This is a genomic window from Meridianimarinicoccus zhengii, assembly GCF_003254465.1.
In the GTDB taxonomy this organism is placed as follows: Bacteria; Pseudomonadota; Alphaproteobacteria; order Rhodobacterales; family Rhodobacteraceae; genus Meridianimarinicoccus; species Meridianimarinicoccus zhengii.
In genome coordinates this window covers 1-56,891 of record NZ_QDFI01000016.1, presented here as the reverse complement: position 1 = coordinate 56,891, position 56,891 = coordinate 1, and the positions used below count along the sequence as shown (strand labels likewise).

Below are 56,891 nucleotides of genomic sequence, written 5' to 3'. Positions count from 1 at the left end.
TGCCATGACGGGGCGCGCGCAGAAAGCCACACCGTGGCTGCGGCCCGTAGACCGCGGTGCGTGCCCATTATTCAAGCGATCGGCAACGGTCGCTGACGCGTCGCGGGCGTTGCGTGAAGGATCAGCCGGGGACCGCGCCCTGCGCGGGCGACGGAAGGACGGGAATCACGTCTACCGCCTGGCTCATCAGGTTGGGGCCGGAGGTGCGCAGGATGCCTTGCACCGGCGCGATGTCGTCGTAATCCCGCCCCACGGCGACCACGATGTGATCCTGTCCGGGGAAGACCGCGTTCGTGGGATCGTATTCCACCCAGCCCGTATCGCTGCCGCACCACGCCCGCACCCAGGCATGCATGGCGTCCGCGCCTTCCAGACGGGGCTGGCCGGCGGGCGGTTCGGTGCGCAGGTAGCCGCTGACATAGCCCGCGGGGATGCCCAGGCTGCGCAGGCAGGCGATCATGATATGGGTGAAGTCCTGGCACACCCCGCGCCGCGCGGCGAAGGCGGTCGCGGCGGGCGTGTCCACAGTGGTCGCGCGCGGATCGAAGGTCATGTGGCCATGGAGCGCCCGGCCCACCGCTTCCACCGTGCCGCGGGCGGTCATGCGCGGACCGGCCAGTGCTGCGGCATAGGCAGCCATCCCGTCATCGGCGGGCACCCGGGGCGAGGGGCCGAGGAAGTGATGCGGAGCATCGGGTGCCAGCGTGTGCAGCGCGTCGATCTCGGCGGGCAGATCGGGCAGCGCCGCCGACACGTCGAGATCGCCCGAGCGCTCGATCACCTCGACCTGCGCGCGCATGGCGATGGTCATCTGTTCGTGGGGTGCGTCATGCACCACCAGCGTCGCGGCATTGCCGAAGAAATCCGCCAGCGTGCCGGTCTCGGACGGGGCGGGCGTCACCAGCAGATGCCGTTGCAGCAGGCGCTGTCGGCCCGGCAGGTCGGCGGGCATGACGCGGATACGGTGCCGCCCGGTGCCCGCCGCGCCGGGATAGTCGTGGGTGATGCGAAGCCGTATGTCGAAGCGCATGGCCAGCCCCTAACGCAGGTAGATGTCGGACATCAGGTCCGACAGCCGCCACAGACCGCTGCGCATCCCGTCCAGCTTGGCCGGGGTCAGCGTCTCGCCCGTTTCCACGCGCAGGCGCGTGTGCAACTGCAACGCAAGCCGGGCGACGGGGCCAAGCCGACCCTGCTCGGTCGCGCGCGGCAGGTGGTCGATCTGCACCTTTGCCCGGTCGAGATGGTACAGGATCGCGCGCGGGTTCGAACCGTCGAGCGCCATAAGGTCGGCAACGCTGACCGGCGTCGCCGCCCCGGCATAGCGCGTGCGGTGCGCCATGGCGCTGTCGCCCAGTTCCAGCATCAGGTCGAGCGCCCCGTCCGGCGCGTCGTCCCGCGCCAGGTCGGCCAGAAGTGCCGCAGTCTGCGCCGCCCGTTCGAGCGACAGCCCGAGGCTGAGGAACCGCCAGCCGGTGGAGCGGTACATGTTCTCGTGCACCAGTCCGGAAAACCCGGTGATCTTGCGCAGGAGCACGCTGACCTTGCGCGGGATATCTTCCATCGGGATCGTCTCTTCCCGCATCTTCCGGGCCGCCTTCACCAGGTCCTGAAGTGCCACCATCCCGTCCACGGAAAACCGGTCGCGTACCCGGCCCGCACAGGTCAGCGCCGCCTCCAGCGGCATGTCGAAGGCGCGGGCCATCCGTGCCGGATCGGGCACCGGCGCGGGACCGGGCGGGGCTGGCACGAGCAGCCGTTGAAGCTCGGCCATCAGCGGCATGTCAGGCGGCAGTCCGCTGCCGCGCCGGTCGTGATAGGCCCGGAAGAGCCGCATCGCGGTTTCCGCCCGCTCGACATAGCGCCCAAGCCAGAACAGGTTGTCCGCCGACCGGCTGGGGAGTGCGTCCGGCTCCTGCCGATGGGTGCGTGTGGCGGGCCGCGCGGCGACGGGCGTGGAGGGACGGTCGCTGTCGCCCACGATCCACACATCGGCCACCTTGCCGCCCTGCTGCATCGCGATGGCCGCGGTATCTGCGTCGCTGCCGATGCGCGCGTAACCGCCGGGCATGGCCTGCCAGCCATCGGGCGTGCGCGCCATGAAAACCCGCAGCGCAAGGGGGCGCGCGACAAGCTGGCCATCGGCCCAGACGGGCGTGGTGGACAGCGTCACGGCCTCCTGCCCGACAAGATCGCGACCCTGCATGGCAAGGCGGCGTTCCAGCCCCTCGCGGTCGGTGCCGCCCGCGAGGGCCGTGCCGTCGGCGGCGTCGAACGGCAGGCGGGTGGAAAACGCGGGCCCGATCATCATGCGCGCACGCTGCGCCAGCACATGCTCGCGCTCACGCTTCTGGCCGCACCACCACGTGGCGATGTTGGGCATGTCCAGCGGTCCGCCCGTCAGCGCCCGGCAGATGCGCGGCAGGAAAGACAGGAAGGCGCGGGTTTCGAGGATGCCCGTGCCCGGCGCGTTGACCATGCGCACACCGCCCTGCCGCAGCGCATCGATCAGCCCCGGCGTGCCCAGCTGGCTCCTGTGGTCAAGCTCGATCGGGTCGCAACTGGTGGCATCCAGCCGCCGCCACAGCACCGACACGGGCTGCAACCCGTCCACGGTGCGCACCAGCACGCGGCCGCCGCGCACCACCAGATCCTCACCCTCGGTCAGCAGCAAGCCCAGATGCCGCGCGATGAAGGTGTGTTCGAAATACCCGTCATTCATCGGCCCCGGTGTCAGGATCGCGATGCGCCCAGGCGTGTCGTGTCCGTCCGGCGCGGTCTCCAGCGCCTGTTGAAAGGCGCGGAAGAACCCGGCAAGCCGCTCGATCCGCGGACCCCCGAAGAATTCGGGGAAGATCCGTGCAGTAGCGGTGCGGTTTTCCAGTGCAAAACCCGCGCCCGAGGGCGCCTCCGTCCGGTCGCCCAGCACCCACCACTTGCCGTCCGGTCCGCGCCCGATCTCGAAGGCGATGACATGCAGGAAATGTCCGTCCGGCGGTGTGACACCGACAAGAGGCCGCAGCCAGCCTGCGTTCTGTGCGACCAGCGATGCGGGCAGGTGCCCATCGGCAACCAGCCGGTTGGGGCCATAAAGGTCGGCCACCACCCGTTCCAGCAGATCCGCGCGCTGGCGCAGGGCCGACGCGATCCCGGCCCATTCGTCGCGGTCGATCATCACCGGCACATGCGCCAGCGGCCAGTCCCGTTCTGCCGGGCCGGTCGTGTCGTACTTGCGATAGAACACGCCTGCATCGCGCAGGTAGCGGTCGCCGCGGGCGAAGCGCATCTCGACCTCGGGCGGGGTCAGCCTTGCCAGATGGTCGATCAGGCCGCGCCAGACCGGGCGCAGGCTGCCATCGGGAAAGACCAGTTCGTCGGCCTTCCCGGCCGTCGCGCGGTAGCCGCGCAACAGCCGGTCATGACCTTCGTCCCGCATCCGTTCCCGTTCGGGCATCGGTTCAGAGCCCGGACCGGCGGCGCAGGTCCAGCGTCAGCGGAAATTCCGGATGCGGCATTTCGGACGGCGGCACATAAGCGCCGGGCGAATGGCCATGGGACTGGAACCGCGACAGGCGCCGCGCCTCGGCCTCGTTGCCGTTGACCGGGAAGGTGTCATAGGCCCGCCCGCCGGGGTGCGCCACGTGATAGGTGCAGCCCGCCAGCGCCTTGCCCGACCACGTGTCGTAGATGTCGAACACCAGCGGCGCATCCACCGGCAGCACCGGGTGCAGCGCCATGGGCGGCTGCCATGCCTTGTAGCGCACGGCCCCCACCGACACGCCGTTCATGCGCGTGGGCTTCATGGGCAGGCGCCGGCGGTTGCAGGTCACGACATAGCGGTCCGGGTCCGCGGCGGTCAGCCGCGCCTGGATGCGTTCGACGGAACTGTCGGTATAACGCACGGTGCCGCCGATGGCCCCGGTTTCGCCCAGCACGTGCCACGGCTCCATCGCCTGCCGGATTTCCAGCTGCACGCCCTCGGCCTCGATCTCGCCGCAGAAGGGGAAGCGGAATTCGGCCTGCGCCTTGAACCAGTCGGGTTCTACGTTGAAGCCGTGTTCGCGCAGGTCGCGCAGCACGTCCTCGAAATCCTCCCAGACGTAGTGGGGCAGCATGAACCGGTCATGCAGCGCCGTGCCCCAGCGGGTCGGCGCACCGGACAACGGGTTCTCCCAAAGCCGCGCGATGATCGCCCGCAGCAGCACCTGCTGGGCAAGGCTCATGCGCGGGTCTGGCGGCATCTCGAAGCCGCGGAATTCCACCAGCCCCAGCCGCCCGGTCGGGCCGTCGGGGGAATAGAGCTTGTCGATGCAGATCTCGGCGCGGTGCGTGTTGCCGGTCACGTCGATCAGGATGTTGCGCAACAGCCGGTCCACCAGCCACGGCAGCGGCGGCGTGCCCTGCGTGGGAGCATGGATCTGGTCGAGCGCGATTTCCAGCTCGTAAAGACTGTCGAGCCGGGCTTCGTCGATCCGCGGCGCCTGGCTGGTCGGCCCGACGAAGATGCCGGAGAAGAGGTAGCTGAGCGACGGGTGCCGCTGCCAGAACAGGATCAGGCTCTTCAGCAGGTCGGGCCGGCGCAGAAACGGGCTGTCGAGCGGCGTGGCCCCGCCGACGACGACATGGTTGCCGCCGCCCGTGCCGGTGTGCCGTCCGTCGATCATGAACTTGTCCGCACCAAGGCGGCACTGGCGGGCTTCTTCATAGACCGCCTCGGTCGTGACGACGCACTCCTTCCAGTTCTTCGCGGGATGGATGTTGATTTCCAGCACGCCGGGATCGGGCGCCACGCGGATCACGCTCATGCGCGGATCGTGGGGCGGCGCGTAGCCTTCGATATGCACAGGCAGTTTCATGGCGGCGGCGGCGGTTTCCGCGGCCTCCACCAGCTCGAGATAATCCTCGATCCGTTCCACCGGCGGCATGAACACGCACAGCCGCCCCGCGCGCGGTTCCACCGAAAGCGCGGTCCGGACGGGGCCTTCCAGTTCGCTCGCCGGTGCGGGCTGGCGTTGCCCGCCCGCCTGCTGGGCCGTGTCGGGCGTGAAGCTGGCCCGCGGCTGCGCGTGTCCGTCGGGCCCGTCGCCGCTGCGGTCGATGGTCTTCGGGTCGGGCAGGGGGCCACGCGGCTCGGACGGGTCCGCGGGATAGGTGTAGGGATAGGCCACCGGCGCGATATACGGCAGGCTGTTCAGTGGCAGGCGATAGCCGACCGGGCTGTCGCCGGGCACGAGGAACAGGTATTTCCGGCGCAGTTTCCAGCGTTCCGACCGCCAGCCCGAGGTGGATTTCGCCTGCCATTTCTGCACCGGCAGGGCATACCCCGCGGGTTCGGTCAGGCCCCGTTCGAACACCCGCGCGATGCGGGCGCGTTCTTCCGGGTCCTTCAGCTTCGAATTCTCGGGCGTCACGTTCTCGGGCAGGTTGCCTTCGCGCAGCATCCATTCGGCGGGGTCCTCGAAGGCGGGCAGGATGTTGTCCTGCGGCACGCCCAGCGTGTCCGCCATGCGCGCCATCAACTCCGCCGCCTGCGCGGGGCCGACGTCGTGGTTGCTGTCTTCCTCGGCCACGAGGTCCGGGTTCTGCCAGATCGGCTGGCCGTCCTCGCGCCAGTAGAGCGAGAAGGTCCAGCGCGGCAGGGTCTCGCCCGGATACCACTTGCCCTGTCCGTAATGCAGGAACCCGCCGGGCGCGAAGCGGTCGCGCAGGCGGCGGATCAGCTTGTCGGCCAGAACGCGCTTGGTGGGGCCCACGGCGTCGCTGTTCCATTCGGGGGATTCGAAATCGTCGATGGACACGAAGGTCGGCTCGCCGCCCATGGTCAGGCGCACGTCGCCCGCCTCCAGCCGTTTATCGACATCATGACCCAGCTTGTTCAAAGCGGCCCATGCGTCGTCGGAAAACGGTTTGGTGATGCGTGGATGCTCGGCGGTGCGATGGACCCGCATGTCGAAATCGAAATCGACCTCGGGCTGGCCGTCGGCGGTGAAGCCGCCGCTGATCGGGGCCGCGTTGCGGTAATGGGGCGTGGCGGCCAGCGGAATGTGGCTCTCGCCCGTCAGCAGCCCCGATGTGGGGTCGAGCCCGATCCACCCCGCACCGGGCAGGTAAACCTCGCACCACGCGTGCAGGTCGGTGAAATCGACCTCCGTCCCCGACGGGCCGTCCAGCGCCTTCAGGTCCGGTTTCAGCTGGATGAGATACCCCGACACGAACCGCGCTGCGAGGCCGAGGTGCCGCAGCGTCTGCACCAGAAGCCAGCTCGAATCCCGGCACGATCCCTTGCCGGTCTCGAACGTCTCTTCGGGCGTCTGCACGCCGGGCTCCATGCGGATGACATATCCCACCTCGCGTGACACCCGCGCGTTGAGATTCACGAGAAAATCGATGGTCCGTTCCGGTGTGCGGGGGATGGACGCAAGAAAGGCGCGCAGATGCGGCCCCGCCGGCTCCGGTTTGCGATAGATCGACAGGTCCGGGTCGAGGTCCTCGGGGTATTCGAAGGGAAATTCCTCGGCCATCTCCTCGACGAAGAAATCGAACGGGTTGTAGACCGACATGTCGGCCACGAGGTCCACCTCGATCTTGAACTCGCGCACGGGTTCGGGAAACACGTAGCGCGCCAGCCAGTTGCCATAGGGGTCCTGCTGGTGGTTCTCGAAATAGGGGCCGGGCGACACCTTGAGCGAATGGGAAATCACCCGCGTGCGCGAATGGGCGGCGGGGCGCAGCCGGATGATCTGGGGCCCCAGCATGACCGGGCGGTCATAGCGGTAATGCGTCAGGTGATAGATACTGGCCGTGATCGACATCGGGTCTCTTTCTGGCTGCCTCGGTCGCAGCCTGCGTCGTGGCGCCGTCAAAGGCAACGCGGCAATCACGAACCCGACGCGCGCGCCGCCGGGATGCGGGCAGGATGCCCATGATCCGGGCAACGGATTGGCGGGCCGCAGCCGCCCGTGCGGATCGGCGCGGTGTTTCAGGTCGTATTGACGACGGGGCAGCGGGCGAGCGGGAGGCGGCGGGTCAGCTTGGCGGCGCGGAGCGCCGTGACGAGACGATCGGACAGAAAGAGCGAACCGCTCAGCGTGTCGTCGTGCCAGAGATCAGGGCCAGTCAATGCGCCCGGAGCAACCGAGATGTCGCCGTCGCGCAGATCTGGGCTCACGCCCGCAATGTAGGAGGACCGCGACTTTGGCATGGGCATAAAGCGCGTCGAGTACTCCGGTGCGAAATGCTTGTGCACCTCGCCGATATTGAGAAAGAAGTATGTCCCCGAGAAAGGAGTCTTGCGATCGCTCTTGAGAAGCGCGACCGGCCGGAGCTGCGTGCGCCCCAGATCGAAGCCGGAAAGCACCTCGGCGAAGGCGTCGGAGACGGCAAGAAAGCCGGCCGCGCTCAAGAGGTGGGGTAAGGTACGGCGATCGTACTCGGCACGCTGCTCATCGATCCACATAGTCGCAGGCAGCGCGCCTTCCTCGAGGATGATACCGCGCTTGAACGCCCTGATATTTGCCACGAGCGCATCATTGTCCTTGTCGGCGAGCGCACAGGTGAATCCAAACAGCAGGGAGGAGTCACTACCGGGACTGCCGACCCAAACGTGAGACGTCTCGCTGCTCTTGTTCTCCGGCGTGCTCTCCATCGTGGCGTGGTCCTTCGGCTAGCTTGCGCGTGTCGGCACACTGGGCGCGCCCGCCTGCCGCGTCATGCTGCGGCCCGGAACACGGTCAGATGTTCTCGCTCTGCGACATGCCGAGCACGTGATAGCCGCCGTCCACGTGGATGATCTCGCCCGTGGTGCAGGCGCCGTAATCCGACGCGAGGTAGACGGCGGTGCCGCCCACGGCCTCCAGCGTGGCGTTGGCGCGCAGGGGTGCGTTCGCTTCGGTCTGCTTGAAGGTCTTGCGCGCCCCGCCGATGGCCGCCCCCGCCAGCGTCTTCATCGGCCCCGGCGAGACCGCGTTGACGCGGATGCCTTCGGGGCCAAGGTCGTTGGCCAGATACCGCACCGCCGATTCCAGCCCGGCCTTGGCCACGCCCATCACGTTGTAGAACGGCGTGACCTTGTTCGACCCCTGGTAGGTCAGGGTCAGGATCGTGCCGCCCTCGGTCATGAAGGGCCGCGCGCGGCGCGCCACCTCGATCAGCGAATAGCACGAGATGTTGAGCGAGTTGAGGAAGTTGGCGCGGCTCGTGTTGATGAACCGGCCCGTCAGTTCGGACTTGTCGGAATAGGCGATGGCGTGGACGAGGAAATCCAGCCGGTCCCAGCGGTCGGCCAGCCCCGCGAAGGCGGCGTCGAGCGACGCGTCGTCGGTCACGTCCACATCCAGCAGGATATCGGACCCGACGCTGTCCGCCAGCGGGGCGAGCCGCTTTCCGAAGGCCTCGCCCTGATGGGTAAAGGCAAGCTCCGCCCCTTCGGCGGCCATGGCGCGGGCGATCCCCCAGGCGATGGAACGGTCGTTGGCGACGCCCATGACAAGCCCGCGCTTGCCCTTCATCAGGTCCGGCATGTGTCTATCCGTGGTATCGGCTCAGGACGAGCGTGGCATTGGTGCCGCCAAAGCCGAAGCTGTTGGACAGGACGGTGTCGAGCGTGACGCCGTCGCGGCGTTCGGTGACGATCTCGCCCGCGTCGATGGCGGGGTCGAGTTCGGTGACGTTGGCGGAGGCCGAGATGAACCCGCCCTCCATCATCAGCAGGCTGTAGATCGCCTCGTGCACGCCCGTGGCACCCAGGCTGTGGCCCGTCAGCGACTTGGTGGACGCGATGGGAGGGGTGGAGCCACGGCCGAAGACGCGGCGCACGGCCTCCACCTCGGTCACGTCGCCGGCTTGCGTCGATGTGCCGTGGGCGTTGATGTAATCGACCTTGCGGTCGCCGATGGTGGCCAGCGCCTGCCGCATGGACCGCTCGCCGCCCTCGCCCGACGGGGCCACCATGTCATAGCCGTCGGACGTGGCGCCGTAGCCCGTTACCTCGGCATAGATCTTCGCACCGCGCGCCCTGGCGTGTTCCAGTTCCTCGAGCACGACCATGCCGCCGCCGCCGCCGATGACGAACCCGTCGCGCGTGGCGTCGAAGGGGCGGGAGGCTGTTTCCGGCGTGTCGTTATACTTGGACGACATCGCGCCCATCGCGTCGAAGAGGCACGACAGCGTCCAGTCCACTTCCTCGCCGCCGCCGGCGAAGATGATGTCCTGCTTGCCCATCTGGATCAGTTCGGCGCCGTTGCCGATGCAATGGGCGGAGGTCGAACAGGCGGAGGTGATCGAATAGTTCACGCCCTTGATGGCAAAGGGCGTCGCAAGGCAGGCGGATACGGTGGACGACATGCAGCGCGTGACCATGAACGGCCCCATGCGCTTCGGCGCGCCCTTGTCCTTGACGATGTTATGCGCGGTGAAGAAGTTCGATGTGGACGGCCCGCCGGACCCGGCGACCAGCCCTGTGCGTTCGTTGCTGACATCGCTGTCGTCCAGCCCGCTGTCGGCGATGGCCTGCTGCATCGCAAGGAAGGCATAGGCCGCGGTCGGCCCCATGAAGCGCAGGTTGCGCTTGTCCACGGCCTCGGTCAGGTCGATCTGCGGGATGCCCGCGATCTGGCTGCGAAAGCCGTTCTCCGCGTAGACCGGCTCGGCGCGAATGCCCGAGCGACCGTGATACAGGCTGTCGCGGACTTCGTCGGCATTGTTGCCGATGGGGGATACGATCCCGAGCCCGGTGATGACGACGCGGCGCATGCTGCTCTCCCTCGTGTTCCGTCGTGCGCGTAGGGCGGGTGGTCAGGTTTCGGCGGCGGCGAGGCCGACCTTCATGCCGGTCACGGCGCAAACAAGCTCGCCATCCGCCAGCACGCGCCCGTCGGCCACGCCCATCTTCAGCTTGCGGTCGATGACGCGGGTGAAATCAACCTCGTAGGTCACCAGCGTCCGGTCGGGGCGGATCATGCCCGACAGCTTCACCTCGCCCGCACCCAGCGCGAAACCCTGTCCCTGCCAGCCGCGCCAGCCGAGGTTGAACCCGGTCAGCTGCCACAGCCCGTCCAGCATAAGGCAGCCGGGCATCACCGGGTTGCCGGGAAAATGGCAGGGGAAGAACCAAAGGTCCGGGGTGATATCCAGTTCGGCGCGCACATGGCCCTTGCCGTGCAGCCCGCCATCGCCTGACACGTCGGTGATGCGGTCCATCATCAGCATGGGCGGTTCGGGCAACTGGGCGTTGCCGGGGCCGAACAATTCGCCCCGCGCGCAGGCCAGGAGCCCGTCCTTGTCGAAATGCGTCGGATACTCGCCCATACGGACCTGTCCCCCCGGGGTTTCCTTGCGTGGCCGTTCCATTAGCACCCGTGTCGGACCGCTGGCAAGGGCAGCCCACCAAGGGCCGGGGATGGGTGCGTCACGGCCCTGCGACCCGATTTCGTTTGAAATTACCGCCCCGGGGCACCTATATACATGGCATGACTTCGCATGACGGCACCGACATGACGGCACCTGGCGCGGGCGCGGACCACGCGGCCGAATGGCTCAACCGTGCCGGGCTGCGCCCGACGCGGCAGCGCGCGCTTCTGGCGGAACTTCTGGTGGGCGACGGGCAGAACCGCCACGTCACCGCGGAAAGCCTGTATGCCGAAGTGGTGAAGAGCGGTGAGAAGGTGGCTCTCGCCACGGTCTACAACACGCTGCGGGCATTCTGCGATGCAGGGCTGATGCAGGAAGTCACCGTGGACGGCACCCGATCCTATTTCGACACGCGCACCGACGATCACCCCCATTTTTTCTGGGAAGATACGGCAGACCTGACCGATGCGCCTGCAAGCGAGCTTGATATCCGGCGCTTGCCGACCCCGCCCGACGGGGCCGAGATCGCCAAGGTCGACGTGGTGATCCGCCTGCGCCGCACGTGATGTGGCTCAGATCAGGTACATCCACAGCAGGATCATCGCGGTGACATCCGTCACGTAGGAGAACATGCGCGCATCTGAGTTCTGCTTGTTCGGCGATCCATGCGGTCCGCCGATTTTCATGAACTTGACCATTCCCGCTTCGATCCTGAAGAAGAGATGGCCGCGCATGTCATACTGGTAGCCTTGCGACGAATTGATCCGCGTCAGCCCCAACTCGTCGGTCAGATGGAAATCCCGGATCGCGTCGCTGCTGTTCTCAAACCTCAGATGCAGCTTGCGGCCAGCCTGTTCGTCCTTGAACGTCTTCACAAGGTAGTAATCCGTGGACGGCTTGTAGGTAAAATCCTCGTCCTTTCGCAGCGTTCCGCGCGACTCGTAGTTGGACCCCGACGTCTTGTTGAGTTCGTTCCACAAGGCCCCGGTGTATTCGCCGGATTCGAGTGCGGCATCGTATTTCTGCCGCGTGATGGGATTGTCATACACCCGGTCGAACACGTGCATGGACCCGCGCCCGACCTCGGCGCTGAAATCCTTGAAGGTCTGAACGATCTTCTGCGTGGTGAGCTGTGTCATGATGAACCCGCCGCCTTTTCCGGGCATCTACCACTATCACGAGATGACGGGTTGTTCGGCAAGCACTTTCCGCAGGCCCGTGGGGCGGGACTTTGCAAGCCTACGCGGGGCGTGTATGCGCAAGCCCATGGCACGCAAACTCTATATCAAGACCTATGGCTGTCAGATGAATGTCTATGACAGCGAACGCATGGCCGAGGCGCTGGCGCCGTCGGGGTATACCGTCACCGACCGTGCCGACGATGCGGACATGATCCTGCTCAATACCTGCCACATCCGTGAGAAGGCGGCGGAAAAGGTCTATTCGGAACTCGGCCGCCTGAAACCGCTGAAGGCCGCAAACCCCGACCTGAAGATCGGCGTGGCGGGCTGCGTCGCACAGGCCGAAGGGGCCGAGATCCAGCGCCGCCAGCCGCTGGTGGACATCGTGGTCGGCCCGCAAAGCTATCACCGCCTGCCGGAGCTGGATGCCCGCGCGCGCAGCGGCGCCAAGGCGCTGGACACCGATTTCCCCGCCGAGGACAAGTTCGACCACCTCGCCGCCCGCCCCAAGGCCCGGCGCGCCCCCTGCGCGTTCCTGACCGTGCAGGAAGGCTGCGACAAGTTCTGTGCCTTTTGCGTCGTGCCTTATACCCGCGGGGCGGAGGTCAGCCGCCCGGTCGCGCGCGTGCTGGACGAAGCGCGCGATCTGGTGGACCGCGGCGTCGTCGAGATCACCCTGCTGGGACAGAACGTCAACGCCTATCACGGGGAAGGCCCGGACGGGCGCGACTGGGGGCTGGCGCGGCTGATCCGGGAACTCGCGGCCATCGACGGGCTGGAACGCATCCGGTTCACGACCTCGCATCCCAACGACATGGAAGACGACCTCATCGCCGCCCACGGCGATTGCGCCAAGCTGATGCCTTACCTGCACCTGCCGGTGCAGTCGGGGTCCGACCGTATCCTGAAGGCCATGAACCGCAAGCACACGGCGGAACAGTATCTGCGCCTGATCGAACGGCTGCGCGCCGCGCGGCCCGATCTGCTGCTGTCGGGCGATTTCATCGTAGGCTTCCCCGGCGAGACGGACTCCGATTTCGAGGACACCCTGTCGCTGGTGCGCGCCGTCGGTTACGGGCAGTCCTATTCCTTCAAGTATTCCGCCCGTCCCGGCACGCCTGCCGCCGACCGCGATCCCGTTCCGTCGGAGGTGGCGGACGACCGGCTCGCCCGGCTTCAGGCACTGCTGGCCGAGCAGCAGGCGGCGGCGCAGGCGGCGATGGTCGGGCGCGATACGACCGTGCTGTTCGAAAAGCCTGGGCGTTTGCCGGGGCAGGTGGTGGGCAAGTCCGAACATCTGCACGCCGTCCACGCGGACGGCCCCGAAAGCCTGATCGGGAAGGTCGTGCCCGTGCGGATCGCGGGCACGGCCCCCCATTCGCTGCGCGGCGAGGTGCTGACCGGCTAGGCAGGGAACTGCCGGGCTAGGTGTCGCTGCGATGACATTTCGCCCGTACCGCTTGCCAGCACGCGGCGGACTTGGCACGGTTGTTCATGGACCGGCCAAGTCCCACACCGAGGAGACCTGTTTGCACACCAGCGCGCTGATCCCGCCCGAAACGGGCGCGGCATCCCCCGAGCTTCGCCTTGAATTCGCTGACAACCGGCTGCTGATTGACCTGTGCGGCCAGTTCGACAGGAACCTCGCCCAGATCGAATCGACCCTCGGGGTGCAGATCCTGCGCCGGGGCAACCAGTTGTCCCTGTTCGGAACGCCCGATGTGCAGGCACAGGCCGCCGATGCGCTGACAGCGCTCTATGCGCGGCTCGAGGCGGGCAAGCCGGTCGAGGCCGGGGACATCGATGGCGAGCTGCGCATGGGCGGGCCATCGGCGCCGCTGCCCGACGCGGGTGGCCAGCTGGAAATGTTCCAGCGCGAGCAGGTCGAGATTCGCACCCGCCGCAAGACAGTGGAGCCGCGCACGGACGCCCAGAAGGCCTATGTCAAATCGCTGTTCAAGCATGAACTGGCCTTCGGCATCGGTCCCGCCGGCACCGGCAAGACCTATCTGGCCGTTGCGGTCGGCGTGTCGATGTTCATCGAAGGCCATGTGGACCGGATCATCCTGTCCCGCCCGGCGGTAGAGGCGGGCGAGAAGCTCGGCTACCTGCCCGGCGACATGAAGGACAAGGTCGATCCCTACATGCAGCCGCTTTACGATGCGCTGAACGATTTCCTGCCCGGCAAGCAGACCGCCAAGCTGATCGAGGAAAAGAAGATCGAAATCGCACCGCTGGCGTTCATGCGCGGGCGTACCCTGTCCAACGCCTTCGTCGTGCTGGACGAGGCGCAGAACGCCACGACGATGCAGATGAAGATGTTCCTGACCCGGCTGGGCGAAGGGTCGCGCATGGTCATCACGGGCGACCGCAGCCAGATCGACCTGCCGCGGGGGGTGCAGTCTGGCCTGCGCGAGGCCGAGTCGCTGCTGGACGGGGTCAAGGGGATTTCCTTCAACTACTTCACCGCCAAGGACGTGGTGCGCCATCCGCTCGTGGCGCGGATCATCGAAGCCTATGACGCCGCGGATGCCGCCAGTGCCGCCGCTCGTTGACACCCTGATCGACGATCCCGCCTGGGACGCGGCGGGACTCGAGGCGCTGGCCCAGGATGCGGCCCGGGCGACCCTGCGCCACCTCGGGCTCGATCCTGCGGGGTTCGAGATCAGCCTGATGGGCTGCGACGACGCGCGCATCGCCTCGCTCAACACCGAGTTCCGGGGCAAGCCCGCGCCCACCAACGTGCTCTCGTGGCCGTCCGGGGACCGCGCGGCGGACACGCCCGGCACCGCGCCCGACCTGCCGGAACCGGGGCAGGGGCTGCCTATGGAACTGGGCGACATCGCCATCGCATACGGCACCTGCGCCGCCGAGGCGGATGTGGCCGGGATACCGCTGCGCCAGCATGTTTCCCACCTGATCGTGCATGGCATCTTGCATCTGCTGGGTTATGACCACATCGACGATGCAGACGCGGACTTGATGGAAGGTCTGGAGACAGCCATCTTGGCCGGAATGGGCCTGCCCGACCCCTACCGGGATCGGGCCGATTTGCCAGTGTCTTGAACGGAAGGGACCAATGACCGACGCCGACGGGTCGTCTGGAGCAGCGCAGGGCGCGCCAGAGACCGACAGAAGCCACCCACGCGGCCTGTTTTCACGGCTCTGGGGGCAGGTATCCGCCGGAGACGATGCGGATGACGACCATGGCAGCGGCGAGGGTCGCACCGCCAACGGCTATGCCCGCCCCGGGCTGTCCAACCTGCGGCGGATGCAGATCGCCGATGTGGCGATCCCCAAGGGTGAAATCGCCGCGGTGCCGGTGGAGACCGATTTGCCCAGCCTCGTGGCCACCTTCCGCGACAGCGGCTTCACCCGGCTGCCTGTGTTCGAGGGCACGCTCGACACGCCGCTCGGGATGGTCCACCTCAAGGACGTGGCACTGGACTACGGGTTCGACTGCGACGACCGGGACTTCGACATGAAGGCGCTGGTGCGTCCGCTGATCTACGCGCCGCCCTCCATGCCCATCGGCATCCTGCTGCAGAAGATGCAGAGCGAACGGATGCATATGGCGCTGGTGATCGACGAATACGGTGGCACCGACGGGCTCGTCACGATCGAGGACCTGATCGAACAGGTCATCGGCGAGATCGAGGACGAACACGACGTGGACGAGGACCAGCTCTGGACGTTGGAACGCCCCGGCGTCTACGTGGCGCTGGCGCGCGCACCGCTGGATGAATTCGAGGACGAGGTGGGCATCGACCTGTCCATCCCCGACAGCGACGACCTGGCCGACACGCTGGGCGGCGTGGTGTTCCTGCTGACCGGCCGGGTGCCCGCGCGGGGCGAGATCGTGAAACACCCCGCTGGCGTCGAGATCGAGGTGGTGGACGCCGATCCGCGCCGGATCAAGCGGTTGCGGATACAGGTGCCGAACGACCCTGCCGCCGGAGGTGCCGCCTGAGCCGCGACGCGTTGCGGACGCGGTCCTTGCGTGCCCTGCCGCGCCAGCCGACGGTGCAGGCGGCAGGCTTCGGTGCGCTCGCGGCGCTCGGGCATGCGCCCGTAGGCTGGCCGGTCCTGACGCTGGCCGGGCTTGCGGGCGTTGCCGTGCTGCTGGGGCGCGCGGCGGATGCGCGTGCGGCCGGCTGGACCGGCTGGGCGGCGGGTGCCGGGTATTTCGCGGTCACGCTGCACTGGATCGTCGAACCCTTTCTCGTGGATATCGCCCGCCATGGCTGGATGGCGCCTTTCGCGCTCGCGCTGATGGCGGGGGGGCTCGCGCTGTTCTGGGCTCTTGCGGGCTGGGCGGCAGCGTGGCTGACCTCGCCCGGTGGCACGCCGCGCGGGCTGGTATGGGCCGCGGCTCTGACCGGGGCGGAGATGCTGCGCGCCGTGGTCTTCACGGGCTTTCCGTGGGGGTTGGTCGGGTCGGTCTGGGTGGACACGCCTGTGCGGATGCTCGGCGCCTGGATCGGGCCTCACGGGTTGGGTCTGCTCACGCTGCTGATCGCCGTGGCGCTGGCGCAGGTCCTGCGTGGACCCGCGCGGCTGGCCTCGGCGGCGGTGGCGGCGGGCGCGGTCGTGGCCAGCATCGGCGCGGGGGCGCTGGCCTTGCGCGCCGTGCCCGAAACTGCATCCGCCGACCGCCCCGTAATCCGCCTCGTCCAGCCCAACGCGGCGCAGCGACTGAAATGGCGTGAAGACATGATCCCGGTGTTCTGGGAACGCGCGCTGACGCTGACTGCCGACGGTCCCCCGGTCGATGCCGTCATCTGGCCCGAGGTCAGCCTCTTCTATCTCTGGGGCACCAATGCCGACGCCGATGCGCGTATCGCGGATGCCGCGCAGGGGGCCGCGGCGCTGGTGGGCGCACAGCGGTTCGACCGTGGCGATCTCTACAATGCGCTGGGGGTGATCGCGGCGGATGGCACGGCGCTGGCGCTTTATGACAAGCATCACCTTGTGCCATTCGGCGAATACTTCCCCGGCGGGCAGGTGGCACGTTGGCTGGGGCTGACGGGGCTGGCCACGGATTACCTCGGTGGCTTCACGCCGGGGCCGGGGCCGCGGGTTCTGGACCTGCGCGCCGCCGGTCTGGGGCGCGCCCTGCCGCTCATTTGCTACGAGGCGATCTTTCCCCGCCATGCCCGCACGCCGCGGGGCAGCCCGCGCCCCGACTGGATCGTGCAGGTCACCAACGACGCGTGGTTCGGGCGCTTCGCCGGGCCCCAGCAGCATCTCGCGCAGGCGCGGATGCGCGCGGTCGAGCAGGGCCTGCCGCTGGTGCGCGCGGCCAACACGGGCATCTCGGCGGTGATCGATCCGGCCGGGCGGATCACCGGCGCGCTGCCGCTCGATACCGCTGGCGCGCTCGACCGCCCGCTGCCCGCGCCGGTGGCCCCGCCGCCCTTCGCCCGCGTCGGCAGTGCCCCGGTGCTGGCGCTTCTGGCGGGCATCCTGGGATGTGCGGCATGGCGGCGAACGGCGGGCAGGGCGCGCCGCACCCCTTGACCTTTTCGCCCCGGCTGCGCATCCCCCGCCCATGACCCGTCCCGCCCATACCTCCGCCAAGCCGCCCCGCGCGCCGTGGCGCAATTTCTACGGCCGCCGCAAGGGCAAGCACCTGCGCGACAGCCAGGAGGCGTATCTGGAACAGGATCTCGATGCGCTGTCGCCCGGCCCCGTAGACTGGGATGTGAACCCGGAGCGCACGCCGCTCGACCTGCGCGCGATGTTCGGCAGTCGCCCGGTCTGGCTTGAGATCGGCTTCGGCGGGGGCGAGCACATGGTGCACCAGGCGGCCGCCAACCCGCAGGTCGGGCTGATCGGGTGCGAACCCTATATCAACGGCGTCGCCATGCTGCTGGGCAAGATCCGCGCCGCAGGGGTGTCGAACCTGCGCGTCCATCCCGGCGACGTGCGCGACATGTTCGACGTGCTGCCGGACGCGTCGATCGACCGGGCCTTCCTGCTCTATCCCGATCCGTGGCCCAAGAAACGCCACCACCGCCGACGCTTCGTGACGCCGGAATACCTCGATCCGTTGTCGCGGGTGCTTGCGCCGGGGGGCATCTTTCGCATCGCCACGGACATCCCCGACTATGTCCGGCAGGCGCTGGAACAGATCATGCCGCGCCCCGATTTCGACTGGCTGGCCGAAGGCCCGGATGACTGGCGCAAGCCGTGGGACGACTGGATTTCCACCCGCTATGAACAAAAGGCCCTGCGCGAGGGCCGCACGCCCCATTACCTGACATTCCGGCGCACCGACGCGCCCGCCCCACGAGGATAACACCATGGCTTCCCACGGACCCGCCCGACCGCTCACGACCCTCGCCTTCGGCGCGCTGAAAGGGCAGGCCGATGTGCCCGGCGACAAGTCGATCTCGCACCGCGCGCTGATCCTCGGGGCGCTGACCGTGGGGGAGACGAAGGTGACCGGCCTGCTGGAGGGGCAGGACGTGCTCGATACCGCCGCCGCGATGCGCGCCTTCGGGGCCGAGGTGACCCGGCACGGCCCCGGCGCATGGTCGGTCCATGGCGTGGGCGTCGGCGGCTTCGCGGAGCCAGAGGACGTGATCGACTGCGGCAATGCGGGCACCGGCGTGCGGCTCATCATGGGCGCGATGGCGACGACGGCGATCACTGCGACCTTCACGGGCGACGCGTCCCTGCGCGCCCGGCCCATGGGGCGGATCACCGATCCGTTGCGGATGTTCGGGGCGGCGTCCCACGGGCGCACGGGCGGGCGTCTTCCCATGACCATCGTCGGCACCGGGCAGCCGGTGCCGGTGCGCTATGCGACCCCCATGCCCTCGGCGCAGGTGAAGTCGGCGGTGCTTCTGGCGGGGCTCAACGCGCCGGGCCAGACCGTGGTGATCGAGGCGGAGGCGACGCGCGACCATTCCGAACGGATGCTTGCGGGCTTCGGCGCGGAGATCACGACCGAGACGACGCCCGAAGGCCGGGTCATCACGCTCACCGGCCAGCCCGAACTGCGCCCCCAGACCATCGCCGTGCCGCGCGACCCCTCGTCCGCCGCCTTTCCTGTCTGCGCGGCGCTGATCGTGCCGGGGTCCGACGTGCTGGTGCCGAATATCGGGCTGAACCCGACCCGCGCGGGGCTGTTCGACACGCTGCGCGAGATGGGCGCCGACCTGACCTACGAGAACGAACGCACCGAAGGGGGCGAGCCGGTCGCCGACCTGCGCGCGCGGTTCTCGCCCGACATGCAGGGCGTCATCGTGCCGCCCGACCGCGCGCCGTCGATGATCGACGAATACCCGATCCTGTCCGTGGTCGCGGCGAACGCCACCGGCACCACCCACATGCCCGGCATCAAGGAACTGCGCGTCAAGGAAAGCGACCGGATCGACGCCATGGCACGCGGTCTCGAAGCCTGCGGCGTGACGGTCGAGGAAACCGAGGACAGCATGACCGTTCACGGTCTCGGCCCCCGCGGCGTGCCGGGCGGCGCGACCTGTGCCGCGCGGCTGGATCACCGGATCGCCATGTCCTTCCTGTGTCTTGGGATGGCGGCGCAGGCCCCGGTCACCGTGGACGACGCAAGCCCCATCGCCACGTCCTTCCCGGTGTTCGAACCGCTGATGCGCGGGCTGGGTGCCGCGTTCCGCGAAGCCGAAGGGGCGCCTGCCGACCCCTTCGCCTGATCGCTCAGCCGGCCCGCGCCACCGCGGCTCCGGGCCGGTCGGGGGCGAGCCGGATTTCCGTCCCCCAGTCGCGGCACAGCGCCTGCACGCGTGCGGGCGGCGGGCGGTCTGTGAAGAACATGTCGATATCCTCCAGCGACGCGATCCGCGCCGGGGCCGTGCGGTGGAACTTGGAATTGTCGGCCACGAGATACGTGCGCCGCGCCTGCCGGATGATGGATTTCGACACGCTGACCTCCTGCACGTCGAAATCCAGCAGGTCGCCATCCTCGTCCAGCGCGGAACAGCCGATCACGGCGTAATCGACCTTGAACTGGGCGATCACCTGGCTGGTGAGATCCCCCACCAGCCCGCCATCGGCCCGCCTCAACAACCCCCCCGCCACGACGATATCGCAGCGTTCGTTCGCCACGAGGATATTGGCCACGTTGATGTTGTTCGTGACGACCATCAGGTCGCTGCGGCTGAGCAGTTCGCGCGCCACCTGTTCCGTGCTCGTCCCGATGTTCAGGAAGATCGAACAGCTGTCTGGCAGTTCCGCCGCGCAGGCCTTGGCGATGGCCGTCTTTTCGTCAAGATGCAGCGCCCGGCGGTGTTCATAGCCGATATTGGCGACGCCGGACGGCAGGACCGCGCCGCCATGGACCCGCTGCAACTTGCCCGTGTCGGCCAGCTCCGCCAGGTCGCGGCGGATCGTCTGCACCGTCACGCCGAAACGCTCGGCTAGGTCTTCGACCACCACCTTGCCCTCGCTGAGCGCGATTTCCAGAATGTCGGTCTGGCGAAAGTTCTGCGCCATGCGTCCTGTCCCCGTTTGCGTTCGAATATGTTCGGTTCCCCGCCCCTGGGCAAGGGATTCCCGCTGGCCGGTTGCGGGTGCCGCCCATGATCCGGCAAATCGCGGGTCAAAATCAGAAAACCGAACAAAAGCGAAAACAGGCGTTGACAAAACGCGGCGCGATATGGCTAGGTTCAGAGCGTGCAGACAAGCCGGGGAGGGCGTCTTGCAGACCACATCGGATCAGGATCAGGCCGTGGATCTCTTCGTCATCGGCGGCGGGATCAACGGCTGCGGCATCGCCCGCGACGCCGCCGGGCGCGGCCTGTCGGTGGCACTTGCGGAAATGAACGATCTGGCCTCGGCGACCTCGTCGGCCTCGACCAAGCTTTTCCATGGCGGGCTGCGATACCTCGAGTATTTCGAGTTCCGCCTCGTGCGGGAATCGCTGATCGAGCGGGAAACACTGCTGCGGGCCATGCCCCATATCAGTTGGCCCATGCGCTTTGTGCTGCCCTATCACAAGGACATGCGGTTCGAGAACGCCACGCCGACCTCGAAACTTCTGAACACCGTGATGCCCTGGATGAAGGGGCGCCGCCCGGCGTGGCTGATCCGGCTGGGGCTGTTCCTGTACGACAATCTCGGCGGCCGTAAGATCCTGCCGGGCACGAAGACAGTGGACCTGACCAAGGACCCGGCCGGTGGGCCGCTGCAGGATCGGTTCCAGCGCGCCTATGAGTATTCCGACTGCTGGATCGAGGATTCGCGGCTGGTCGTGCTGAATGCCCGCGACGCCGAAGCGCGCGGCGCGCAGATCATGCCGCGCACCCGTGTCGTGTCCGCCACGCGCGACGGCGCGGCGTGGCGCGTGACGCTTGCCGACCGCGACACCGGCGCGCAGCGCGAGATGACGGCGAAGATGGTCGTAAACGCGGGCGGGCCATGGGTACGCGACGTGATCCAGAACACCGTGCGCATCAATTCCACCGAAGGCGTGCGCCTCGTGCGCGGCAGCCATATCGTGACCCGCAAGCTTTACGATCACGGGAAGTGCTATTTCTTCCAGGGCACCGATGGGCGGATCATCTTCGCCATTCCCTACGAGACCGATTTCACCCTGATCGGCACCACGGACGCCGAACACCACGATGCCGACAGCAAGCCCGCATGCACCCCGGAAGAACGGAACTACCTGCTGAACTTCGCATCGAATTATTTCAAGACGCCGGTCACCGCCGACGATGTCGTGTGGTCCTATTCCGGCGTCCGTCCGCTTTACGATGACGGGGCCAAGTCGGCCACCGCCGCCACGCGCGACTATGTGCTGTCCGTGGACACCGCCGGGGGCGCGCCGCTGCTGAACGTGTTCGGCGGCAAGATCACCACCTATCGGCGGCTGGCGGAATCCGCGCTGGCCAAGATCGCGCCCTTCTTCGACGGTCTGAAAGGGCCGTGGACCGCAGGGGTGCCGCTGCCGGGCGGGGATTTCCCGGTGGACGGCGTGGACCGGCTGATCGCAGACCTGAAGGCCGCCTATCCGTTCCTGGACGATTTCTGGGCGCGTCGTCTGATCAAGGCCTATGGCACCGAGGCGGCGGCCGTGCTGGGAGATGCGACGACCGCCGACGATCTTGGCGAAGCGTTCGGCGCAACGTTGACCGCACGGGAAATCGAATGGCTGATGGACCGCGAATACGCGGCCGCCGCCGAAGACGTGGTCTGGCGCCGGTCCAAGCTGGGCCTGCGCCTGACGGGGGATGAGATCGCGCGGCTGGACGCGTGGATGGCAGAGACACGGCAGGCACGGCGCGACGCCGCCGCCGAATGAACGAAGGACCGGTCCCGCGGGACCGGGCAGGGAGGAGAGCCTATGACGCTCACGCTCGAAGGCGTGTCCAAGGTCGTGAACGGCCGCACGCATATACATCCGACAGACCTCACGCTGTCGCGCGGCACGATGAACGTGCTGCTCGGGCCGACGCTCGCGGGCAAGACGACGCTGATGCGGCTGATGGCGGGACTCGACAAGCCGACCACGGGGCGCATCCTTTGGAACGGCGCGGACGTGACCGGCCAGCGGGTGCAGGACCGCGCCGTCGCCATGGTCTACCAGCAGTTCATCAACTACCCGTCGATGACCGTCTATGACAACATCGCCTCCCCCCTGCGGCTTCAGGGCAAGTCCGCGGCCGAGATCGACGCGGCGGTGCACAAGACCGCCGACATGATGAAGCTCGGCCCGATGCTGAGCCGCAAGCCGCTTGAGCTGTCGGGCGGCCAGCAGCAGCGCTGCGCGCTGGCCCGCGCACTGGTCAAGGGCGCGGGGCTGGTGCTTCTGGACGAACCGCTCGCCAATCTCGACTACAAGCTGCGCGAGGAACTGCGCATCGAGATCCCGAAAATCTTCGAGGAGTCCGGCGCGATCTTCGTCTACGCCACCACCGAACCGGAAGAGGCGCTTCTTCTGGGCGGCAGCGTGGCGACCCTGTGGGAAGGGCGCGTCACCCAGTTCGGCCCCACCGCGCAGGTCTATCGCCAGCCCGTCGATGCCACCACGGCGCGGGTGTTCTCGGACCCACCGATGAATTTCCTGTCGATCACAAAGTCGGACGGTACGCTGCAGTTCGGCGACGGGCAGAGCGCACCGGCGACCGGCGCGCTCGCGGATCTGCCCGATGGCGACTACACCGCCGGTTTCCGCCCCAACCACCTGGAAATCGACCGCCACAGCGCCGATGCGATGACGTTCACGGCCATGCTGACCGTGACCGAGATCACCGGGTCGGAAACCTTCGTGCATCTCGACCACCATGGCGACCGCTGGGTCGGGCTGATCCACGGGGTTCGGAAGCTCGACCTCGGCAAGCCGATCGACGTGCATCTCGATCCGTCGCATATCTACATCTTCGGGCAGGACGGGCGGCTTTTCGCGCCCGCGTCCTACGCCCAGGCCGCCTGAGGGGGACCGGACATGGCGAAGATCACGCTCGACAACCTGGCCCATTCCTACCTGCCCAATCCGAAGGGCGAGGACGACTACGCGCTCAAGGAGTTGAACCACGACTGGACCGACGGCGAGGCCTATGCCCTTCTGGGCGCGTCCGGCTGCGGCAAGTCAACGCTGCTGAACATCATCTCGGGGCTGCTGATCCCGTCGCGCGGGCGCATCCTGTTCGACGGCAAGGACGTGACGCGCGCGCCCACGGCGGAACGCAACATCGCGCAGGTGTTCCAGTTCCCGGTGGTCTACGACACGATGACCGTGCGCGACAATCTCGCCTTTCCGCTGCGCAACCGCGGCGCCGATGCCGACTACGTGGCGACCCGCGTGAACCGCATCGCCCAGATGATCGGGATGGAAGACACGCTCGACCGCAAGGCGCGCGGGCTGACCGCCGATGCCAAGCAGAAGATCAGCCTTGGCCGCGGCATGGTGCGCGAAGACGTGAATGCGCTGCTGTTCGACGAACCGCTGACCGTGATCGACCCGCACATGAAATGGGAACTGCGCACCCAGCTCAAATCCCTGCACCACGAATTCGGGCACACGATGATCTACGTCACCCATGACCAGACGGAGGCGCTGACCTTCGCCGACAAGGTCGTCGTGATGCATGACGGACGTGTGGTGCAGATCGGCACGCCAGAGGACCTGTTCCAGCGTCCCGCGCATACCTTCGTGGGCTATTTCATCGGCTCGCCCGGCATGAACCTGCTGCCCGCCGAGGTATCCGGCGATACCGCGCAGGTCGCGGGGCACACGCTCGCGCTCGGGCAGGGCTACGGGCCGCTCAAGGGCAAGGTCGAACTGGGCATCCGCCCCGAATATGTCCGCCTGTCCGCGACCGACGGCGTGCCCGTTCAGATCGACCGGGTGGAGGACGTGGGCCGCCACAAGATCGTGCGCGCGCGCATGGGCGACCATCCGCTCAACGTCATCGCCGACGAAGGCACCGCCATCGGCGCCGACATGACCCGCGCCGTTCTCGATCCGGCGGGCATCAACATCTACGTCAATGACTGGCGCGTCAGCCCGGACGGCGCCGGGCGCAATTCGGTGGGGGAGGCTGCCTGATGGACAAGACAACCAACCAGAAGGCATGGTTCCTTGTCCTGCCGGTTCTGATCCTCGTGGCCTTCTCGGCGGTGATCCCGCTGATGACGGTCGTCAACTACGCCTTTCAGGACACGTTCGGCAACAACGTGTTCTTCTGGGCAGGTCTGAGCTGGTTCGAGGATCTTCTCGGCTCGCAACGCCTGTGGGATGCCTTCTACCGTCAGATCGCGTTCTCGGCCATCATCCTCGCCATCGAGGTGCCGCTGGGCATCATCGTGGCGCTCAACATGCCGAAGAAGGGGTTCTGGGCCTCTGTCTGTCTCGTGCTGATGTCGCTGCCGCTGCTGATCCCGTGGAACGTGGTCGGCACGATCTGGCAGGTCTTCGCGCGGGTCGATATCGGGCTTCTGGGCTACACGCTCGATGCCATCGGGATCGAATTCAACTACACCCAGAACTTCTGGGCCGCGTGGATCACCATCATCGTGATGGACGTGTGGCACTGGACGTCGCTCGTGGCGCTGCTGGCCTATGCCGGTCTGCAATCCATCCCCGACGCCTATTACCAGGCGGCCAAGATCGACCAGGCGTCCCGCTGGGCCGTGTTCCGCTACATCGAGTTTCCCAAGATGCTCGGCGTGCTGATGATCGCAATCCTGCTGCGCTTCATGGACAGCTTCATGATCTATACCGAACCCTTCGTCGTCACCGGCGGTGGCCCCGGCAACGCCACGACGCTGCTGTCCATCGACCTCGTGAAGATGGCGCTGGGGCAGTTCGACCTCGGCCCCGCAGCGGCCTTCTCGATCATGTACTTCCTCGTGATCCTCGCCGTGTCCTGGGTGTTCTACACGGTGATGACCAACCTCGACAAAAGGGATGCGCAATAATGGCCGATGCGACCGCAACCCGCGCCGAGACGCGCAGCCTGAGTTTGCCACGGGTCAATGGCCGCGCCGTGGTGATGATCCTCTATCTCGTGTTCCTGATGCTGCCGATCTACTGGCTCCTGAACATGAGCCTGAAGACCAATTCCGAGATCCTCGGCGGCCTCACGCTCTGGCCGCAGACCCTGACCTTCGCCAACTACGTCACGATCCTGACCGACCCCGCGTGGTACATGGGCTATGTCAATTCGATCATCTACGTGACGATGAATACTGTGATTTCCGTGACGGTGGCGCTGCCGGCGGCCTATGCCTTCTCGCGCTACAACTTCATGGGCGACAAGCACCTGTTCTTCTGGCTGCTCACCAACCGGATGGCGCCGCCCGCCGTGTTCGCGCTGCCGTTCTTCCAGCTTTATTCATCCGTGGGGCTGTTCGACACCCATATCGCCGTGGCGCTGGCGCATACGCTGTTCAACGTGCCGCTCGCGGTGTGGATCCTCGAAGGGTTCATGCGCGGCGTCCCGAAGGAGATCGACGAGACCGCCTATATCGACGGCTATTCCTTCCCGCGCTTTTTCGTGAAGATCTTCATGCCGCTCGTGGCCTCGGGCATCGGCGTCACCGCGTTCTTCTGCTTCATGTTCTCCTGGGTGGAACTGCTGCTGTCGCGCACCCTGACATCGGTGGATGCCAAGCCCATCGCCGCCACCATGACCCGCACCGTGGGCGCATCGGGCGTGGACTGGGGCGTGCTGGCCGCCGCAGGCGTGCTGACGATCATCCCCGGCGCGCTCGTGATCTGGTTCGTGCGCAACTATATCGCCAAGGGCTTCGCCCTGGGGAGGGTGTGATGGCGGTCGTCGAACTGACCCGCGAAAGGGACGGGCTGACGGACATGCCGCGCCTTGCCATCCGCGCGGAAGACATCAGCTCCGTCCGGATCCTCGACACGAAGACATCCGCCGTGAACGTCACGCTGCGCGACGGGGCCGAACTGAACCTCATCGCGCCGGCGGGCAAGATCGGCGCCATCTACACCAAGATAATGGAGGCACTCTGATGGCCTGGATGGCATGGACACTGCCCACCGCGATCTTCTTCGTGGTCATCGCCTCGCTGCTCGTGATCTTCACGGTGCTCGCGATCCGCTTTCCCGAAACCCCGCGCCGGGGCATTCTCGGGATCGACACGACGCGCGGGGATCGGCTCTTCATCACGCTGCTGGGCTCCGCCTACATCAATCTCGCGTGGCTGGGGTTGGCCCTCGGGCCGCAACCCTACGCGCTCATCGCATGCTTGGTCTATGCCGCGGCGGTCTTCCGCTTCGTCTGACGGCCAGCTTCCGGTGCCGGGTCCGCCCGGCGCCGTGCACGACCGGCCCCGGCACCAATCGGGGCCCAATAACCCAAGGTTCATCATCGGGAGGATTTCCATGAACCGTCTTTACACATCCAGCACGGCCATCGGCCTTGCGCTCATGATCGGGGGCACCCCCGCCTTCGCCGACATGGAGGCCGCACGCGCCTTCCTCGACGAACAGATCGAACGCTCGACCCTGTCCCGCGCGGACCAGGAAGCCGAGATGCAGTGGTTCGTCGACGCCGCCGAACCGTTCCAGGGCATGTCGATCAACGTGGTGTCGGAAACCATCGCGACCCATGAATACGAAAGCCAGGTGCTCGCCCCCGCCTTCACCGCCATCACCGGCATCGAGGTCACCCATGACCTGATCGGCGAAGGCGACGTGGTCGAACGGCTGCAGGTCCAGATGCAGACCGGCGAGAACGTCTATGACGCCTATGTCAACGACAGCGACCTGATCGGCACCCACTGGCGTTACCAGCAGGCCCGCAGCCTGACCGACTGGATGGCCGGTGAAGGCGCGGACGTGACCAGCCCGACGCTGAACCTCGACGACTTCATCGGGCTTCAGTTCACGACCGGCCCGGACGGCGATCTGTACCAGCTGCCCTCGCAGCAGTTCGCCAATCTCTACTGGTTCCGCTACGACTGGTTCAACGACCCCGAAATCCAGGCCGAATTCCGCGACGAATACGGCTACGACCTCGGCGTGCCGGTCAATTGGGCAGCCTATGAAGACATCGCCGAGTTCTTCACTGGGCGCGAGATCGACGGCCAGACGGTCTATGGCAACATGGACTACGGCAAGAAGGACCCGTCGCTCGGCTGGCGCTTCACCGACGCGTGGATGTCCATGGCCGGCATGGGCGATGTGGGCGAACCCAACGGCCTGCCCGTGGACGAATGGGGCGTGCGCGTGAACGAAGCCTCGCAGCCCACGGGCTCCTGCGTGTCGCGCGGCGGGGCCACGAACAGCCCGGCGGCCGTCTATGCCATCGAGAAGTACAAGTACTGGCTGGAAAACTTCACGCCGCCCGCCGCGGCCGGCATGACCTTCTCCGAAGCGGGTCCTGTCCCCGCGCAGGGCAACATTGCCCAGCAGATGTTCATGTACACGACCTTCGTGCCCTCGCTGGTGCAGGAAGGCCTGCCGATCATGAACGAGGACGGCACGCCGAAATGGCGCCTCGCCCCCAGCCCGCACGGGGTCTACTGGGAAGAAGGCATGAAGGTCGGCTACCAGGACGTGGGGTCGTGGACCATCCTCGACAGCACGCCGGATGACCGGGCAAAGGCCGCGTGGCTCTATGCCCAGTTCGTGACCTCGCAGACGGTGGACGTGGAGAAATCCCATTACGGGCTGACCTTCATCCGCGAATCCACCATCCAGCACGAAAGCTTCACCGAGCGCGCGCCGCGGCTTGGCGGTCTGGTGGAATTCTACCGCTCGCCGGACCGGGTGCGCTGGTCGCCCACGGGCACCAACATCCCCGATTATCCGCGCCTCGCACAATTGTGGTGGCAGAACATCGGCGATGCATCCTCGGGCGCGAAGACCGCGCAGGAAGCACTCGACGCGCTCTGCGAGCAGCAGGAAGAAGTGCTGGAACGTCTCGAACGCGCGGGCGTCCAGGGCGAGCTTGGCCCGAAGCTGAACGAGCCGCAGGACCCGGAATACTGGCTGAGCCAGCCGGGCGCGCCGAAGCCCAAGCTCGAGAACGAGGACGAAGAGCCGATCACCGTCGGCTATGACGAACTGGTGTCGCGCTGGCAGCAGGGCGGCTGATCGGCCGGAACAGCCGGATCGCCTGATCCGGCCTGCCGGGGCGCCTTGCAACGGGCGCCCCGGTTCGTATCCTCGCCCTGCCGAACGGGGCGGCGGGACCTGCGGGCAACGCCAAGACATGATCCGGAGGAGCGGCCCGGCCCTGACCGGCCGCCAGCGGACGACACGAGACGACATCGGGGGCAGTTCCATGACACTCATTCTCGCCATCGACCAGGGCACCACGTCGAGCCGCGCGATCCTGTTCGACGCCGACATGCGGATCGTCGCCAGGGCGCAGGAGGAATTCGCCCAGCACTATCCCGATGGCGGCTGGGTGGAACACGACCCGATGGACCTTTGGTCCACCACGGCGGGCACCTGCCGCGAGGTGCTCGAACGCGCGTCGGTCAGCCCGCGCGACGTCGCCGCCATCGGCATCACCAACCAGCGCGAAACCACCGTCGTCTGGGACAAGGAAACCGGCAAGCCGATCCACAACGCCATCGTCTGGCAGGACCGCCGCACCGCCGAATTCTGCCGCGAGATGCGCGAGGCCGGGCACGAGGCCACGATCACCGAAAAGACCGGTCTGCTGATGGACCCGTATTTCTCGGCCACGAAGCTGAAATGGATCCTCGACCACGTCGACGGCGCGCGCGACCGCGCGAAACGGGGCGAATTGCTGTTCGGCACGGTGGACACATGGCTGATCTGGCGCATGACCGGTGGGGCGGCCCATGTCACCGATGCGACCAATGCCTGCCGCACGATGCTCTACGACATCCACAAGGGGCGCTGGTCCTCGACCATCTGCAAGCTTCTGGACATCCCGATGGAGATGCTGCCCGAGGTGCGCGACTGCGCGGGGTCCTTCGGGGAAACGCGCCCCGATCTCTTCGGTCACGCGATCCCGATCCTCGGCGTGGCGGGCGACCAGCAGGCGGCGACCATCGGGCAGGCGTGTTTCGCGCCGGGGATGCTGAAATCCACCTACGGCACGGGCTGCTTCGCGCTGATGAATACCGGCGACGTGCCCGTGACCTCGACCCACCGGCTGCTCACGACCGTCGCGTATCAGTTCGACGGCAAGCCGAGCTATGCGCTCGAAGGGTCGATCTTCATCGCGGGCGCCGTGGTGCAATGGCTGCGCGACGGGCTGAAGGTGATCCGCGCCGCACCCGAAACCCAGCCGCTTGCGGAAACCGCCGATCCGAACCAGAACCTGATCCTCGTGCCTGCCTTCACCGGGCTGGGCGCGCCCTACTGGAACCCGGACTGCCGCGGCGCGATCTTCGGGCTCACGCGCAACTCCGGTCCGGCGGAGTTCGCCAAGGCCGCGCTGGAAAGCGTGGGCTTCCAGACCCGCGACCTGCTGGAGGCGATGGCGGCGGACTGGCAGGCGGATGGCGCGGGCGACGTGCTGCGCGTCGATGGCGGCATGGCCGCGTCGGACTGGGCGATGCAGTTCCTGTCCGACATCCTCGGCGCGCCGGTGGACCGCCCCGAGATCACCGAGACGACGGCGCTGGGGGCGGCGTGGCTCGCGGGCATGCAGAAGGGCGTGTATCCCGGCCGGGACGAGTTCGCGGCGACATGGCGGCTGGAACGGCGGTTCGAGCCGACCTTCACCCAAGCCGACCGCGACGCGCGCTACGCCCGCTGGCAAGCCGCGGTGCAGGCCACCATGGCGGTGTGACCGCCGGTCCGCGCAGCGGCAAACCCTCCGGTGGAGGGTTCGAGGCCGGAACGCGCCAAGCGCCGGACAAGCCCGACGCAGGCAGCACATCCTGGGCAACCCGGACGGGCAGGGCGATAAACCGGGCGAGGGGGGCTCCCGCCCGTCGGCGTCGTCTGGCGACGACCCCTCCCGTTGGGCCCGGCCCGGCCACGCGTGCCGCGCGTCCGGGCGGCACCTCCCGTGGTTGACCTTGCGCGCCGCGCCGCCCGGAACAGCGGCTTGCACGCGGGCCGTAGGTGGGCCATCCCATGCACGCAACTGACCGGAGACAGCCATGCATATCCTTTTCACCGGCGGCACGGGCAAGGCCGGGCGCCATGTCATCCCCGAACTTCTCGCACGCGGCCACAGCGTCGTGAACCTCGACCTCGTCCCGCTCGACCACCCGGAGGTGCCGACCCTCATCGCCGACATCACCGATCTCGGGCAGGTCGTCTCGGCGCTCACCAGCCACGGCCAGCTTTCCGACCTCGAAGCCGGCACCCCGCCGCGCCCCTTCGACGCCATCGTCCATTTCGCCGCCGTCCCGCGCATCCTGATCCGCCCCGACGCCGAAACCTACCGCACCAACACCACCGGCACCTTCAACGTGCTCGACGCCGCCACCCGCCTCGGCATCCGCCGCATCGTCTTCGCCTCCTCGGAAACCACCTACGGCGTCTGCTTCGCCGAAGGCCCCATGGACCCGCCCGAAATCCCGCTCACCGAAACCACCCCCACAGCCCCCACCGACGCCTACGCCCTGTCGAAGCTCTGCAACGAGACGACCGCCGCGGGCTTCCAGCGCCGCACCGGCGCCGACATCTACGGCCTGCGCATCGGCAACGTGATCGAACCGCACGAATACGCCACCCTCTTCCCCGGCTTCTTCGCCAACCCCGACCAGCGCCTGCGCAACGCGTTCTGCTACATCGACGCCCGCGACCTCGGCCAGATCGTGCACCTGTGCCTGACCACCCCCGGCCTCGGCTACCAGGTCTTCAACGCCGGGAACGACGGCAACTCGGTGGCCCTCACCACGCCCGAGATCGTCGCCCGCTACTACCCGAACGTGCCCCGCACCCGCGACATGGGCGAGCACGAGGCGATCTACTCCAACGCCAAGATCCGCGAGATGCTGGGCTTCGCCGAGGAACACCCCTGGACCCGCTACGTCAGCCTACCCGCCTGACCCGCATCCTGATCCCCACCCGGCGGCGTGAACGCGTCCCGCGCCGCCGCCGCCACGGGCCGCATCGCGCAGCCCTCCACATGCTCGTTCACCAGCCCCATCGCCTGCAGGAACGCATGCACCGTGGTCGGCCCGACGAAGCGCCAGCCCCGTCGCTTCAGTTCCGCCGACAGCGCCACCGACGCGGGCGAGGTCGCGCGCACCGCCGCCGCGGGCCGGTCCTCCAGCGGCTCGAAGGACCACACGAAGGCGCCAAGCGACCCGGCCTCCGCAACCAACTCCCGGCAGCGCGCGGCGTTGTTGATGACCGCCGCGATCTTGCCCCGGTGCCGCACGATGCCCGCATCCCCCAGCAGCCGCGCCACGTCCCCGTCGTCGAACCGCGCCACCGCGTCGATATCGAACCCGGCAAAGGCCGCCCGGAAATTCTCCCTCTTGGCGAGGATCGTGCGCCAACTCAGCCCCGACTGGAAACTCTCGAGGCATATCTTCTCGAACAGCCGCCGGTCGTCCGCCACCGGAAAGCCCCATTCCGCGTCGTGATAGGCGAAGAACTCCGGCGCGGCGGCGCACCAGCCGCAGCGCGGGCGCCCGTCCGGGCCGGGGACCGTGCCGCTCATCCGGTGATCTCGAAGCCGCCGGTCGCGGGCGGGTCTGCCGGGGCGGTCGCCACGCTGTCCACCCGCGCGGAGGGCGGCCCGTCATGGAGCGCCGCGACCATCCCCGCCACCGCGTCGCCGGGCCCGTGCAGGAGTGCGGTGACCGATCCGCCCGCCTCGTTGCGCACCCAGCCGCGCAGCCCCCGCGCGCGGGCCTCCGATTGCGTCCACGCGCGAAAGGCCACGCCCTGAACCTTGCCGGTGATCGTCGCTGTCAGGGTCATCTGGTCCATGCGCGCAGCCTGCCAGAGCGCCCCGCCCCGGTCCACCCGGCAAACCTGCCGGATCGGGTCTTGATGCCGACGCGGACGAAGAGTCGGAAGCCGAGGCCCGATCCCGGCCTTCACCTGAGGGCGCGCGACGGCAGAACGGCGCCATCGGGCCCCGCCTTTTCGAAAAATCCCACTTGTTCTCCAAAATTCACGGAATGGCAGGCTTCTGCAAAGCGCCGATTTTTCCCAAATTATCAAGGGCCGCCTCAACGCAATTATCCCAAGCCGCTTTGGAAGAAAAACTCACCAATTGGTATCTTTCCAACTCACTGTCGTCTACGCCCTCACCAATAATCCGCTTCAAAATGTAGTACATGCGAGTTGCTGTATACTTTCTGTGTGTATCGGATTCATTGTCGCGCAAACGTAGAATCTCTGCTATCCTAGGTAACGTAATCCTCCGGCTCTCAATCGCTAACGCATCATCTGGACTCACGGATCTCAAAATTATCAGAAAGAATGTTAAATCTATCACATGATGATTTCGAGAATCGGCTACTGCGTAGAGAGTAAGGACGCGCTGAAAGATTCTTTGGACGGATCTCAACGTCAGTCGCTCCGCAAAAAACGGCAAACAGGCAATGTCAAAGCCATTCTTTAATATCCCAATTATTTCAGAATGGTATCCTTCGCTTTCAACATATTCAACCATTTTCTCATAGTAAACAAGGCTGGCCTTGCTATTGCGGATCTCCGGAATTGACAATTGCAGGCTTATAAACTTCTGAAGGTATAGCCTCCCATTTACAGATCTGCCATATCTATGGCTCACCGAGGCCGCTAAAACATCAACATTTACACCGAGCAAAAAATGAACTCTACTTTCGCCAAAAAGATGCTTTGCAACTTCTAGCATCGCAAGCGCGTAATCAGGCCTGCAGCGGTCGAGCTCGTCAATAATGATTATGAGTCTTCTCTCAGAAGCAACGACTCGAAGCGCTGCTCTGAACTCCTCCATCGCTGCTATACGTGATTCCTCTGCGTCCCATAAGCGCGATGCTATTTCCTCAGATTCAGCTGCAATGCCTGAAATTATTTCCGAAATAACGGACGAGCCGAAATTCGAAACTCCAGCTGATAGTGCGCCTGACAAAATTCTTATCACGGGGAATGCAACTTTTTTAGATGCCGTGACTAAGCTTTCTATCGCCCTGGAAGATTTTTCGCCTTGCTCGCCACAGGAATTATTGACAGCTCTTACCAAGCTTACAAGCGGGTCGCCAAGATAGTCGTGCTGAAAAGCGTTTATATAAACAACCCTATCCTGGCAATACTTTTTTTGATGGTCGTTCTTCCAAATTCTAAGGAAATGCGTTTTGCCAGAACCCCAGGCGCCGTCAATCGCAACAACTAAAGGTTCATCTATTGTTTGAAGCATGTTCGAGAGTCGCTGCGCAAAGCCTCCTCTTTGAAGAAAATCATTATTGGGAGTAAACGATGCATCTGCCTCAACGCACATGTCAGAAAATATCATTGCCACCACCTATTCTGATGCAAGATGCTACTCTGACTGCATCATTTGCCCAGCGCAAGGTTGACATGTTTACTCCCCCTCCGTCCGCACCCGCTCCTTTTCCTCCGCCCGGAACTTTGCGATCCGCGCCTCGGCCACGTTCACCTGTGCGATTCGCATCTGGGCGAAGGTCGCCAGCACCCGGTTGATCCGCGCCTGGTATCCCGTGCCCATCCCACGATAGAACTTGGCGACGCTCTCGTCCACGCGGATGGTGATGCGGACCTTCTTCTCCACCACGTCCACGTCCTGCTCCAGCGTATCCCATGCCTCCGGGATGTGCTTGTCGATCCAGAACGGGATCAGGTCGTCATACTCCAGGTCGCGCACCTCCCCCATCAGCCGCTCGTATGCCAGCCGCGCCGCCTTGGTCTGGCCCGGCTTGGGGGTGCTGCGGTGCAGGTTGCGGGTGGCGTCGCGGCGGGGCATGGGCAATCTCCGGTGTCTCGGTCACGCCCACAGCCTCGTCCAACAGGGTTAACGCACGGCAAAAGCCCCGCGCGCAGGGTCCGACGGGAGTCATACAAGAGTCATACACGAGTCATACGATCCGCCCCTCAGCCCCCGGCGCGGGCCATTGACTGCCCTGTGAAACAGCCGCATATCGGCAGCCATGACCGAGCTTTCGCGCATCCGCAACTTCTCCATCGTCGCCCATATCGACCACGGGAAATCCACCCTGGCCGACCGGCTGATCCAGCTCACCGGCACCGTCGCCGAACGCGACATGCAGGAGCAACTCCTTGATTCCATGGACATCGAACGGGAACGCGGGATCACGATCAAGGCCAACACCGTGCGGATCGAATACCCCGCGCAGGACGGCCACACCTATATCCTGAACCTGATCGACACGCCCGGACACGTCGATTTCGGCTACGAGGTGAGCCGGTCCATGCGCGCCGTCGAAGGCTCGCTGCTGGTGGTGGACGCCTCCCAGGGCGTGGAGGCGCAGACGCTGGCCAACGTCTACCAGGCCATTGAAGCGGATCACGAAATCGTCCCCGTTCTCAACAAGATAGACCTTCCCGCGGCCGATCCCGACCGCGTCCGCGAACAGATCGAGGACGTCATCGGCATCGAGGCCCACGATGCCGTGGAAATCTCCGCCAAGACCGGCCTCGGCATCCCGGAAGTCCTTGAAGCCATTGTGAAACGTCTGCCCCCGCCCCATGGCGGCGACCCCGACGCGCCGCTCAAGGCGATGCTGGTGGACAGCAAGTACGACGCCTATCTCGGCGTCATCGTCATCGTCCGCATCATCGACGGCACCCTGAAGAAGGGCGACCGCATCCGCATGATGAAGACGGGCGGCACCTATGACGTTGACGACGTTGGCATTTACCGGCCCGCCATGACATCGGTGAAGGAACTGGGGCCGGGCGAGATCGGGTACCTGAACGCGTCGATCAAGCAGGTGCGCGATACCCGCGTCGGCGACACGATCACCCATGAAAAACGCCCTTGTGACAAGGCGTTGCCAGGTTTCAAGCCGTCGGTGCCGGTGGTGTTCTGCGGCCTTTTCCCCGTGGACAGTTCCGAATTCGAGGATCTGCGCACCGCCATCGAGAAACTCGCCCTCAACGACGCGTCGTTCAGCTACGAGATGGAAACCTCCGCCGCGCTCGGCTTCGGTTTTCGCTGTGGTTTCCTCGGGTTGCTGCACCTGGAGGTCGTGCGCGACCGCATCGAACGGGAATACGATATCGAGCTGATCACGACCGCGCCGTCGGTCGTCTACCATCTGCACATGAAGGACGGGACGATGCGCGAGTTGCACAACCCCGCCGACATGCCCGACCTGACTCATGTCAGCCATATCGAGGAGCCGCGCATCAAGGCCACGATCATGGTGCCGGACGAATACCTGGGCGACGTGCTGAAGCTCTGCCAGGAACGTCGGGGCATCCAGCTGGACCTGACCTATGCCGGCACCCGCGCCATGGCCGTCTATGACCTGCCGCTGAACGAGGTGGTGTTCGATTTCTATGACCGGCTGAAATCGGTGACCAAGGGTTACGCGTCCTTCGATTACCAGATGGAAGGCTATCGGGAGGACAACCTGCAGAAGATGCAGATCCTCGTGAACGACGAACCGGTGGACGCGCTGTCGATGATGGTGCACCGCGACCGCGCCGAGCAGCGCGGCCGGGCCATGTGCGAGAAGCTCAAGGAGCTGATCCCGCGCCACATGTTCAAGATCCCGATCCAGGCGGCCATCGGCGGGCGCGTGATCGCGCGCGAAACCCTGTCGGCGATGCGCAAGGACGTGACGGCGAAATGCTATGGCGGCGACGCGACCCGCAAGCGCAAGCTTCTGGACAAGCAGAAGGCCGGCAAGAAGAAGATGCGCCAGTTCGGCAAGGTGGACATCCCGCAAGAGGCGTTCATCTCGGCCCTGAAGATGGACAGCTGATCGCGCCGCGCAAGGTGTCATCGCGCACAGAATGGCCGCTGCAACGTGGTTAACACGGACCCTGTGCCAAGGGGGACACCGCGATGCAGACCATTCTCGAAGGCAGTATGCTGATCTTCTTTTCCGTCGGCTGGTACATGTCCATAGCCAAGATGCTGGTGACAGGCGTCGCGGCAGGCAAGAGCAAGTGGTTCGTATCGCTGATATCGGCAGGATACGCGGCGGGAGTCTGTGCCAAGTTGATCGAGGGCAGGGAGACCGGCACCATCGATCCCATCGTGTGGCTCTATGCGTGGAACATGGCGGTCTGCCTGTTCGACCTTGTGCTCGTCATCCATTACAGCCGCCGCGCGAAGCCGGGTATGCGGGGCGTGATGGGCCCCACGAGGTATGTAACGGTCCCGTGAAATCGCATCCCGCGCCCGTCCCGGTCGCCATCCCCGCGTGACAGCCGCACGGGCCTTGTGTAGGCGGGTCGGGGAATGCTATCGCCCGCGATCTGGCTTTTGGGAACGGATACCGCATCTTGGCAACATCACTCTACGGACTTGAGGCTTGGGGGCACGGGCTCGTGTCGATCCTGCCCGATGGCAACGTCGCGCTGACCGATCCGCTGCATCCGGGCAGCGCGCCCGTCGCGCTGCCGACCATCGTGCGCGACCTGAAGGAACGGGGCATCTGCACGCCGATCCAGTTGCGCGTGCAGTCATTCCTCGATTACGGCCTGCACCGGCTGAACGCCGCCTTCGCCGAAACCATCGCGCAGGTCGGCTACAAGGGCCCCTATCGCGGCGTGTTCCCGATCAAGGTGAACCAGCAGTCCGAGGTGGTGTCGCGCATCGTGGAGGTCGGGCAGCAATACGGCTTCGGGCTGGAGGCGGGCAGCAAGCCCGAGCTGATCGTGGCGCTGGCCCAGCCCCTGTCGGAAGACAGTCTGATCATCTGCAACGGGGTGAAGGACGACGAGTTCATCCGGCTCGCCATCCTGTCGCGCAAGCTCGGGTTCAACACGGTCATCGTGCTGGAAAGCCTCAAGGAATTCGAGATCGTCCGCCGCGTGTCCGACGAGATCGGCGTGAAACCCATGCTGGGCGTGCGCGTGAAGCTGACCCAGACCGTGACCGGCAAGTGGGAGGCATCCTCGGGCGACCGGTCCACGTTCGGGCTGGGCACCTACGAGGTCGTGCAACTGATCGACCGGTTGACGGAAACCGGATTTCTCGACTGCCTCGTGCTCCAGCACAACCACCTGGGCAGCCAGGTCCCGAACGTGATCGACGTGCGCCGGACCGTGACGGAAGCCTGCCGTTTCTTCGTCGAGCTGCGGAAGATGGGCGTTCCGCTGACCTATCTCGATCTCGGCGGCGGGCTTGGGATCGATTACACCGGCGAGAAGCGGTCGACCGAGAATTCGGTCAACTACTCGGTCGAGGAATATTGCAGCGCCATCGTGGAAACCGTCGCCTATGCCATGGACGAGGCCGACCTGCCGCACCCGACCATCGTGACGGAATCGGGCCGTTTCGTCGTGGCGCTGTCGTCGATGCTGATCTTCGACGTGCTGGACGCGACCTATTACGACGTGCCCTCGGCCCCGGCGGCGGAGGAGGGCGACCACCATTACGTGACCGACCTGCTGGCGGTGGAAAGCTACCTGGAACCGCGGCGGGTGCAGGAATGTTACAACGACGCGGTCTATTACCGCGACGAGATCCGGGCGCTGTTCCGGCGCGGTGTGATCGACCTGCGCCAGATGGGCCGGGCGGAGCGCGCGTTCCTCTATACCCTGTCGCGCATTGCGCAGATGGACCGGGACCATCGCGGACCGGGCGACCTGTCGGAACAGCTGGAAAGCTACGTGGACTACTACCACTGCAATTTCTCGTTGTTCCAGTCGCTGCCTGATGTCTGGGCCATCGACCAGATCCACCCGGTGATCCCGCTGCAGCGCCATAACGAGGTGCCGACCCGCCGCGCGGTGCTGACGGACATCACCTGCGACAGCGACGGCAAGATCGACCATTTCGTTCTGGCAGACGGGCTGCACCGTGCGTTGCCGGTGCATGACCTGTCCGAGGACGAGGATTACCTGATCGGCGTGTTCTTCGTCGGCGCCTATCAGGAAACACTGGGCGACCTGCACAACCTTTTCGGCGATGCCAACGTGGTGACCATCGCGCTGGACGGGCAGGGCGGCTTCAGCGTTGAGCACGAGACCGAGGGCGACAGCATCGCCGAAGTGATGTCCTACGTGGAATACGACCCGCAGGACTGCCTTGCCGCGTTCCGCAAGCGCGTGGACAACGCCGTGGCGCAGCGCGCGGTCAGCGCGGATGAACGCCGGGTGCTGATCTCGGCCTACAAGGACAGCCTTGCGGGCTACACCTATTTCGAATGAACCCGTGACAAGGGAGAGGGACATGGCAGGAAACGTTCTGGTCGTGGGCGCTGGCGGCGTCAGTTCCGTGGCGGTGCACAAGATGGCAATGAACCCGGAGATCTTCGGGACGATCAATCTGGCGAGCCGCACGAAATCCAAATGCGACGACATCGCGGCGGCGGTGAAGGGGCGCACGGGTGTTGACGTGGCGACCCATGGACTCGACGCGATGGACGTGGCCGCGACCGTGGCGCTCATCAAGGCGACAGGCGCGGAACTGGTCGTGAACCTTGCGCTGCCCTACCAGGACCTGGCGCTGATGGACGCATGCCTCGAAGCGGGCGTTCATTACCTCGACACGGCGAACTACGAGCCCGAGGATGAAGCGAAGTTCGAATACCACTGGCAATGGGCGTATCAGGACAAGTTCAAGGCTGCGGGACTGACCGCGATCCTCGGGTCCGGCTTCGATCCGGGCGTCACGTCCGTCTTCGCCACCTGGCTGCGCAAGCATAAGCTGTCGGGGATCCGGCAGCTCGACGTGCTGGATTGCAACGGGGGCGACAACGGCAAGCCCTTCGCCACCAATTTCAACCCGGAGATCAACATCCGCGAGGTGACGGCGGACGCCAAGCACTGGGAAAACGGCGAATGGGTGGTGACCCCTGCCATGAGCCGCAAGGTCGCGTTCGACTTCCCCGAGGTGGGCGAGAAGAACATGTACCTGATGTATCACGAGGAACTGGAAAGCCTGTCCACCCATTTCCCCGAGATCGAGCGCGCGCGGTTCTGGATGACCTTCGGCGACGCCTATATCAATCACGTCACGGTGCTGCAGAATGTCGGCATGACATCGATCACGCCGGTGGTGCACAACGGGGTAGAGATCATCCCGCTGCAGTTTCTCAAGACCGTGCTGCCCGATCCGGGAGATCTGGGGGCGCTGACGAAGGGCAAGACCTGCATCGGCGACATCGCGACCGGCCCCGCGCAGGACGCGTCGGGCGAGAAGACGTTCTACATCTACAACATCTGCGACCACGAGGAATGTTATGCCGAGGTCGGCAGCCAGGCCGTGGCCTACACGACCGGCGTGCCCGCGATGATCGGCGCAGCGATGTTCCTGCAAGGGCATTGGAACGCGCCCGGCGTGAGGAACATGGAACAGCTTGATCCCGACCCATTCATGGACATGCTGATGACGCAGGGCCTGCCGTGGCAGGTGGTGGAACTGGCCGGTCCGGTCGATTTCTGAAGGTGGCCGGGCGCGCCGGGGCATCGAGCCCCGCCGCACCCGGTCGCTGCGCTCCGGCACCCGTGGCGAGGATGGCACGATGACCCAGATCGACATTGCCGCGGACAGCGCGGAGCGGTTCGCGCGATTCGACCTTTCGCGCGTACCATCGCCCTGTTTCGTGGTGGATGCGGCGCAGATCGACCGCAACTGCGCGATCCTTGGCGACGTGGCGGCCCGGTCCGGCGCGCATGTGTTCCTTGCGCTCAAGGCGTTCTCCATGCCCGCCATGGCACCCGTGGTCATGGCCCATCTGTCCGGCACGGCGGCGTCGGGCCTGCACGAGGCGCGTCTGGGGCGCGAGGTCTTCGGCGGCCATGTCGCCACGTTCAACGCGGGGTTCAAGGCGGATGAGTTGCGCGAGGTTCTGCGCATCTCGGACCATGTGATCTTCAATTCGACGGCGCAGGCCGCGCGGTTCCGACCGCTGGTCGATGAAGCCCTGGCCGATGGCGTCGCCGTCGAGACCGGCCTGCGCATCAATCCTGAACATTCCGAGGGCTGGAACCCGAAATACGACCCGGCCGCGCCTTGTTCGCGGCTCGGCCAACCGGTGTCGAAGGTCGCCCCCGGCGATCTGGCCGGGCTTTCGGGGCTGCACATGCACACCCTGTGCGAGCAGGGTTTTGAGCCGCTCGCGCGAACATGGGACGCGGTGGAGCCGGTGATCGGGCCGTGGCTGCACGATCTCAGATGGCTCAACCTCGGTGGCGGCCATCACATCACGCGCGGGGATTACGACCGCGCGGGGCTGGTGGACCTGATCCGGCACATCCGGGCGACCTACGGCGTGGAGGTCTACCTGGAGCCGGGGGAGGCCGTGGCGCTGCAGGCGGGCATCCTCGTGGGCGAGATCCTCGATCTCTCCGACAACGGCATGCCGCTGGCGATTTCCGACATCTCGGCCACCTGCCATATGCCCGACGTGATCGAAGCGCCCTACCGGCCCGACCTGCTGGGCGAGTTGCCCGAAGGCGAAGGGACGGCGATCCGCGTGGGCGGGCCGTCCTGCCTTGCGGGCGACGTCATCGGCGATTTCCGCCCGGCGGGCGGCTGGGCGGTGGGCGACCGCTTCGCGTTCCTCGACCAGGCGCATTACTCCATGGTCAAGACGAACACGTTCAACGGCGTGCCGCTGCCGGCCATCGCCGTTTGGGACAGCCGGACCGACGATCTGCGGATCGTGCGGCAGTTCGGCTATGACGATTTCCTGAACAGGCTTTGAGGTGCCCATGATCCCGTTTCTCGATGGCGAGTTGTCCGCGGCGGAGCAGGACGAGGCGACGGCCCAGTTTCGCGTGATCCCGGTGCCGCTGGAACGCACGGTGAGCTATGGCGCGGGGACGGCGAACGGGCCTGCCGCGCTGCTGGCCGCCAGCGTTGAACTGGAACGGCTCTGGCGCGGCGGCGAGCCCTGCGCGCAGGGGATCGTGACCGAACCGGCTGTAGATTGCGGCGGAGACATGCACGACGTGATGGCCCGCATCGCGGCGCGGACGCAGGCGGCGGTGGCCGCGGGGCGCGTGCCGGTGGTGCTGGGGGGCGAGCATTCGCTGAGCTATGGTGCCGTGCGCGGCGTGGCTGCGGCATCAGACGTCCCGATTGGCATCGTGCAGATCGACGCCCATGCGGACCTGCGCACGGCCTATCAAGGGCACCGCCATTCCCATGCATCGGTGATGCAGTTGCTGGCCGAGGAGGACGGGATCGCCATCGCGCAGTTCGGCATCCGTGCGCAATCGAGCGACGAGGTCGCGTTGCGCGACCGGCTTGGCGTGCTGCAATGGGATGCGGAAACGCTGGTCAGCGGCAACCTGCACACGGTGGACCTTCCCGACGATTTTCCGGAACTGGTCTATGTCAGTTTCGACGTGGACGGGCTCGACCCGTCGGTGATGCCGGATACGGGCACGCCGGTGCCGGGCGGACTCGGCTTCTGGCAGGCGCTGCACCTGGTGGAACACGCGCTCAAGGGGCGGCGGCTGGTGGGCTGCGACGTGGTCGAGCTTGCGCCGACGCCCACCAGCACCGTGTCCGATTTCACCGCCGCCCAGATCGCCTATGCGCTGATGGCGATGGCCTGATCTGTCAGGGCAGGTCGGTCGCCGCCGCGAAAACCCGGTCCATCATCGCCTGCGTGCCGCGCGAGAATTCGAGCGGGCACGGATAGGCGGCCCCGGTCGAGGCACTGTGGTTGAACGCCGCGACCTGCAACTCGTATTGCCGCGCGCCGTTGAACCGCGCCACCTGTTCGGGCTGGCCCGCCTGCCGAAGGATCACCGCCGCGTCGCCGAAGACGGGGCCGTTGAATGGCGCCGTCAGGTGGATCGACCCGGTTTCGCCGTGGAAGGTCATCGTCTGCCACGGGTTGAGCCGGATCGACACGGTCGCGGCATAGGTGAAGCCGGGGAAGGTCGCGTCGATATGGCTGAAGGCGTCGACGCCGCGGTCCCAGCGGATGCGGGCATCCACGCTGTCGGGTTCGGCTGCGGTGACGAAGCGTGTTGCGCCGATCACGTAGACGCCGATGTCGCGCAAGGCTCCGCCGCCCAGATCCGGCTGATTGCGGATGTTGTCCCGGTCGGCGGCGTTGTTGAAGCAGAACATCCCTTCCACGTGTCGCAGCGGGCCGATGGCGCGGCTGGCCAGCAGGTCGCGCACATGCTGCCACTGGGGGTGGAACACGATCATGTAGGCCTCGGCGGCGAGCCGCCCGGCACTGTCGCGGGCTGCGATCAGCCGGTCGATTTCCGGCGCTTCCATGGCGACGGGCTTTTCCGTCAGCACGTGCTTGCCTGCCGCAAGCGCCTTGAGCGTCCAGTCCAGATGCATCGTGTTGGGTAGGGGGATATAGATCGCATCCACCCCCGGATCGGCCAGCAGCGCGTTGTAATCACCATGCACGCGCAGGTTTGGGGCGATGGCGCGGAATGGATCGGCCTTGGCCGGGTCACGGGTGGCAAGTGCCACCAGTTCCCCGCCCGCCGCGGCGTGGAGCGCGGGCCCCATGTGCTGCGCCGCGAAGTGCGCCGCCCCAAGGATGCCCCACCGGATATGTGCCATGTTCTGCCTCCGCCGCTCATGTTTGCGCCACCATAGCGGGGCGTGCGGCGGTGGCAAGCCGAGGTCAGTCGGCAGGCATCAGGCCACGTTCGACTGCCAGTTCGCGCATCTTCTTCTGAAGCTTCTCGAACGCGCGCACCTCGATCTGGCGGATGCGTTCGCGGCTGACATCGTATTGCGCCGAAAGGTCCTCCAGGGTGACCGTGTCCTCCTGAAGCCGGCGCTGCACGAGGATGTCCTTTTCGCGGTCGTTCAGCACGTCCATCGCTTCGGTCAGCAATTCGCGGCGATAGGTCAACTCGTCGGCTTCGGCGTAGTTGCCGGCCTGGTCGGCGCCTTCGTCCTCCAGCCAGTCCTGCCACTGGGCCGACCCATCGTCATCCGAGCCGATGGTCGCGTTCAGCGACGCGTCGCCCCCCGACAGGCGTCGGTTCATGGAAATGACCTCGTCCTCGGTGACGCTCAGATCATGGGCGATCCGGGCGACATGTTCCGGGCGAAGATCACCGTCCTCCAGCGCGCCGATGCGCGACTTGGCCTTGCGCAGGTTGAAGAACAGCTTCTTCTGGGCGCTGGTGGTGCCCAGCTTCACAAGGGACCACGACCGCAGGATGTATTCCTGGATCGAGGCGCGGATCCACCACATCGCATAGGTCGCAAGGCGGAACCCCTTTTCCGGGTCGAACCGCTTCACTGCCTGCATCAGCCCGACGTTGGCCTCAGAAATCACCTCGGCCTGGGGCAACCCGTAGCCGCGATAGCCCATGGCGATCTTGGCCGCGAGCCTCAGGTGCGATGTCACCATCTTGTGCGCCGCCTCGGTGTCCTGGTCCTCGACCCAGCGCTTGGCGAGCATGTATTCCTCTTCGGGTTCCAGCATGGGGAACTTGCGGATTTCCTGAAGGTATCGGTTCAACCCCTGTTCGGGGGACGGCGCGGGCAGGTTCTGATATGTGGAAGCCACGGTCGTTTTCCTTCGTCACGCGGAATGTACATTCATTTCACATTAACACTTGGGCGCTTCACTTGGCCGGATCAAGTGTCATTGCCTTGCATCGGTGCACAGGCGGCCTGCGCGGGATCACCGCCAAGTGCCTGTGTCAGTCGCTGCATATCGTCTGGCAAAGGCGCATCGAAGGCCAGCCACGTCTGCGTGACCGGGTGTACGAACCCCAAAGTCGCGGCATGGAGCGCCTGCCGCGGGAAGTCATCCGCGACAGCGCGAGCCGCGGGTGCGAAGCCGCGGGCGGGCAGGCGGCGGCGCGCCCCATAGGTCGGATCGCCGATCAGCGGATGGCCCAGATGGGCCATATGCACCCGGATCTGATGGGTGCGCCCGGTTTCCAGCCAACAGTCCAGCAGGGCCACGCCGGGCGGCGTGCCGTAGGTGTCCAGAACCTTGGCGCGGGTGATCGCGTGGCGTCCGCCCGATGGAAGCACCGCCTGCTTCTGCCGGTCGTGGCGGTGGCGTCCGATCTGCGTCGTGACACACAGCACCCCGCCAGGTTCGAAGGTCACGCCCGGCAGTCCGCGCAGACGCGCGCTCGCCGCGTCGGGCACGCCATGCACCAGCGCGCGGTAGTGGCGCGCGACCGTATGGGCGGCGAACTGAACCGCCAGCCCGTGATGCGCACGGTCGGATTTCGCCACGACCAGAAGGCCCGAGGTATCCTTGTCGATACGGTGGACGATGCCGGGGCGGGCTTCGCCGCCGACGCCCGACAGGCTGTCGCCGCAATGCGCCATCAGCGCGTTGACCAGCGTGCCGCCGGGGCTGCCGGGGGCGGGGTGGACGACCATGCCCGCGGGTTTGTTCACCACGATCAGGTCGGCGTCTTCGAAGACGATGTCGAGCGGGATGTCCTCTGCCACGATGCCCGCGTCCTCGGCATCGGTAACGGCGAGGGTCACGACATCGCCCTCGGCCAGCCGCGACTTCGCGGACAGCACCCTGTCGCCGCATTTCACGGCCCCGTCGTCGAGCAGCCGCGCGATGCGCGTGCGGCTGAGTGCGGCGTCTGCGGGGACATCCCGCGCCAGCGCCCGGTCGGCCCGCGCGGGCGGATCGGCGGCGATGGTGACATGGACAAGGCGCAGGCGGGACATGGGCGGATCGCTTCGGCTGGGCAGGGCTGGATAGCGCGGACACGCGGTGCTGTCACCCCGGTTGCACTGGCGGTGCACCGTCCCGCACGCTAGGAGAGCCGGGACCGAGAACGGAGCATCCCATGCAGGACCAGCCGGACCCGCCGCCCGAACCCCGCGCATTGCGGCAGTTGCGCGTCATGGTGACTGCGCTGACCGGCGTGATGATCTTCGGTATCCTCGCCATCGTCGTGTTGCTGGCGCTGCGGTTGCAGCGGGACGACGCCCCGCGCCTGCCGCCGCTGCCTGCCGTTGTCGCCCTGCCCGAAGGGACCACGGTGCTTGCGGTGACCGCGGGCCCGGGCTGGTACGCCGTGGTGACCGCGGATGACCGCATTCTCGTGTACGACGCGGCCAGCGGCGCGTTGCGGCAGGACATCGCAATAGACGCGGGCCGGGAGTGACCTTCCGCTAGTGGCTACCCGTCAGCACAAGACTGCGCACCGGCAGCAGCAGCGTCTGTGACCGCAACAGGATGGCATGGACGATCCCGACGGTTTCAACCCCGTGCAGTCCGAGCCGCGTCCAGAACCCGAGATCGGGATCGTCCAACTGGTCGTGAAAGCTGGTATAGGCATTGGCGACGCAGGCGCTGCCGGGCGGGATCGCGTCAGCCTGCCCTTCGAAAAGCGGCTCAAGCCGTACGGTCAGGCTGCCGGGGCGCCCGGTGCGTTCCAGCGGGTCGATCAACTGGTCGGACGGACGGAATTGTCCGGTTGCGATGACATCCTGCACGCCGGTCACGACCATCGGCACGATGCGAAAAGGAAGGGAGGCACAGGAGATCTCGGCCAGCATGCCCGGTTTGACCACGCCGCCGGCGAGCTGGTTGAACCCGGCCACGAACACGCCGCGGTCGTATTCCGCGGGCACCAGGATCCCCGCGGGCCGCAGTATGGCCGAAATGTAATCCCCCACCTGCAACTGGAACTGTTCGACCGTGCCGGTGACGCCGGCGCGCACGATGGTCTTGTCCAGCTCAGCCTGCGCTTGCGCAAGCGCCGCTTCGGCCGACGCGCGCTGCGCCGGGATCAGCAGGTCGATCTGCGTCTGGAGCGCGGCCTGGTTGGCGCGGGCAGAGTCCACCGCGCCCTGACGGGCCGTGACGACAGATTGCAGCCGGTCGATTTCGCTGTCCGACACGACGTTCGGGTTCCGCGCAAGCAGGTTCAATTGCCGCGCAAGCTCGTTCTCGGCCTCGTCCAGCAGGCCGATCGCCTGGTCCAGCTGCCCTGCCGTCGCGGCCAGCTGGTCCTGTGCGACCGACAGGGAAGCATCCACCTCGGCAATGCGGCGGCGTGCGGTTTCCAATGCGGCCTGCTGGCTCGAATCGTCCAGCCGGAAAAGCACATCGCCTGCTTCCACCCGTTGCTGGCCGCGCACGTTGACCTCGACCACGCGGCCCGGCGTTTCGGGCAGGATCGTCACCGTGCGGAAATAGGACGACACGGCACTGGTGGACGGGTGAAAGAAGAACACGACGGTAATGAGCCCGAGTGCCAGGATAAGGCAGCCGGTGATGCCCCAACGCAACTCGTACCAGACCGAGAACAGCGTGATCTCTTGCCCAATGCGCTTGCCCTGCCCGAACCGGCGATAGAGGAAATCGGGCAGCAGCGTGAAGAGCGAACAGAACAGCAGTTCAAACATGGTCCCGCGGCTCCGTCACGCTGTCGGCGATCTCCTCCTCGCGGCCCGTGGCCTTTTCCAGCGAGCGTGCGATGGACCGCAGCGGCGTCATCACGTCCGGCACCTCCACCACGGCGAGCACGAGCGCGGCCAGCCAGAACATGTTGTTGTGGGTCAGCAGCCCGAGCAGCGCCAGGATGCCGATCAACTGGAACTGCGCCGCGTTGCGTTTGTGCGCCATCCGTTCCGGAAGCGAGTGCAGCGACAGGTAGACGACCCCGCCCAAGAGCACGAGCCCGATCAGGAACACGCCCACATTGACCAGCATCATGTCGGTGGCAGTCGGCGGCGTGATGAAGAACGGAAGATGCTCGGGGGCCAAAGGGTGAAGGCCGGGGGGATGATCCGTGGACATGGCGTGCTCCGGTGCGACGATCCTGAATTCCGCTTAACCCGTTTCGAGGGACGACGCCACGGTTGCTGCATCCGGGCGCATCACCCTTGCAGGGCACGCCATCCGATATCGCGGCGATACTGCCCGCCAGGCCAGTCGACGGCGTCGGCCAGCGCATAGGCCCGGTCGCGCGCCGCGGCCAGTGTCGCACCGCGCCCGGTCGCGTTCAGCACGCGCCCGCCATGGGCCCGCACCTGCCCGTCCACGGTCTTTGTCCCGGCGTGGAACATCATGTGAAAGCTGTCCTCGGGCAGCGCGTCGAGCCCGCCGATCACGTCGCCCTTGCGGGTGGCGCCGGGATAGCCCGCGGCGGCCAGAACCACGGTCATCGCATGGTCGTGGGCCCAGTCGACCCGTGCGTCGGCGAGCCGCCCCTCTGCACAGGCATGGATCAGGTCGAGCGCCTGTGCGCCCAGCCGCAGCATCAGCACCTGTGCTTCCGGGTCGCCGAAGCGGACATTGTATTCCACAAGCCGCGCTGCGCCGTTCTCGATCATCAGCCCCGCATAGAGCACCCCCTGATAGGGCGTGCCGCGTGCCGCCATCTCGGCCAGCGTTGGGCGGATGATCCGGTCCATCACCTGGGCCTGCAACGCATCGGTCAGGATCGGCGCGGGGGAATACGCCCCCATGCCGCCCGTGTTGGGGCCGGTATCGCCTTCGCCCGCGCGCTTGTGGTCCTGCGCGCTACCGATGGGCAGCGCCTCGATGCCATCGCAAAGCACGAAGAACGACGCCTCCTCGCCCTCCATGAACGCCTCGATCACCACCTCGGCGCCTGCGCCGCCGAAGGCTCCCCCGAACATGGTGTCCACGGCATCCTCGGCCTCGGCAAGCGTCATCGCCACCACGACACCCTTGCCCGCCGCCAGCCCGTCGGCCTTGACCACCACGGGCGCGCCCGTCGTCCGCAGGTGGGCGCGTGCGCTGTTCGCATCGGTGAAGCGCGCCCAGGCCGCGGTGGGTACGCACGCGGCGTCGCAGATCTCCTTGGTGAAGGCTTTCGATGCCTCCAGCCGTGCGGCCGCTGCCGAAGGGCCGAACACCAGCACGCCCGCCGCGCGCAGTTCGTCCGCGACACCGGCGACCAGCGGCGCCTCGGGGCCGACGATCACGAGATCGATCGCGTTCTCGGCGGCGAATTGCGCGACGGCGGCGCCATCCTCGATCGGCAGGTCGGCGCAATCGGCGATGGCCGCGATGCCCGCATTGCCCGGTGCCACGATCAGCCGGTCGCATTTGGGGTTCTGCATCGCCGCCCATGCCAATGCATGTTCGCGCCCGCCGCCGCCGAGGATGAGGATGTTCATGGGTCATATTCCTTTCGCACACGGCTCCTAGGCTGCCGCACGTGAAGTGGCAAGATTTGCCGCGCGTGATCGACCCTGATCGTGCCGGCTGCAGCACCGGGAGAAACACCATGGCCGACATCATGACCGCGACCTACTACGTCACGGAAGCACCCGTGGACGAAGGCAGGCACTTCGTGCACAGCGCCAACTGCCAAGTGCTGCCCGAGAGTGGTCTCGACGATCTGGGAGAGTTTCCCGATTGCACCCCCGCGATGGAGGCCGCCCGCGCGAAATACGATCCGGTCAATGCCTGCGCGCTGTGCTGCGGCGCGTGCTACGAAGGGTCCGACGCATTCGAGGACATGGTATCCGACGACGGATGATCCGCTTTTCCCCCCGCGCCTGATCGCCTAGGGTCGGGTGCGGTGTTTGGGAATGCGACATGGATCTGATCGACGATGGCCCGGAAGGGCATCCCGGCGACAACGCGCCGGAATTCACAGTTTCCGAAATCTCGGGCGCCGTGAAGCGTGCCATCGAGGGCGGTTTTTCCCGCGTCCGCGTCCGGGGTGAACTCGGCCGCGTGTCCAGGCCGCGGTCGGGCCATGTGTATCTTGACCTGAAGGACGACCGGTCGGTCCTGTCCGGCGTGATCTGGAAAGGGCAGGCCGCGAAGCTCGACACCCAGCCGGAAGAGGGGCTGGAGGTGATCGCGACCGGGCGGCTGACGACCTTCGCGGGCCAGTCGAAATACCAGATGGTGATCGACAGCCTTGTGCCCGCCGGGGCGGGCGCGCTGATGGCCATGCTGGAGAAGCGCCGCAAGGCATTTGAGGCCGAGGGGCTGTTCGCCCCGGATCGCAAGCGCGCGCTGCCCTACCTGCCCGAGGTCATCGGGGTCGTCACGTCGCCCTCCGGCGCCGTCATCCGTGACATCCTGCACCGGCTGCGCGATCGGTTTCCGCGCCGGGTGCTCGTGTGGCCGGTGGCGGTGCAGGGCGCGGCCTGCGCACCTGAGGTCGCACGCGCTATCGCCGGGTTCAACACACTGAGCCCCGGTGGCGCGCTGCCCCGGCCCGATCTGCTGATCGTCGCGCGCGGCGGTGGGTCGGTGGAGGATCTGTGGGGTTTCAACGAGGAGGTGGTGGTGCGGGCCGTCGCGGCCTCCACCATCCCGGTGATCTCTGCCGTGGGGCACGAGACCGACACCACGCTGATCGACTTTGTGGCTGACCGCCGCGCGCCCACGCCCACCGCCGCCGCCGAGCTGGCGGTGCCGGTGCGGGCGGAACTGGTGGCGACGCTCGATGCGTTGGCGGCGCGCCTGAGCGGGGCGCAGGTGCGGGGCCTGAGCCTGCGCCGCCAGCGGTTGCGGGACCTGTCGCGCGCCCTGCCGCGGGCGGAGGACCTGACCCGTCCCGCCGCCCAACGGCTCGACCAGTGGGCCGACCGGCTGCCGCGTGCGCTGCGCACACGGCTGGACACGGCTAGGCTGCGATTGGACGGGGCAGGGGCGACGCTGCGGCCCGCCACGCTGACCGCGCGGATGCGTTGGGACGGCCAGCGCCTGGAGCGCGCGGGCGGGCGGCTCGACGCCGGGCTGACAGGCGCGATCAGCCGGCACCGGCTCCGGCTGGCGCAGGTGGCGGGGCGTTTGTCCTTGCGGCCCGTCACGCAGCGGATCGCCCGTGCGCCGGCGGAACTGGACAAGCTGGGCGCGCGGCTGGACGCGGCGCTGGCGGCGGGGATGGAGCGGCGGAAGCGGGCGCTGGCCGCTTCGGATCGCCTCCTCGACTCGCTCAGCTATCACGGCACGCTCAGGCGCGGATACGCGGTGGTGCGCAGCGGCGATGCAGTGCTGACCAGCGCGAAGGCGGCCAGGGGCAGGGCACCGCTGGAGTTGCAGTTCCATGACGGCCGCCTGACCGTCGGGGCCACAGACACGACCCCGCCCGCAAAGCCCGCCAAGCGGCGCAAGCCACCCGTGCAGAAAACCCTGTTCGACGAGTGAAACCCTTAGCCCCCGTGCTCTGCCCCCCTGGGACTCTGCGCTTTTGGATCAGACGCCCAGGCGCGGCCCGCGGCAGATCAACGGTTCGGGGCTTTCGGCGATGACATAGAGTGGTGCGCTGTCCGGTTCGCCGGTCGGGCGCGCACCCAGTCGCGCGCCATCGCGGAAGAAACGCCAGCATTCCGGTGACTCCCGCCCCTCATAGGCGAAGCAGATCGCGTCGCCCTGCGGATACCAGCGCCCGTCCATGCATTCGCCATCCAGGAACGACCACCGCACGCGCCGGCCGGGCAGGTATTCCTCGATCCCGTAGGGGCCTGCCTCTGTCCCGTAGACCAGCGTTCGGCCCGTGACGGTCGCGTCGAAGGCGTCCGCGTCCAGCGGCGTTTCGGCATGCACGAGCGTGGTGGCGAGGATCAGGGCAAGGAGGGCACGGATCATGGGGCATGCTCCCGTCCACCGATCCACACGGCCTGCACCGCGCGGTCGTCGCCCATCATTATGGTGGGGAAGACGGCTTCCCAGATGTCCTGCGCCCGGTCGCTGCGCTGCGCGATGTGCGGCGTGGACGCCAGATCGAGCACCACGAGGTCGGCCTCGGTTCCCGGTGCCAGCGTGCCGACCCGGTCGTCCATCCGCAGCGCGCGCGCCGATCCCTCCGTTGCCAGCCACAGAAGCTGCGCGGGATGCAGCGGCGTGCCGCGCAACTGGCCGAGTTCATAGGCAGCGGCCATCGTCCGCAGCATCCCGAAGTTCGACCCGCCGCCCGTGTCCGTGGCAAGCCCCACGCGCTGGCCCGCGCGGCACAGATCATCCAGCGCCATGATCCCCGACCCGATGAACGCGTTCGATGTCGGGCAATGCACGAGGCTCGCGCCCGCCTCAAGCAATCGCGCGCGTTCGCGGTCGGTCAGGTGGATCGCGTGGCCGAACACGGCACCGGGCCCGAGCAATCCGTGAGATTCGTAGGTGTCGAGGTAGTCCCGCGCGTCAGGGAACAAGTTGGCCACCCAGGCGACCTCGTCGGTCTGTTCCGACAGGTGGGTCTGCATCAGACAATCGGGGTGTTCGGCCCAGAGCGTGCCCATCGCCGCAAGCTGGTCGGGCGTGGAAGTGGGCGAAAAGCGTGGCGTTATCGCATAGGTGGCCCGCCCGCGCCCCTGCCAGCGGCCCAGCAATGCCTTGCTGTCGTCATACGCAGTTTGCGGCGTGTCGCGCAGCCCTTGGGGCGCGTTGCGGTCCATGCAGGTCTTGCCGCCCGCGACCCGCATGCCCCGCGCGTCCGCCGCCGCGAAAAAGGCATCGACGCTTTCGGGATGGATCGTGCAAAAACTGCACACGGTCGTCGTGCCATGGGCCAGCACCGTGTCGAGATACAGCCCCGCGATGTCGGCGGCATAGGCGGGGTCGCCAAACTTCATCTCCTCGGGAAACGTGTAGTCGTTCAACCAGTCGATTAGTCGCTTGCCCCAGCTTGCGATAATCCCGGTCTGCGGATAGTGCACATGGGCATCCACGAAGCCGGGCAGGATTACGCAGTCGCCATAGTCCACCCGTGCCGCGCCGGGATGGGCGGCCAGAACGCTGTCGGCAGGGCCAGCCACAAGGATCGTGCCGTCCGCTATCGCCACCGCTCCGCGCCGGTCGTGCCGCGTCGCCGTCATCGGCCCCGCGTGTCCGAACGGATCGCCCGTGAATTGCACGATCTGCCCCAGCAGCACCTTAACTTCCGTCATCTTTCCCGGTATCCCGCAGTTCGGATCACGCGGTCCACACTGGCGCAGCCGCGTTGCGGGCCCAAGGCAAAAGCCAGGACACCCGGCAGATTTTTTGGCGGTCCGGGGCGGGGTGCCACGCGGGCGGGGCAGGGCAGGACAGGAGGCGCCGATGCAGGACGAGGCCGAAATCATCGACGAAGCTGCCGATGCGGCGCTCGATCCCCGGCGGGTCGGACGCATCCTTGCAGCGGTGGAGAACGGGGATGCGGTGCGCCTCGCCGAGTATCTCGACCCGCTGCACCCCGCCGACATCGCTGACCTTCTGGAGCAGATCGACAGCGACGACAGGACCGGATTCCTGCGGCTATGGTCAGGCGATGCGGTGGGCGAGGTTCTGTCGGAGCTCGACGAAGGGCTGCGTGAGGAGGTCATCAGCCAACTCGATCCGGGGCTGTGGCAGGCCGCGGTGCGCGAACTCGACACCGACGACGTGGTGGACCTTGTCGAGGATCTGGAGGATGATCAGAAGACCGCGATCCTCGATGCGCTGGAAATGGCCGACCGGTTCGCCGTCGAACAGGCGCTCGGATACCCGGAGGACACCGCCGGGCGCCTGATGCAGCGCGATGTCGTGACAGCCCCCGAGGACTGGACCGTGGGCCGGATGATCGATTTCCTGCGCGACAATGAGGATCTGCCCGACCAGTTCTACCATGTCACGCTGGTCGATCCGCGCATGTCCCCGGTGGCCAACGTCACGCTTGGGCGGATGCTGAGCGCACGGCGCAACGTGGCCCTTGCCGATCTGGCAGAAGAGACGTTCTTTCCGATCCGCGCGACGGAGCCGGTCGAGAACGTGGCTTATGCGTTCAACCAGTATCACCTGATCTCGACACCCGTGGTGGACGATGGCGGGCGGCTGGTAGGGGTCATCACCATCGACGACGCCATGATCGTGCTCAGCGACGAGCACGAGGAGGACATCCTGCGCCTTGCCGGTGTGGGTGACGCAAGCATGTCTGATAACGTCATGGAAACGGTGCGGGTCCGGCTGCCATGGCTGGCGGTGAACCTTGGCACGGCGATCCTCGCGTCCATCGTGATCTCGCTTTTTGACGACGTGCTGGCGCAGGTCGTGGCGCTGGCGGTGCTCATGCCCATCGTGGCGTCGATGGGCGGCAACGCGGGCACGCAGGCGTTGACCGTGGCGGTGCGGGCGCTGGCGACGCGCGACCTGACCTCGTCGAACCTTGGCCGCGTCATCCGGCGCGAGATCGCGGTGGGGCTGCTGAACGGGCTGGCCTTCGCGGTCGTGATGGGCCTGATCGGCTGGGCCTGGTTCGGTTCGGCGGTGATCGGCGCGGTGCTGGCGGCGGCGATGGTCGCCAACCTGCTGGTGGCCGGGCTGGCGGGCATCCTGATCCCCGTGGTGCTGGAACGACTCAGGCTCGATCCGGCGCTCGCGTCGGGAACCTTCGTGACAACGGTGACGGACGTGATGGGGTTCTTCGCGTTTCTGGGCCTTGCGACCTGGGTGCTGCTGTGAGCGTCGCCGCGGCCAAGTCCGCCGCGCGCGAAGCCGCCTTCGCCCGGCGCAAGACCGCCCATGGCCATTTGGACCCTGCACCGGCACAGGGTCTTCTGGCCGGGCTGCTTGCCGCAGAACCGCAGGGAACGGTGGTGTCGATCTACGATCCGATCCGGACCGAAATCGACCCGCGCCCGGCTATCCAGGGTGCGTTGGGGCGGTTGCGGTTCGCCCTGCCGGTCATCGCGGGGAAGGGCCTGCCGCTGACCTTCCGCGCCTGGGTACCGGGGGCGGCGATGGCGCCGGGCCCGTTCGGGGTGGCTGTGCCTGCGGCGGGTGAGATGCTGGTGCCCGACGTGCTGGTCGTGCCCATGCTCGCATTCGACGCGCGCGGGTACCGGCTGGGCTATGGCGGCGGTTTCTACGACCGCACTTTGGCCGACCTGCGGGCGCGGGGGCGGCGGGTGCGGGCCATCGGCTTCGCGTATGCCGTGCAGCAAGTGGCCGATCTGCCAGTGGATCAGACCGATGAGCCGCTGGATGTCATCGTGACAGAGGCCGGGTTGCTGCGCCCGATCCCGTGAATCCGCTTGCCGCACGGGGCATGGCGACCTAAGCCCTCACCATGAAGATACTTTTTCTGGGCGATGTGATGGGCCGGTCGGGCCGCAGCGCGATCCGCGACCGGCTGCCCGGTCTGCGCGAGCGGCTTTGCGCGGATTTCGTGATCGTGAATGGCGAGAATGCGACCTCGGGCGCCGGACTGTCGGCGGAGCACGCAAAGCTGCTGTTCGAGTCCGGGGCCGACTGCGTCACGCTGGGCGACCATGCCTTCGACCAGCGCGAGATGATGTCCCATATCGAACGGGAGCCCCGCATCCTGCGGCCGCTGAACTATGCCAAGGGCGCGCCGGGTCATGGACACAGGTTGTTCACGCTGCCGGACGGGCGGCGGATCCTTGTGGCGCAGGCGCTGGGGCAGGTGTTCATGAAGCGGCCCTTCGACGATCCGTTCTCGGCGCTCGACCGTGTGCTGAAGGCGCATCCGCTGGGCGGCATGGCGCAGGCCGTGGTGGTGGATATCCATGCGGAAGCCACCTCCGAGAAGATGGCCACGGGTCATTTCTGCAACGGGCGCGCATCGGTTGTGGTCGGCACCCACACCCATGTGCCCACCGGCGATGCGCAGATCCTGCCCGACGGCACCGCCTATCTGACCGATGCGGGGATGTGCGGCGATTACCTGTCCGTGATCGGCATGGATCCGGCAGAACCGCTCCGCCGCTTCGTGACCGGCATGGGCAAGGGCCGCTTCGTGCCCGCGACGGGCGAAGCCACGCTGTCGGGGCTGTTCGTGGACACCGACGACCGGACCGGGCAGGCGCGTGCCGTCAGCATGATCCGGGACGGGGGTCGGCTTCAGACGGCAGTCCCTTGACAGCCAGTTTGGGCTGGCCCTTCCTGACCACTGGATGGACGGCGCCGATGGATGGACACCCGCATGACCCAGCTTGATCTGCCCGCGCTGACCGGGGTCGCGCAGGCCGATGCCATCGTCGCCCTTGTGGTCGTGCTCGGCATGTTCGCCGCATTCATGCGCGAAGATTTCCCGGCGGAAGTCGTGGCGCTTGGCGGGGTGTCGGTGATGCTGGTGTCGGGCGTGCTGTCCTATGATCGCGGTCTGGACATGCTGGCCAACCCAGCGCCATGGACCATCGCGGCGATGTTCGTGGTGATGGGTGCATTGGTGCGGACCGGCGCGCTCGACTGGTTCATCAGCCGGACCGAGGCGCTGGCACGGCGCAAGCCACGTGTGGCCATCGCCGTGCTGATCGGCTTCGTGGTGATCGCCTCGGCCTTCGTGTCGAACACGCCGGTGGTGGTGGTGATGATCCCGGTCTTCACCCAGATCGCCAAGACGCTGGGCAAGTCGCCATCGAAGCTTCTGATCCCACTGTCCTACGCCGCGATCATGGGCGGCACGCTGACGCTGATCGGGACATCGACCAACCTGCTGGTGGACGGCGTGGCGCGGGACAACGGGCTTTCCGCCTTCACGATCTTCGAGGTCACTCCGGTCGGTCTGGCGGTCGTCGGATGGGGGATGCTGTACCTGTGGCTCGTCGCGCCGCGGCTTCTGCCCGAACGGGACACGATGGCCAAGATGCTGTCAGGGCGCACCGGCATGAAGTTCTTCACCGAGGTCGCGGTGCCCGAAGACAGCGCGTTGATAGGCCAGACGGTGACCGAGGTCGACCTGTTCAAGCGCGAGGGCGTGCGCCTGATCGACGTGCTGCGCGGGGACGCGTCCCTGCGGCGCGATCTGGCCGGGGTGGAACTGGCCGCCGGCGATCGGGTCGTGCTGCGCACCCAGATGACCGAGGTGCTGGGCCTTCAGAAGAACCGCGACCTGCGCATGGTGGACAAGCTGTCGTCAGTCGAGACGAGCACGGTCGAGGTACTCATCACACCGGGCTGCAAGATGATCGGACGGTCGCTCGGGTCGATGCGCCTGCGGCGGCGCTACGGCGTCTATCCCATCGCGGCGCACCGGTCGAACCAGAATATCGGGCGCAAGATGGACGATATCGTCGTGCGGGTGGGGGATACCCTGCTGCTGGAGGGTGCGCCTGCCGATATCCGGCGGCTGGCGGCTGACATGGATCTCGTCGATGTGTCCACCCCGTCGCAGCGGGCGTATCGGCGTGACAAGGCCCCGATTGCCATCGGCGCTCTCGCGGGGCTTGTCGTGCTGGCGGGGCTGGGGGTCGCGCCGATCCTGATGCTTGCCATTCTGGCGGTTGCCACCGTTCTTCTGACACGTTGCATCGATGCGGAGGAAGCGTTCTCCTTCATCGACGGGCGTTTGCTGGCCTTGATCTTCTCGATGCTGGCGATCGGGGGCGCGCTCGACCAGTCGGGCGCCGTGGGGCTGCTGGTGGGCGGCGTTGCGCCGGTGCTGGAAAACCTGCCGCCGTTCCTGCTGATCTGGGCGATCTTCCTGCTGACATCGGTGCTGACGGAGCTCGTCACCAACAACGCGGTGGCGGTTGTGATGACCCCGATCGCGATTGGGGTGGCGCTGGCGCTCGGTTTGGATCCGCGCCCGCTTGTGGTGGCTGTCATGATTGCCGCGTCGGCCAGTTTCTCGACGCCCATCGGGTACCAGACCAACATGATGGTCTATGGTCCCGGTGGATACAGGTTCACCGATTACATGCGCGTCGGCATTCCGCTCAACCTGTCGACCGGGCTCGTCACGGCACTTCTCGTGCCGCGGGTCTGGCCTCTCTAGAGCGTGTCGCGTTTAATCGGTTCCGTATCCGGCGGCCTTGAAGAAGTTGTAGCACTCTTCATCGGTGAACAGGTTGCAGACATGCCCTACGGCCTGCCAAAGCTGATCATAGGTTCGCGCGGCGGCCTTTCGGATCAGCGCCTTCAGCTTTGAGAAGGCCATTTCGATCGGATTGAGGTCCGGGCTGTAGGGCGGTAGGAACAGGAACCACGCGCCGATGTCGCGCAGTGCTTTGGAGGCGACCGGAC

General features: G+C 66.5%; 53 protein-coding genes. 31 read left to right on the top strand and 22 right to left on the bottom strand.

The window, feature by feature from the left end; genetic code table 11:
- Positions 1-121 precede the first annotated feature (121 nt).
- From DDE13_RS07455 to fabA, 7 genes are all read right to left on the bottom strand, one after another.
- Positions 122-1,030 (bottom strand): transglutaminase family protein, encoded by a 909-nt coding sequence (locus DDE13_RS07455; protein WP_111403011.1) that lies wholly within the window; start codon positions 1,028-1,030, stop codon positions 122-124.
- A 9-nt stretch (positions 1,031-1,039) separates the two neighbouring features.
- Positions 1,040-3,454 carry a circularly permuted type 2 ATP-grasp protein gene (locus DDE13_RS07450; protein ID WP_111403009.1) on the bottom strand — a complete coding sequence of 805 codons (2,415 nt, stop codon included), beginning with the start codon at positions 3,452-3,454 and terminating at the stop codon, positions 1,040-1,042.
- Between the two features lie 4 nt (positions 3,455-3,458).
- A complete protein-coding gene (locus tag DDE13_RS07445; protein WP_111403007.1) occupies positions 3,459-6,812 on the bottom strand; it encodes a transglutaminase family protein in 3,354 nt (1,117 codons plus the stop codon).
- Positions 6,813-6,979: 167 nt separating this feature from the next.
- The gene (locus DDE13_RS07440; RefSeq protein WP_111403005.1) at positions 6,980-7,645 is read right to left on the bottom strand and encodes a hypothetical protein; all 666 of its coding nucleotides are present in this window, start codon (positions 7,643-7,645) and stop codon (positions 6,980-6,982) included.
- 85 nt (positions 7,646-7,730) lie between these two features.
- Positions 7,731-8,519 (bottom strand): enoyl-ACP reductase FabI, encoded by a 789-nt coding sequence (locus DDE13_RS07435; protein WP_111403003.1) that lies wholly within the window; start codon positions 8,517-8,519, stop codon positions 7,731-7,733.
- A gap of 4 nt (positions 8,520-8,523) precedes the next feature.
- Positions 8,524-9,750, bottom strand: a complete 1,227-nt coding sequence (gene fabB, locus DDE13_RS07430) for a beta-ketoacyl-ACP synthase I (protein WP_111403001.1) — start codon at positions 9,748-9,750, stop codon at positions 8,524-8,526.
- 42 nt (positions 9,751-9,792) lie between these two features.
- Positions 9,793-10,305, bottom strand: coding sequence for a bifunctional 3-hydroxydecanoyl-ACP dehydratase/trans-2-decenoyl-ACP isomerase (fabA, locus tag DDE13_RS07425; protein WP_111402999.1), 513 nt, complete (start codon positions 10,303-10,305; stop codon positions 9,793-9,795).
- A gap of 185 nt (positions 10,306-10,490) precedes the next feature.
- Here fabA and irrA point away from each other — a divergent pair, with 185 nt between their 5' ends.
- On the top strand, positions 10,491-10,913 hold the full coding sequence (gene irrA, locus DDE13_RS07420) for an iron response transcriptional regulator IrrA (RefSeq protein WP_111403046.1): 423 nt from the start codon (positions 10,491-10,493) through the stop codon (positions 10,911-10,913).
- Positions 10,914-10,919: 6 nt separating this feature from the next.
- Here irrA and DDE13_RS07415 read toward each other — a convergent pair whose 3' ends face one another.
- Positions 10,920-11,486 carry a hypothetical protein gene (locus tag DDE13_RS07415; protein WP_162630903.1) on the bottom strand — a complete coding sequence of 189 codons (567 nt, stop codon included), beginning with the start codon at positions 11,484-11,486 and terminating at the stop codon, positions 10,920-10,922.
- A 127-nt stretch (positions 11,487-11,613) separates the two neighbouring features.
- Between DDE13_RS07415 and miaB the strand changes: the two genes are divergently transcribed.
- The 7 genes from miaB (at position 11,614) to aroA (ending at position 19,207) form a co-directional block, all read left to right on the top strand.
- Positions 11,614-12,936: a tRNA (N6-isopentenyl adenosine(37)-C2)-methylthiotransferase MiaB gene (gene miaB / locus DDE13_RS07410; protein WP_235868630.1), complete on the top strand. Its 1,323-nt coding sequence runs from the start codon at positions 11,614-11,616 to the stop codon at positions 12,934-12,936.
- Between the two features lie 121 nt (positions 12,937-13,057).
- A complete protein-coding gene (locus DDE13_RS07405; RefSeq protein ID WP_235868629.1) occupies positions 13,058-14,083 on the top strand; it encodes a PhoH family protein in 1,026 nt (341 codons plus the stop codon).
- On the top strand, positions 14,067-14,594 hold the full coding sequence (gene ybeY, locus DDE13_RS07400; protein WP_111403044.1) for an rRNA maturation RNase YbeY: 528 nt from the start codon (positions 14,067-14,069) through the stop codon (positions 14,592-14,594). The genes DDE13_RS07405 and ybeY overlap by 17 nt, the downstream gene beginning before the upstream one ends.
- 13 nt (positions 14,595-14,607) lie before the next feature.
- Complete coding sequence (locus DDE13_RS07395; RefSeq protein WP_111402991.1) at positions 14,608-15,498, top strand: hemolysin family protein; 891 nt, start codon at positions 14,608-14,610, stop codon at positions 15,496-15,498.
- 26 nt (positions 15,499-15,524) lie between these two features.
- Positions 15,525-17,048 (top strand): apolipoprotein N-acyltransferase, encoded by a 1,524-nt coding sequence (gene lnt, locus DDE13_RS07390; RefSeq protein ID WP_111402989.1) that lies wholly within the window; start codon positions 15,525-15,527, stop codon positions 17,046-17,048.
- Between the two features lie 31 nt (positions 17,049-17,079).
- Complete coding sequence (gene trmB, locus DDE13_RS07385; RefSeq protein ID WP_111403042.1) at positions 17,080-17,829, top strand: tRNA (guanosine(46)-N7)-methyltransferase TrmB; 750 nt, start codon at positions 17,080-17,082, stop codon at positions 17,827-17,829.
- 4 nt (positions 17,830-17,833) lie between these two features.
- Positions 17,834-19,207, top strand: a complete 1,374-nt coding sequence (gene aroA / locus DDE13_RS07380; protein ID WP_111402987.1) for a 3-phosphoshikimate 1-carboxyvinyltransferase — start codon at positions 17,834-17,836, stop codon at positions 19,205-19,207.
- A 4-nt stretch (positions 19,208-19,211) separates the two neighbouring features.
- Here aroA and DDE13_RS07375 read toward each other — a convergent pair whose 3' ends face one another.
- Positions 19,212-20,006 carry a DeoR/GlpR family DNA-binding transcription regulator gene (locus DDE13_RS07375; RefSeq protein WP_111402985.1) on the bottom strand — a complete coding sequence of 265 codons (795 nt, stop codon included), beginning with the start codon at positions 20,004-20,006 and terminating at the stop codon, positions 19,212-19,214.
- A gap of 205 nt (positions 20,007-20,211) precedes the next feature.
- Between DDE13_RS07375 and glpD the strand changes: the two genes are divergently transcribed.
- The 10 genes from glpD (at position 20,212) to DDE13_RS07325 (ending at position 30,974) form a co-directional block, all read left to right on the top strand.
- On the top strand, positions 20,212-21,816 hold the full coding sequence (gene glpD / locus DDE13_RS07370) for a glycerol-3-phosphate dehydrogenase (protein ID WP_235868628.1): 1,605 nt from the start codon (positions 20,212-20,214) through the stop codon (positions 21,814-21,816).
- A 42-nt stretch (positions 21,817-21,858) separates the two neighbouring features.
- Positions 21,859-22,947: an ABC transporter ATP-binding protein gene (locus tag DDE13_RS07365; RefSeq protein WP_111402981.1), complete on the top strand. Its 1,089-nt coding sequence runs from the start codon at positions 21,859-21,861 to the stop codon at positions 22,945-22,947.
- A 12-nt stretch (positions 22,948-22,959) separates the two neighbouring features.
- On the top strand, positions 22,960-24,063 hold the full coding sequence (locus DDE13_RS07360) for an ABC transporter ATP-binding protein (RefSeq protein WP_111402979.1): 1,104 nt from the start codon (positions 22,960-22,962) through the stop codon (positions 24,061-24,063).
- Entirely contained in the window at positions 24,063-24,935 is an 873-nt protein-coding gene (locus tag DDE13_RS07355; protein ID WP_111402977.1) for a carbohydrate ABC transporter permease, read from the top strand. Before DDE13_RS07360 ends, DDE13_RS07355 begins: the two co-directional genes overlap by 1 nt.
- Positions 24,935-25,786 carry a carbohydrate ABC transporter permease gene (locus DDE13_RS07350; RefSeq protein ID WP_111402975.1) on the top strand — a complete coding sequence of 284 codons (852 nt, stop codon included), beginning with the start codon at positions 24,935-24,937 and terminating at the stop codon, positions 25,784-25,786. The genes DDE13_RS07355 and DDE13_RS07350 overlap by 1 nt, the downstream gene beginning before the upstream one ends.
- On the top strand, positions 25,786-25,995 hold the full coding sequence (locus tag DDE13_RS07345) for a hypothetical protein (RefSeq protein WP_111402973.1): 210 nt from the start codon (positions 25,786-25,788) through the stop codon (positions 25,993-25,995). The genes DDE13_RS07350 and DDE13_RS07345 overlap by 1 nt, the downstream gene beginning before the upstream one ends.
- Positions 25,995-26,267 carry a DUF2160 domain-containing protein gene (locus DDE13_RS07340; RefSeq protein ID WP_111402971.1) on the top strand — a complete coding sequence of 91 codons (273 nt, stop codon included), beginning with the start codon at positions 25,995-25,997 and terminating at the stop codon, positions 26,265-26,267. The genes DDE13_RS07345 and DDE13_RS07340 overlap by 1 nt, the downstream gene beginning before the upstream one ends.
- A gap of 100 nt (positions 26,268-26,367) precedes the next feature.
- Positions 26,368-28,083 carry an ABC transporter substrate-binding protein gene (locus DDE13_RS07335; protein ID WP_111402969.1) on the top strand — a complete coding sequence of 572 codons (1,716 nt, stop codon included), beginning with the start codon at positions 26,368-26,370 and terminating at the stop codon, positions 28,081-28,083.
- A 190-nt stretch (positions 28,084-28,273) separates the two neighbouring features.
- Complete coding sequence (glpK, locus tag DDE13_RS07330) at positions 28,274-29,761, top strand: glycerol kinase GlpK (RefSeq protein ID WP_111402967.1); 1,488 nt, start codon at positions 28,274-28,276, stop codon at positions 29,759-29,761.
- 316 nt (positions 29,762-30,077) lie between these two features.
- Positions 30,078-30,974: an NAD-dependent epimerase/dehydratase family protein gene (locus DDE13_RS07325; RefSeq protein WP_111402965.1), complete on the top strand. Its 897-nt coding sequence runs from the start codon at positions 30,078-30,080 to the stop codon at positions 30,972-30,974.
- On the opposite strand, the gene DDE13_RS07320 is transcribed toward DDE13_RS07325, so the two are convergent.
- The 4 genes from DDE13_RS07320 to DDE13_RS07305 all read right to left on the bottom strand — a co-directional run bounded on the left by DDE13_RS07320 (position 30,953) and on the right by DDE13_RS07305 (position 33,847).
- Positions 30,953-31,594, bottom strand: a complete 642-nt coding sequence (locus DDE13_RS07320) for a DNA-3-methyladenine glycosylase I (RefSeq protein WP_111402963.1) — start codon at positions 31,592-31,594, stop codon at positions 30,953-30,955. The genes DDE13_RS07325 and DDE13_RS07320 overlap by 22 nt on opposite strands.
- Positions 31,591-31,866: an acylphosphatase gene (locus DDE13_RS07315; protein ID WP_111402961.1), complete on the bottom strand. Its 276-nt coding sequence runs from the start codon at positions 31,864-31,866 to the stop codon at positions 31,591-31,593. The genes DDE13_RS07320 and DDE13_RS07315 overlap by 4 nt, the downstream gene beginning before the upstream one ends.
- A 187-nt stretch (positions 31,867-32,053) precedes the next feature.
- Positions 32,054-33,379: a KAP family P-loop NTPase fold protein gene (locus DDE13_RS07310; protein ID WP_111402959.1), complete on the bottom strand. Its 1,326-nt coding sequence runs from the start codon at positions 33,377-33,379 to the stop codon at positions 32,054-32,056.
- A gap of 69 nt (positions 33,380-33,448) precedes the next feature.
- A complete protein-coding gene (locus DDE13_RS07305) occupies positions 33,449-33,847 on the bottom strand; it encodes a BrnA antitoxin family protein (RefSeq protein ID WP_111402957.1) in 399 nt (132 codons plus the stop codon).
- Between the two features lie 184 nt (positions 33,848-34,031).
- Here DDE13_RS07305 and lepA point away from each other — a divergent pair, with 184 nt between their 5' ends.
- The 6 genes from lepA to speB all read left to right on the top strand — a co-directional run bounded on the left by lepA (position 34,032) and on the right by speB (position 41,592).
- Positions 34,032-35,834, top strand: coding sequence for a translation elongation factor 4 (gene lepA / locus DDE13_RS07300; RefSeq protein WP_111402955.1), 1,803 nt, complete (start codon positions 34,032-34,034; stop codon positions 35,832-35,834).
- A gap of 83 nt (positions 35,835-35,917) precedes the next feature.
- Positions 35,918-36,241 carry a hypothetical protein gene (locus DDE13_RS07295; protein WP_111402953.1) on the top strand — a complete coding sequence of 108 codons (324 nt, stop codon included), beginning with the start codon at positions 35,918-35,920 and terminating at the stop codon, positions 36,239-36,241.
- Between the two features lie 119 nt (positions 36,242-36,360).
- The gene (gene speA / locus DDE13_RS07290) at positions 36,361-38,232 is read left to right on the top strand and encodes a biosynthetic arginine decarboxylase (protein ID WP_111402951.1); all 1,872 of its coding nucleotides are present in this window, start codon (positions 36,361-36,363) and stop codon (positions 38,230-38,232) included.
- A gap of 22 nt (positions 38,233-38,254) precedes the next feature.
- Positions 38,255-39,469 carry a saccharopine dehydrogenase family protein gene (locus DDE13_RS07285; protein WP_111402949.1) on the top strand — a complete coding sequence of 405 codons (1,215 nt, stop codon included), beginning with the start codon at positions 38,255-38,257 and terminating at the stop codon, positions 39,467-39,469.
- 79 nt (positions 39,470-39,548) lie between these two features.
- Positions 39,549-40,733: a carboxynorspermidine decarboxylase gene (locus DDE13_RS07280; protein WP_111402947.1), complete on the top strand. Its 1,185-nt coding sequence runs from the start codon at positions 39,549-39,551 to the stop codon at positions 40,731-40,733.
- A 7-nt stretch (positions 40,734-40,740) separates the two neighbouring features.
- A complete protein-coding gene (gene speB / locus DDE13_RS07275) occupies positions 40,741-41,592 on the top strand; it encodes an agmatinase (RefSeq protein ID WP_111403040.1) in 852 nt (283 codons plus the stop codon).
- A 4-nt stretch (positions 41,593-41,596) separates the two neighbouring features.
- On the opposite strand, the gene DDE13_RS07270 is transcribed toward speB, so the two are convergent.
- The 3 genes from DDE13_RS07270 to DDE13_RS07260 all read right to left on the bottom strand — a co-directional run bounded on the left by DDE13_RS07270 (position 41,597) and on the right by DDE13_RS07260 (position 44,677).
- Positions 41,597-42,571 (bottom strand): Gfo/Idh/MocA family protein, encoded by a 975-nt coding sequence (locus tag DDE13_RS07270; protein WP_111402945.1) that lies wholly within the window; start codon positions 42,569-42,571, stop codon positions 41,597-41,599.
- Positions 42,572-42,635: 64 nt separating this feature from the next.
- Complete coding sequence (gene rpoH, locus DDE13_RS07265; RefSeq protein ID WP_111402943.1) at positions 42,636-43,535, bottom strand: RNA polymerase sigma factor RpoH; 900 nt, start codon at positions 43,533-43,535, stop codon at positions 42,636-42,638.
- 71 nt (positions 43,536-43,606) lie between these two features.
- Complete coding sequence (locus DDE13_RS07260) at positions 43,607-44,677, bottom strand: RluA family pseudouridine synthase (protein WP_111402941.1); 1,071 nt, start codon at positions 44,675-44,677, stop codon at positions 43,607-43,609.
- 122 nt (positions 44,678-44,799) lie between these two features.
- On the opposite strand from DDE13_RS07260, the gene DDE13_RS07255 reads away from it, so the two are divergent.
- On the top strand, positions 44,800-45,120 hold the full coding sequence (locus tag DDE13_RS07255) for a DUF6476 family protein (protein WP_111402939.1): 321 nt from the start codon (positions 44,800-44,802) through the stop codon (positions 45,118-45,120).
- Positions 45,121-45,127: 7 nt separating this feature from the next.
- Here DDE13_RS07255 and DDE13_RS07250 read toward each other — a convergent pair whose 3' ends face one another.
- The 3 genes from DDE13_RS07250 to purD form a co-directional block, all read right to left on the bottom strand.
- Positions 45,128-46,366 carry an HlyD family secretion protein gene (locus DDE13_RS07250; RefSeq protein WP_111402937.1) on the bottom strand — a complete coding sequence of 413 codons (1,239 nt, stop codon included), beginning with the start codon at positions 46,364-46,366 and terminating at the stop codon, positions 45,128-45,130.
- A complete protein-coding gene (locus DDE13_RS07245; protein ID WP_111402935.1) occupies positions 46,359-46,760 on the bottom strand; it encodes a hypothetical protein in 402 nt (133 codons plus the stop codon). The genes DDE13_RS07250 and DDE13_RS07245 overlap by 8 nt, the downstream gene beginning before the upstream one ends.
- An 80-nt stretch (positions 46,761-46,840) precedes the next feature.
- Positions 46,841-48,109: a phosphoribosylamine--glycine ligase gene (gene purD / locus DDE13_RS07240; protein ID WP_111402933.1), complete on the bottom strand. Its 1,269-nt coding sequence runs from the start codon at positions 48,107-48,109 to the stop codon at positions 46,841-46,843.
- Between the two features lie 110 nt (positions 48,110-48,219).
- Between purD and DDE13_RS07235 the strand changes: the two genes are divergently transcribed.
- Together DDE13_RS07235 and xseA are read left to right on the top strand one after the other, a co-directional pair.
- Positions 48,220-48,474 carry a hypothetical protein gene (locus tag DDE13_RS07235; RefSeq protein ID WP_111402931.1) on the top strand — a complete coding sequence of 85 codons (255 nt, stop codon included), beginning with the start codon at positions 48,220-48,222 and terminating at the stop codon, positions 48,472-48,474.
- A gap of 59 nt (positions 48,475-48,533) precedes the next feature.
- Positions 48,534-50,102, top strand: coding sequence for an exodeoxyribonuclease VII large subunit (xseA, locus tag DDE13_RS07230; protein WP_111402929.1), 1,569 nt, complete (start codon positions 48,534-48,536; stop codon positions 50,100-50,102).
- A gap of 48 nt (positions 50,103-50,150) precedes the next feature.
- Here xseA and DDE13_RS07225 read toward each other — a convergent pair whose 3' ends face one another.
- Positions 50,151-50,543 carry a hypothetical protein gene (locus DDE13_RS07225; protein ID WP_111402927.1) on the bottom strand — a complete coding sequence of 131 codons (393 nt, stop codon included), beginning with the start codon at positions 50,541-50,543 and terminating at the stop codon, positions 50,151-50,153.
- Positions 50,540-51,838 (bottom strand): guanine deaminase, encoded by a 1,299-nt coding sequence (guaD, locus tag DDE13_RS07220; protein WP_111402925.1) that lies wholly within the window; start codon positions 51,836-51,838, stop codon positions 50,540-50,542. The genes DDE13_RS07225 and guaD overlap by 4 nt, the downstream gene beginning before the upstream one ends.
- A gap of 151 nt (positions 51,839-51,989) precedes the next feature.
- On the opposite strand from guaD, the gene mgtE reads away from it, so the two are divergent.
- From mgtE to DDE13_RS07200, 4 genes are all read left to right on the top strand, one after another.
- The gene (gene mgtE / locus DDE13_RS07215; RefSeq protein ID WP_111402923.1) at positions 51,990-53,366 is read left to right on the top strand and encodes a magnesium transporter; all 1,377 of its coding nucleotides are present in this window, start codon (positions 51,990-51,992) and stop codon (positions 53,364-53,366) included.
- A complete protein-coding gene (locus DDE13_RS07210; protein ID WP_111402920.1) occupies positions 53,363-53,932 on the top strand; it encodes a 5-formyltetrahydrofolate cyclo-ligase in 570 nt (189 codons plus the stop codon). The genes mgtE and DDE13_RS07210 overlap by 4 nt, the downstream gene beginning before the upstream one ends.
- A 41-nt stretch (positions 53,933-53,973) precedes the next feature.
- Positions 53,974-54,786 (top strand): TIGR00282 family metallophosphoesterase, encoded by an 813-nt coding sequence (locus tag DDE13_RS07205; protein ID WP_111402918.1) that lies wholly within the window; start codon positions 53,974-53,976, stop codon positions 54,784-54,786.
- A 63-nt stretch (positions 54,787-54,849) separates the two neighbouring features.
- Positions 54,850-56,643, top strand: a complete 1,794-nt coding sequence (locus DDE13_RS07200) for an SLC13 family permease (RefSeq protein ID WP_111402916.1) — start codon at positions 54,850-54,852, stop codon at positions 56,641-56,643.
- A 12-nt stretch (positions 56,644-56,655) separates the two neighbouring features.
- Here the strand turns inward: DDE13_RS07200 and DDE13_RS07195 are convergent.
- On the bottom strand, positions 56,656-56,891 hold a 236-nt coding region (locus tag DDE13_RS07195), incomplete at its 5' end, for a transposase (RefSeq protein WP_222626047.1).

Excerpts from the sequence above, each read along its gene's own strand:
- DDE13_RS07340 (WP_111402971.1), top strand. The coding sequence starts at position 25,995 with ATGGCCTGGATGGCATGGACACTGCCCACCGCGATCTTCTTCGTGGTC.
- mgtE (WP_111402923.1), top strand. The coding sequence starts at position 51,990 with ATGCAGGACGAGGCCGAAATCATCGACGAAGCTGCCGATGCGGCGCTC.
- miaB (WP_235868630.1), top strand. The coding sequence starts at position 11,614 with ATGGCACGCAAACTCTATATCAAGACCTATGGCTGTCAGATGAATGTC.
- DDE13_RS07295 (WP_111402953.1), top strand. The coding sequence starts at position 35,918 with ATGCAGACCATTCTCGAAGGCAGTATGCTGATCTTCTTTTCCGTCGGC.
- DDE13_RS07285 (WP_111402949.1), top strand. The coding sequence starts at position 38,255 with ATGGCAGGAAACGTTCTGGTCGTGGGCGCTGGCGGCGTCAGTTCCGTG.
- DDE13_RS07450 (WP_111403009.1), bottom strand. The coding sequence starts at position 3,454 with ATGCCCGAACGGGAACGGATGCGGGACGAAGGTCATGACCGGCTGTTG.
- glpK (WP_111402967.1), top strand. The coding sequence starts at position 28,274 with ATGACACTCATTCTCGCCATCGACCAGGGCACCACGTCGAGCCGCGCG.
- DDE13_RS07455 (WP_111403011.1), bottom strand. The coding sequence starts at position 1,030 with ATGCGCTTCGACATACGGCTTCGCATCACCCACGACTATCCCGGCGCG.
- DDE13_RS07415 (WP_162630903.1), bottom strand. The coding sequence starts at position 11,486 with ATGACACAGCTCACCACGCAGAAGATCGTTCAGACCTTCAAGGATTTC.
- DDE13_RS07205 (WP_111402918.1), top strand. The coding sequence starts at position 53,974 with ATGAAGATACTTTTTCTGGGCGATGTGATGGGCCGGTCGGGCCGCAGC.
- DDE13_RS07320 (WP_111402963.1), bottom strand. The coding sequence starts at position 31,594 with ATGAGCGGCACGGTCCCCGGCCCGGACGGGCGCCCGCGCTGCGGCTGG.
- aroA (WP_111402987.1), top strand. The coding sequence starts at position 17,834 with ATGGCTTCCCACGGACCCGCCCGACCGCTCACGACCCTCGCCTTCGGC.
- DDE13_RS07335 (WP_111402969.1), top strand. The coding sequence starts at position 26,368 with ATGAACCGTCTTTACACATCCAGCACGGCCATCGGCCTTGCGCTCATG.
- lepA (WP_111402955.1), top strand. The coding sequence starts at position 34,032 with ATGACCGAGCTTTCGCGCATCCGCAACTTCTCCATCGTCGCCCATATC.
- purD (WP_111402933.1), bottom strand. The coding sequence starts at position 48,109 with ATGAACATCCTCATCCTCGGCGGCGGCGGGCGCGAACATGCATTGGCA.
- fabA (WP_111402999.1), bottom strand. The coding sequence starts at position 10,305 with ATGGGCGAGTATCCGACGCATTTCGACAAGGACGGGCTCCTGGCCTGC.
- DDE13_RS07280 (WP_111402947.1), top strand. The coding sequence starts at position 39,549 with ATGACCCAGATCGACATTGCCGCGGACAGCGCGGAGCGGTTCGCGCGA.
- DDE13_RS07225 (WP_111402927.1), bottom strand. The coding sequence starts at position 50,543 with ATGATCCGTGCCCTCCTTGCCCTGATCCTCGCCACCACGCTCGTGCAT.
- DDE13_RS07395 (WP_111402991.1), top strand. The coding sequence starts at position 14,608 with ATGACCGACGCCGACGGGTCGTCTGGAGCAGCGCAGGGCGCGCCAGAG.
- DDE13_RS07440 (WP_111403005.1), bottom strand. The coding sequence starts at position 7,645 with ATGGAGAGCACGCCGGAGAACAAGAGCAGCGAGACGTCTCACGTTTGG.
- DDE13_RS07325 (WP_111402965.1), top strand. The coding sequence starts at position 30,078 with ATGCATATCCTTTTCACCGGCGGCACGGGCAAGGCCGGGCGCCATGTC.
- irrA (WP_111403046.1), top strand. The coding sequence starts at position 10,491 with ATGACGGCACCTGGCGCGGGCGCGGACCACGCGGCCGAATGGCTCAAC.
- DDE13_RS07305 (WP_111402957.1), bottom strand. The coding sequence starts at position 33,847 with ATGCCCCGCCGCGACGCCACCCGCAACCTGCACCGCAGCACCCCCAAG.
- DDE13_RS07375 (WP_111402985.1), bottom strand. The coding sequence starts at position 20,006 with ATGGCGCAGAACTTTCGCCAGACCGACATTCTGGAAATCGCGCTCAGC.
- DDE13_RS07445 (WP_111403007.1), bottom strand. The coding sequence starts at position 6,812 with ATGTCGATCACGGCCAGTATCTATCACCTGACGCATTACCGCTATGAC.
- DDE13_RS07235 (WP_111402931.1), top strand. The coding sequence starts at position 48,220 with ATGGCCGACATCATGACCGCGACCTACTACGTCACGGAAGCACCCGTG.
- DDE13_RS07200 (WP_111402916.1), top strand. The coding sequence starts at position 54,850 with ATGACCCAGCTTGATCTGCCCGCGCTGACCGGGGTCGCGCAGGCCGAT.
- DDE13_RS07250 (WP_111402937.1), bottom strand. The coding sequence starts at position 46,366 with ATGTTTGAACTGCTGTTCTGTTCGCTCTTCACGCTGCTGCCCGATTTC.
- DDE13_RS07360 (WP_111402979.1), top strand. The coding sequence starts at position 22,960 with ATGGCGAAGATCACGCTCGACAACCTGGCCCATTCCTACCTGCCCAAT.
- DDE13_RS07310 (WP_111402959.1), bottom strand. The coding sequence starts at position 33,379 with ATGATATTTTCTGACATGTGCGTTGAGGCAGATGCATCGTTTACTCCC.
- DDE13_RS07345 (WP_111402973.1), top strand. The coding sequence starts at position 25,786 with ATGGCGGTCGTCGAACTGACCCGCGAAAGGGACGGGCTGACGGACATG.
- DDE13_RS07350 (WP_111402975.1), top strand. The coding sequence starts at position 24,935 with ATGGCCGATGCGACCGCAACCCGCGCCGAGACGCGCAGCCTGAGTTTG.
- trmB (WP_111403042.1), top strand. The coding sequence starts at position 17,080 with ATGACCCGTCCCGCCCATACCTCCGCCAAGCCGCCCCGCGCGCCGTGG.
- DDE13_RS07270 (WP_111402945.1), bottom strand. The coding sequence starts at position 42,571 with ATGGCACATATCCGGTGGGGCATCCTTGGGGCGGCGCACTTCGCGGCG.
- DDE13_RS07315 (WP_111402961.1), bottom strand. The coding sequence starts at position 31,866 with ATGGACCAGATGACCCTGACAGCGACGATCACCGGCAAGGTTCAGGGC.
- guaD (WP_111402925.1), bottom strand. The coding sequence starts at position 51,838 with ATGACGGAAGTTAAGGTGCTGCTGGGGCAGATCGTGCAATTCACGGGC.
- DDE13_RS07245 (WP_111402935.1), bottom strand. The coding sequence starts at position 46,760 with ATGTCCACGGATCATCCCCCCGGCCTTCACCCTTTGGCCCCCGAGCAT.
- DDE13_RS07365 (WP_111402981.1), top strand. The coding sequence starts at position 21,859 with ATGACGCTCACGCTCGAAGGCGTGTCCAAGGTCGTGAACGGCCGCACG.
- speB (WP_111403040.1), top strand. The coding sequence starts at position 40,741 with ATGATCCCGTTTCTCGATGGCGAGTTGTCCGCGGCGGAGCAGGACGAG.
- DDE13_RS07355 (WP_111402977.1), top strand. The coding sequence starts at position 24,063 with ATGGACAAGACAACCAACCAGAAGGCATGGTTCCTTGTCCTGCCGGTT.
- DDE13_RS07435 (WP_111403003.1), bottom strand. The coding sequence starts at position 8,519 with ATGCCGGACCTGATGAAGGGCAAGCGCGGGCTTGTCATGGGCGTCGCC.
- fabB (WP_111403001.1), bottom strand. The coding sequence starts at position 9,750 with ATGCGCCGCGTCGTCATCACCGGGCTCGGGATCGTATCCCCCATCGGC.
- xseA (WP_111402929.1), top strand. The coding sequence starts at position 48,534 with ATGGATCTGATCGACGATGGCCCGGAAGGGCATCCCGGCGACAACGCG.
- DDE13_RS07255 (WP_111402939.1), top strand. The coding sequence starts at position 44,800 with ATGCAGGACCAGCCGGACCCGCCGCCCGAACCCCGCGCATTGCGGCAG.
- DDE13_RS07260 (WP_111402941.1), bottom strand. The coding sequence starts at position 44,677 with ATGTCCCGCCTGCGCCTTGTCCATGTCACCATCGCCGCCGATCCGCCC.